Source organism: Novosphingobium sediminicola, from assembly GCF_014196525.1.
GTDB classification, from domain to species: domain Bacteria; phylum Pseudomonadota; class Alphaproteobacteria; order Sphingomonadales; family Sphingomonadaceae; genus Novosphingobium; species Novosphingobium sediminicola.
Genome location: NZ_JACIDX010000018.1, coordinates 1 through 57671 on the forward strand (window position 1 = coordinate 1; position 57671 = coordinate 57671).

47 protein-coding genes, 1 tRNA gene and 3 pseudogenes (1 of these 51 running past the window's edge) are annotated in these 57671 nt (G+C 63.0%); 28 read left to right on the plus strand and 23 right to left on the minus strand.

What is annotated here, in order from left to right; translation table 11 throughout:
* Nucleotides 1–1671: 1671 nt before the first annotated feature.
* The gene (locus GGR38_RS19455) at nucleotides 1672–2334 is read right to left on the minus strand and encodes an RES family NAD+ phosphorylase (protein WP_183627866.1); all 663 of its coding nucleotides are present in this window, start codon (nucleotides 2332–2334) and stop codon (nucleotides 1672–1674) included.
* Nucleotides 2331–3128, minus strand: a complete 798-nt coding sequence (locus tag GGR38_RS19460; RefSeq protein WP_183627868.1) for a hypothetical protein — start codon at nucleotides 3126–3128, stop codon at nucleotides 2331–2333. The genes GGR38_RS19455 and GGR38_RS19460 overlap by 4 nt, the downstream gene beginning before the upstream one ends.
* Before the next feature lie 477 nt (nucleotides 3129–3605).
* On the opposite strand from GGR38_RS19460, the pseudogene GGR38_RS19465 reads away from it, so the two are divergent.
* Nucleotides 3606–4414: pseudogene (locus GGR38_RS19465) on the plus strand (IS3 family transposase); the annotation flags it as partial.
* A 209-nt stretch (nucleotides 4415–4623) separates the two neighbouring features.
* Here the strand turns inward: GGR38_RS19465 and GGR38_RS19470 are convergent.
* A pseudogene (locus tag GGR38_RS19470) lies at nucleotides 4624–5920 on the minus strand (IS110 family RNA-guided transposase).
* Nucleotides 5921–6073: 153 nt separating this feature from the next.
* Here GGR38_RS19470 and GGR38_RS19475 point away from each other — a divergent pair.
* Nucleotides 6074–6436 (plus strand): annotated as a pseudogene (locus GGR38_RS19475) (integrase core domain-containing protein); the annotation flags it as partial.
* 68 nt (nucleotides 6437–6504) lie between these two features.
* Entirely contained in the window at nucleotides 6505–6840 is a 336-nt protein-coding gene (locus GGR38_RS19480) for a helix-turn-helix domain-containing protein (RefSeq protein ID WP_343059178.1), read from the plus strand.
* On the opposite strand, the gene GGR38_RS19485 is transcribed toward GGR38_RS19480, so the two are convergent.
* The 3 genes from GGR38_RS19485 to GGR38_RS19495 form a co-directional block, all read right to left on the minus strand.
* Nucleotides 6837–8069 carry a tyrosine-type recombinase/integrase gene (locus GGR38_RS19485; protein ID WP_183628019.1) on the minus strand — a complete coding sequence of 411 codons (1233 nt, stop codon included), beginning with the start codon at nucleotides 8067–8069 and terminating at the stop codon, nucleotides 6837–6839. The two genes, GGR38_RS19480 and GGR38_RS19485, sit on opposite strands and share 4 nt — an antisense overlap.
* Nucleotides 8070–8264: 195 nt before the next feature.
* A complete protein-coding gene (locus GGR38_RS19490; RefSeq protein ID WP_183627872.1) occupies nucleotides 8265–9464 on the minus strand; it encodes a tyrosine-type recombinase/integrase in 1200 nt (399 codons plus the stop codon).
* Between the two features lie 212 nt (nucleotides 9465–9676).
* Nucleotides 9677–9750, minus strand: a tRNA-Gly gene (locus GGR38_RS19495).
* 168 nt (nucleotides 9751–9918) lie between these two features.
* Here GGR38_RS19495 and GGR38_RS19500 point away from each other — a divergent pair.
* Entirely contained in the window at nucleotides 9919–10422 is a 504-nt protein-coding gene (locus GGR38_RS19500; RefSeq protein WP_183627874.1) for a GNAT family N-acetyltransferase, read from the plus strand.
* Between the two features lie 108 nt (nucleotides 10423–10530).
* A complete protein-coding gene (locus tag GGR38_RS19505; protein WP_246405063.1) occupies nucleotides 10531–11094 on the plus strand; it encodes a murein L,D-transpeptidase catalytic domain-containing protein in 564 nt (187 codons plus the stop codon).
* Between the two features lie 46 nt (nucleotides 11095–11140).
* On the opposite strand, the gene GGR38_RS19510 is transcribed toward GGR38_RS19505, so the two are convergent.
* Entirely contained in the window at nucleotides 11141–12631 is a 1491-nt protein-coding gene (locus GGR38_RS19510; RefSeq protein ID WP_246405065.1) for a L,D-transpeptidase family protein, read from the minus strand.
* Nucleotides 12632–12806: 175 nt separating this feature from the next.
* Here GGR38_RS19510 and GGR38_RS19515 point away from each other — a divergent pair, with 175 nt between their 5' ends.
* Together GGR38_RS19515 and acnA are read left to right on the plus strand one after the other, a co-directional pair.
* The gene (locus tag GGR38_RS19515) at nucleotides 12807–13718 is read left to right on the plus strand and encodes a DMT family transporter (protein WP_183627878.1); all 912 of its coding nucleotides are present in this window, start codon (nucleotides 12807–12809) and stop codon (nucleotides 13716–13718) included.
* Between the two features lie 268 nt (nucleotides 13719–13986).
* Complete coding sequence (acnA, locus tag GGR38_RS19520) at nucleotides 13987–16659, plus strand: aconitate hydratase AcnA (RefSeq protein WP_183627880.1); 2673 nt, start codon at nucleotides 13987–13989, stop codon at nucleotides 16657–16659.
* Between the two features lie 137 nt (nucleotides 16660–16796).
* Here acnA and GGR38_RS19525 read toward each other — a convergent pair whose 3' ends face one another.
* The 7 genes from GGR38_RS19525 to GGR38_RS19555 all read right to left on the minus strand — a co-directional run bounded on the left by GGR38_RS19525 (nucleotide 16797) and on the right by GGR38_RS19555 (nucleotide 21802).
* The gene (locus GGR38_RS19525) at nucleotides 16797–17516 is read right to left on the minus strand and encodes a PEP-CTERM sorting domain-containing protein (protein ID WP_183627886.1); all 720 of its coding nucleotides are present in this window, start codon (nucleotides 17514–17516) and stop codon (nucleotides 16797–16799) included.
* A gap of 199 nt (nucleotides 17517–17715) precedes the next feature.
* Nucleotides 17716–18756, minus strand: coding sequence for a Holliday junction branch migration DNA helicase RuvB (ruvB, locus tag GGR38_RS19530; protein ID WP_183627888.1), 1041 nt, complete (start codon nucleotides 18754–18756; stop codon nucleotides 17716–17718).
* A gap of 13 nt (nucleotides 18757–18769) precedes the next feature.
* Nucleotides 18770–19381: a Holliday junction branch migration protein RuvA gene (ruvA, locus tag GGR38_RS19535; protein WP_183627890.1), complete on the minus strand. Its 612-nt coding sequence runs from the start codon at nucleotides 19379–19381 to the stop codon at nucleotides 18770–18772.
* 317 nt (nucleotides 19382–19698) lie between these two features.
* Nucleotides 19699–20175, minus strand: a complete 477-nt coding sequence (gene ruvC, locus GGR38_RS19540; protein WP_183627891.1) for a crossover junction endodeoxyribonuclease RuvC — start codon at nucleotides 20173–20175, stop codon at nucleotides 19699–19701.
* Between the two features lie 69 nt (nucleotides 20176–20244).
* Nucleotides 20245–21009, minus strand: a complete 765-nt coding sequence (locus GGR38_RS19545) for a YebC/PmpR family DNA-binding transcriptional regulator (RefSeq protein ID WP_183627893.1) — start codon at nucleotides 21007–21009, stop codon at nucleotides 20245–20247.
* Between the two features lie 103 nt (nucleotides 21010–21112).
* Nucleotides 21113–21352, minus strand: a complete 240-nt coding sequence (locus tag GGR38_RS19550) for a DUF2312 domain-containing protein (protein ID WP_172340234.1) — start codon at nucleotides 21350–21352, stop codon at nucleotides 21113–21115.
* 120 nt (nucleotides 21353–21472) lie between these two features.
* Nucleotides 21473–21802, minus strand: a complete 330-nt coding sequence (locus tag GGR38_RS19555) for a DUF1244 domain-containing protein (RefSeq protein ID WP_183627895.1) — start codon at nucleotides 21800–21802, stop codon at nucleotides 21473–21475.
* 83 nt (nucleotides 21803–21885) lie between these two features.
* Between GGR38_RS19555 and pyk the strand changes: the two genes are divergently transcribed.
* Nucleotides 21886–23367: a pyruvate kinase gene (pyk, locus tag GGR38_RS19560; RefSeq protein ID WP_183627896.1), complete on the plus strand. Its 1482-nt coding sequence runs from the start codon at nucleotides 21886–21888 to the stop codon at nucleotides 23365–23367.
* Between the two features lie 22 nt (nucleotides 23368–23389).
* Nucleotides 23390–23845 carry a hypothetical protein gene (locus GGR38_RS19565; RefSeq protein WP_183627897.1) on the plus strand — a complete coding sequence of 152 codons (456 nt, stop codon included), beginning with the start codon at nucleotides 23390–23392 and terminating at the stop codon, nucleotides 23843–23845.
* On the opposite strand, the gene GGR38_RS19570 is transcribed toward GGR38_RS19565, so the two are convergent.
* From GGR38_RS19570 to GGR38_RS19580, 3 genes are read right to left on the minus strand one after another with little or no spacing between them, the layout of a single operon-like run.
* The gene (locus tag GGR38_RS19570) at nucleotides 23837–25087 is read right to left on the minus strand and encodes an adenosylmethionine--8-amino-7-oxononanoate transaminase (protein WP_183628023.1); all 1251 of its coding nucleotides are present in this window, start codon (nucleotides 25085–25087) and stop codon (nucleotides 23837–23839) included. The two genes, GGR38_RS19565 and GGR38_RS19570, sit on opposite strands and share 9 nt — an antisense overlap.
* Nucleotides 25087–25698, minus strand: coding sequence for a dethiobiotin synthase (gene bioD / locus GGR38_RS19575; RefSeq protein WP_221227164.1), 612 nt, complete (start codon nucleotides 25696–25698; stop codon nucleotides 25087–25089). Before bioD ends, GGR38_RS19570 begins: the two co-directional genes overlap by 1 nt.
* Before the next feature lie 3 nt (nucleotides 25699–25701).
* On the minus strand, nucleotides 25702–26364 hold the full coding sequence (locus GGR38_RS19580) for a YggS family pyridoxal phosphate-dependent enzyme (RefSeq protein ID WP_183627899.1): 663 nt from the start codon (nucleotides 26362–26364) through the stop codon (nucleotides 25702–25704).
* Between GGR38_RS19580 and GGR38_RS19585 the strand changes: the two genes are divergently transcribed.
* From GGR38_RS19585 to GGR38_RS19595, 3 genes are all read left to right on the plus strand, one after another.
* The gene (locus tag GGR38_RS19585; RefSeq protein WP_183627901.1) at nucleotides 26363–26905 is read left to right on the plus strand and encodes a thiamine phosphate synthase; all 543 of its coding nucleotides are present in this window, start codon (nucleotides 26363–26365) and stop codon (nucleotides 26903–26905) included. The genes GGR38_RS19580 and GGR38_RS19585 overlap by 2 nt on opposite strands.
* A gap of 81 nt (nucleotides 26906–26986) precedes the next feature.
* Nucleotides 26987–29371: an FtsK/SpoIIIE family DNA translocase gene (locus GGR38_RS19590; protein WP_183627905.1), complete on the plus strand. Its 2385-nt coding sequence runs from the start codon at nucleotides 26987–26989 to the stop codon at nucleotides 29369–29371.
* Nucleotides 29372–29520: 149 nt separating this feature from the next.
* The gene (locus GGR38_RS19595) at nucleotides 29521–30027 is read left to right on the plus strand and encodes a CHAP domain-containing protein (protein ID WP_425497074.1); all 507 of its coding nucleotides are present in this window, start codon (nucleotides 29521–29523) and stop codon (nucleotides 30025–30027) included.
* A 212-nt stretch (nucleotides 30028–30239) separates the two neighbouring features.
* Here GGR38_RS19595 and GGR38_RS19600 read toward each other — a convergent pair whose 3' ends face one another.
* Entirely contained in the window at nucleotides 30240–30653 is a 414-nt protein-coding gene (locus GGR38_RS19600; protein ID WP_183627906.1) for an acyl-CoA thioesterase, read from the minus strand.
* 258 nt (nucleotides 30654–30911) lie between these two features.
* Nucleotides 30912–32975 (minus strand): S9 family peptidase, encoded by a 2064-nt coding sequence (locus tag GGR38_RS19605; protein WP_183627908.1) that lies wholly within the window; start codon nucleotides 32973–32975, stop codon nucleotides 30912–30914.
* A gap of 73 nt (nucleotides 32976–33048) precedes the next feature.
* On the opposite strand from GGR38_RS19605, the gene GGR38_RS19610 reads away from it, so the two are divergent.
* The 6 genes from GGR38_RS19610 to GGR38_RS19635 all read left to right on the plus strand — a co-directional run bounded on the left by GGR38_RS19610 (nucleotide 33049) and on the right by GGR38_RS19635 (nucleotide 38995).
* Entirely contained in the window at nucleotides 33049–34851 is a 1803-nt protein-coding gene (locus GGR38_RS19610) for an aminopeptidase P family protein (RefSeq protein WP_183627910.1), read from the plus strand.
* A 69-nt stretch (nucleotides 34852–34920) separates the two neighbouring features.
* Nucleotides 34921–35316, plus strand: coding sequence for a VOC family protein (locus GGR38_RS19615; RefSeq protein WP_183627912.1), 396 nt, complete (start codon nucleotides 34921–34923; stop codon nucleotides 35314–35316).
* Entirely contained in the window at nucleotides 35306–35698 is a 393-nt protein-coding gene (locus GGR38_RS19620) for a cupin domain-containing protein (RefSeq protein WP_183627914.1), read from the plus strand. The genes GGR38_RS19615 and GGR38_RS19620 overlap by 11 nt, the downstream gene beginning before the upstream one ends.
* A 215-nt stretch (nucleotides 35699–35913) precedes the next feature.
* On the plus strand, nucleotides 35914–36693 hold the full coding sequence (locus GGR38_RS19625) for an EF-hand domain-containing protein (protein WP_221227165.1): 780 nt from the start codon (nucleotides 35914–35916) through the stop codon (nucleotides 36691–36693).
* 11 nt (nucleotides 36694–36704) lie between these two features.
* A complete protein-coding gene (locus GGR38_RS19630; RefSeq protein ID WP_172340218.1) occupies nucleotides 36705–37451 on the plus strand; it encodes a response regulator in 747 nt (248 codons plus the stop codon).
* Nucleotides 37448–38995, plus strand: coding sequence for a sensor histidine kinase (locus tag GGR38_RS19635; RefSeq protein ID WP_183627916.1), 1548 nt, complete (start codon nucleotides 37448–37450; stop codon nucleotides 38993–38995). The genes GGR38_RS19630 and GGR38_RS19635 overlap by 4 nt, the downstream gene beginning before the upstream one ends.
* Here GGR38_RS19635 and GGR38_RS19640 read toward each other — a convergent pair whose 3' ends face one another.
* Nucleotides 38996–41740: a M1 family metallopeptidase gene (locus tag GGR38_RS19640; RefSeq protein ID WP_246405067.1), complete on the minus strand. Its 2745-nt coding sequence runs from the start codon at nucleotides 41738–41740 to the stop codon at nucleotides 38996–38998. It lies immediately after the preceding gene.
* A gap of 219 nt (nucleotides 41741–41959) precedes the next feature.
* Between GGR38_RS19640 and pabB the strand changes: the two genes are divergently transcribed.
* The 3 genes from pabB to GGR38_RS19655 are packed head-to-tail and all read left to right on the plus strand — an operon-like array spanning nucleotide 41960 to nucleotide 45736.
* Nucleotides 41960–43825: an aminodeoxychorismate synthase component I gene (gene pabB, locus GGR38_RS19645; protein ID WP_183627919.1), complete on the plus strand. Its 1866-nt coding sequence runs from the start codon at nucleotides 41960–41962 to the stop codon at nucleotides 43823–43825.
* 10 nt (nucleotides 43826–43835) lie between these two features.
* Nucleotides 43836–45014: a pyridoxal phosphate-dependent aminotransferase gene (locus GGR38_RS19650; protein ID WP_183627921.1), complete on the plus strand. Its 1179-nt coding sequence runs from the start codon at nucleotides 43836–43838 to the stop codon at nucleotides 45012–45014.
* Nucleotides 45015–45028: 14 nt separating this feature from the next.
* The gene (locus GGR38_RS19655) at nucleotides 45029–45736 is read left to right on the plus strand and encodes an RluA family pseudouridine synthase (RefSeq protein WP_183627923.1); all 708 of its coding nucleotides are present in this window, start codon (nucleotides 45029–45031) and stop codon (nucleotides 45734–45736) included.
* Nucleotides 45737–45965: 229 nt separating this feature from the next.
* Here the strand turns inward: GGR38_RS19655 and arfB are convergent, their stop codons facing one another.
* Both arfB and GGR38_RS19665 read right to left on the minus strand, forming a co-directional pair.
* Nucleotides 45966–46388 carry an alternative ribosome rescue aminoacyl-tRNA hydrolase ArfB gene (arfB, locus tag GGR38_RS19660; protein WP_183628033.1) on the minus strand — a complete coding sequence of 141 codons (423 nt, stop codon included), beginning with the start codon at nucleotides 46386–46388 and terminating at the stop codon, nucleotides 45966–45968.
* Between the two features lie 241 nt (nucleotides 46389–46629).
* Nucleotides 46630–46938, minus strand: coding sequence for a hypothetical protein (locus GGR38_RS19665; protein WP_183627925.1), 309 nt, complete (start codon nucleotides 46936–46938; stop codon nucleotides 46630–46632).
* A gap of 145 nt (nucleotides 46939–47083) precedes the next feature.
* On the opposite strand from GGR38_RS19665, the gene GGR38_RS19670 reads away from it, so the two are divergent.
* The 4 genes from GGR38_RS19670 to metH are packed head-to-tail and all read left to right on the plus strand — an operon-like array spanning nucleotide 47084 to nucleotide 52705.
* Nucleotides 47084–48085: an ArsR/SmtB family transcription factor gene (locus GGR38_RS19670; RefSeq protein ID WP_246405068.1), complete on the plus strand. Its 1002-nt coding sequence runs from the start codon at nucleotides 47084–47086 to the stop codon at nucleotides 48083–48085.
* Nucleotides 48082–49029 carry a methylenetetrahydrofolate reductase [NAD(P)H] gene (gene metF / locus GGR38_RS19675; RefSeq protein ID WP_183627927.1) on the plus strand — a complete coding sequence of 316 codons (948 nt, stop codon included), beginning with the start codon at nucleotides 48082–48084 and terminating at the stop codon, nucleotides 49027–49029. Before GGR38_RS19670 ends, metF begins: the two co-directional genes overlap by 4 nt.
* 1 nt (nucleotide 49030) lies before the next feature.
* Nucleotides 49031–50089, plus strand: coding sequence for a homocysteine S-methyltransferase family protein (locus GGR38_RS19680; RefSeq protein ID WP_183627929.1), 1059 nt, complete (start codon nucleotides 49031–49033; stop codon nucleotides 50087–50089).
* Nucleotides 50090–50104: 15 nt separating this feature from the next.
* Nucleotides 50105–52705: a methionine synthase gene (gene metH / locus GGR38_RS19685; protein ID WP_183627931.1), complete on the plus strand. Its 2601-nt coding sequence runs from the start codon at nucleotides 50105–50107 to the stop codon at nucleotides 52703–52705.
* A gap of 32 nt (nucleotides 52706–52737) precedes the next feature.
* Here metH and GGR38_RS19690 read toward each other — a convergent pair whose 3' ends face one another.
* Complete coding sequence (locus GGR38_RS19690) at nucleotides 52738–54156, minus strand: radical SAM/SPASM domain-containing protein (RefSeq protein WP_183627934.1); 1419 nt, start codon at nucleotides 54154–54156, stop codon at nucleotides 52738–52740.
* Between the two features lie 165 nt (nucleotides 54157–54321).
* On the opposite strand from GGR38_RS19690, the gene recQ reads away from it, so the two are divergent.
* The 3 genes in view from recQ to GGR38_RS19705 are tightly spaced (at most 11 nt apart) and all read left to right on the plus strand, a layout consistent with a single transcriptional unit that may run on beyond the window.
* Nucleotides 54322–56103 carry a DNA helicase RecQ gene (gene recQ / locus GGR38_RS19695; protein ID WP_343059182.1) on the plus strand — a complete coding sequence of 594 codons (1782 nt, stop codon included), beginning with the start codon at nucleotides 54322–54324 and terminating at the stop codon, nucleotides 56101–56103.
* Complete coding sequence (locus GGR38_RS19700; protein ID WP_183627938.1) at nucleotides 56096–57328, plus strand: RecQ family ATP-dependent DNA helicase; 1233 nt, start codon at nucleotides 56096–56098, stop codon at nucleotides 57326–57328. Before recQ ends, GGR38_RS19700 begins: the two co-directional genes overlap by 8 nt.
* An 11-nt stretch (nucleotides 57329–57339) precedes the next feature.
* Nucleotides 57340–57671 carry the 5' portion of a right-handed parallel beta-helix repeat-containing protein gene (locus GGR38_RS19705; protein ID WP_183627940.1) on the plus strand. Its footprint extends 613 nt past the window's final position, so 332 of the gene's 945 nt are visible here — the first part of the coding sequence; it begins with the start codon at nucleotides 57340–57342; the stop codon falls past the right edge of the window.

Below are 57671 nucleotides of genomic sequence, written 5' to 3' on the forward strand. Positions count from 1 at the left end.
AGTTCGCTGTTCTCTTCGGCGATCGTTTCGTTCGGGCCATGGCGGCCTGATGTTCAACCGCCGCCCCGTACACGGAATTCCTGACACTCCCCCCGTAGCTTCATAAGCGATTCGCTCAATCTTCCATTGGGCGAGCCAGCCTATCAGTTCCCTATGACCCTTGGCCGTGTTCGTGAACTGTCGTTCGCAGGCTGCAGGATAGGCAAACACATCAAGGGTTGCTTTGGAGATGTCGATGCCAACCGTCTGTGGTAGAGAGCTTTCCATCTTTCCCGCCGTCCTATTCTTGTCATCCGGGCCCGAAGCCCTGGTTTCCGTCCAGGCCTGTTGGAAAAGAAAGGGGTGATCACACTAATCGACGGTCCTTTATGACCGAGACAACTTCGATCCATCCCCTTCCGCCCGATCCGGGGTGGCCACCCCGGATCGGGCATCTCATGATGCCCCAGCAGGTAGAAATGTCATAAGACAAGACGACCCCATCACCATTGTCGCCCAAACCGGCTCTTCCGGGCACGACCCGATTGCGGACGTTCCAACTGTACATTACAATTTCACAATGAACTTCAATTGCACCAAGTTTGCTTTGTTCGCCGCTGCTGCACTTGGTCTATCCAGTCCGAGCGTCAGCCGCATGCGGCCTACGTCAGTCTCGCCTCGTGACCTCGTTGGCACGTGGGCGGTGCTTCACGGCAACACAAAGTCTGACGCTTGCTTGTCTGATTTCATATCAGATTTTTTACCGGATGGCAGGTACGGTGGAGACATGGAAGATGGCGTGTGGAGTTTGTCTGGCGATATTTTGACCGTAAAAATACTTCGTTCAAATTATGATACAGGCGGGGAAGGCCCGATGCGCCGTCTCCGTCGGCCGGACGTCCGAAGAATTCACGTCTCGAGAAGACGAAATGGTCAAATTAATTTCGACCATGACATTGCAGTCAGATGTTGATTTCGGCCGGTTACCATAGCGCAAGACGTCCGCTCCCCCTGCCTTAGCCGACTTCAGGGCGCCGTTGCGCTTCCCTGAAACCGGCCGCTCGTTGTCTCGACCACAACCTGAACCAATAGCCGCTTTGGATTGGCAGGACCGGGGCCTCTAGGGCCAGAATGTTGGGGGGAGCGGACGTTTCTAACGCGCTGCATATGGGCAATTTGGTGCAAAGAAAAGTATGTAGGCCACGCACCCCATGAGCAGCATTAAAGTTGCCTTGGTGAGCAATTTCCGCAATGATACCGAGGCGCTAGGAAATGGCCACATGCGAATACCAAGAGCGATACCACAGGCTCCGATAACATCTCCGATGACAGCTTGCCATCCCATGTAACCGCAGCGCCACTGACCACCCCACGCGATAGCATTGAACAGCGCTGCAGGAAGCAGTAAAAACCCGGCAACAACAAGAGCGGAAACTCGGCTAACCATTTCTGATGGCTATCTAGCTTTATCAATGTCCGCAATGGGGTCGTGTCCGGAACGGCGCTTATCGTCGGAATATGGTGGAAACCCGTCGTCCCTCGCTGCTCAACTGTCTGGCGGCTTCCGGCGCATAACCTGTCGGTCGGCTAGCGACCATTTGTAGCTGTTAAAAGAGCAGGAGTTCGAAACCAGTTGCTGCCGTTCTTTGGCATGGTGAGCTGGTCATTATCGCGCTTGACCGCTTCGCGCGCTCACGGCTTGATGATATCGATCCCGGAACGGGCGGCGAGGTCGGTCACGAGCTGCAGGGTCGTCGGGTCCGAGATAATGTCCACGGAAGAGAGCGGATTGAGGTCGCCAATGGCAACTCTATCGCCAAAGAGGAGCATGGCACGGTCCTCGTCGTATTTGTTTGACGTCCACACCATCCCGCCCACTGTCGGTCCAGAACCGTGAATAGCGGGCGACCAAAGCTGTGTCTGCGGATAGCAGGATTTCGGAGTATCGATCAGCTGGCCGCGGACCATATGCCATTTGAGCAGGTCAGCCGTGAAGAGCTTCGCTACGTCGATGTCGCGCGCCACCTCGACGGTCGAATAGACCAGCTTGGCGAGATCGGTCCAATAGACCGACTTGAAAAGCGCTGCTGGCTCAATGTCGTGATAGAGGGTCTCATAGATCGCGCATTCGAGCGATGTTGCGGCGTAGGCCGTAGGCACGAATTTGCCGCCGACCCTGAATGGGGCGAAGCGTGTGTTTCCAAAGCCTGGATTAAAATCAATCGCTCCGAACCGCTTGTCGTGAATGCGATGGATCACGGTACTTTTCGTGAGCGTATGAAGGTTGCACGACAGAGGAGACGGCGGCGGGGGCACTGTGGGCGGCGTGATGCCGCCCGATGAGGCGGCCGTCATCCGTCAACCGCTTCGCTTTGCTCGTGCGCCGCCTTGACCACACGCTGTGCGGAATCCAGCATCTCATATGGCGCCCGGCCATCGAGCCAACTGTTGGTCGATACGAACCAGAAGGCCGTCTCCCAGGGAGAAAGGTCATCCGGCAATGCGCCCAAGATCTGCTGAATGACAGCTAGCGGCTTGCCATCCTTGAACTGGAAGCCCGGATAGCGCTCCTGCCCCCGCCAACGGATCGAGAAAATCTTTTTCTCCGATTTCCACCGGGTTGCCGTCTGGCTGCGGTTACGTGCCGAATGGCCAGCCGCGGTCGCGAGTTCGTCGCTCGACAGGGTCTCGATCTTGTCCATGAAGCGCATTCGTGCGGTCGCGTTCATCCTATCGATCTGCTTTGTCGTGCGAGCGAGCGGATCATGTGTCTCGACGAGCGCGTCGACGAGCTTCTCGATGGTCTGCTCTGAATGCCTACTTTTTACGTCGGGCAAAATCCGGCCAATCTGCGCGAGCAAATCCAGCGACTCGTCGACCACCACGGCCTGACGATTCAGCCTATTACGTAAAACCGTCCCCACTATGCGTTCAATGAACGCTCGGTCCGTGAAGAACTCCCCAACCTTCTCTCCGGTTGAGGCCGTGCCACGCTTTTGCCCAGCACCAGTCCGAACGCGTAGTCCCTTGGGCGCGGCTTGCGCATTCGTCACGACAAACGCCGACGTCAGATCGAGCGTGAGCTCAGCCGCTAATGCGCTGACGTCGTCAATGAGGACGCGCTTCGGAGAGTCGGTCTGGATAGCCATGCAGGGAAGTTAGATCAGTGATGATGAAAAGTAAATAACGCAATTCACGATGAAGCCGGGTTGAGGGAGCCGCGCGGCAGGACGACTGGCTCGCAACAGCCACTTCGTCATCTCAGGATTGCATGCCATCTTTGGCTATCGTGACCCGGACCGGGGGCAAAAGCGGTCGATCCGTTATCTCGCGCTTATTCCCGGAAGCGGCCCGATGGATAAGTCCAATTCAGGCCATGCTCCGTTTGCCGAGGGTCCCGCCGAAACGGCCGCTTCAGTGCTGGCTGATCGACGCCTTCTGCACCTTGGAAGGGGGCGGCTTCCGTCCGGCGGCTCGATGACGCTCAATCGGCAGCTCCTGTCAGATCCGGACGTTCACTTCACCACAGAGGAACGGCGATACCTGGGGTGCAACCGGACACTGACGTGACCCCCTGATTTTCCTCCAAGCTTGATTAGAGTCCGGCCTGATGGAAGGACGGACGAATGAAGCGAGCAAGGTTCACAGAAGAGCAGATCATCGGTGTGTTGAAGGAGCAGGAGACAGGCGCGAAGACCGCCGACCTGGCTCGACGCCACGGCGTATCGGAAGGGACCATCTACAACTGGAAGGCCAAGTACGGCGGCCTTGAGGTGTCTGAAGCAAAGCGGTTGCGGGCGCTTCAGGATGAGAATGCCAAGCTGAAGCGGTTGCTGGCCGAGGCGATGCTCGACAATGCTGGTCTGAAGGACCTTCTTTCAAAAAATTGGTGACGCCCGCTGCCAAGCGAGAGGCAGTCGCCCATCTTCAGGTGTCCATGGGGATGAGCGAGCGGCGGGCGTGTCGTGTCATAGGCGCTGATCGCAAGAGCATGCGCTACCGGCCTCAGGGGGATGATGATGCCGAGCTTCGGGGGAAGCTGCGCGAGCTTGCTCAGCAACGCCGGCGGTTTGGCTATCGTCGCCTGCATATCCTGCTCCGGCGGGAGGGTATCGTGATCAACCGCAAGAAAACCCAGCGCCTCTATCGAGAGGAGAAGCTGGCAGTTCGACGACGGCGCAATCGGCGCCGCGCCATAGGTGCGCGGGCACCGGCGCCGGTTCTGGCGTTGCCCAACCAGCGCTGGAGCCTGGATTTTGTCCATGACCAACTGGCTTCGGGGCGCCGGTTTCGCGTGTTGAACATTGTAGATGACGTGACCCGGGAATGCCTGCGGGCGGTCCCAGATACCTCGATTTCGGGGCGCAGGCTGGTGCGGGAACTGACCGATCTGATCGCTGAGCGGGGCAAGCCCCGCATGATCGTCAGCGACAACGTCCTAGGTCGTGAAGCAGCACCGGAAAACGGCCTGCAAGTCTCGTTGCGCCGATTGTGATAGGCGCTGGTTTCATTCTGATCCAGATGGCTTCCATCGTCAAGGAATGCACTCTCGGCCATAGCAAACACAGGATCCAGCGGCCGTACTGGTCGTGGTCCTCACCGTCCTTAAAATGAGATACCGATGCCAGATGGAAGGCCCGAACATTATCTACAGGGTCGCCGTAGCGCCCTCACGGCGCGACAGAGAGGGGTCCTTCCATCTGGTGTCCGCCCGCTCAACGAACGGACGGTACTCGGCTCCCGTCTTGATGACGGCGTGCGCGACGCGCGCCATCTTGGCGGTGAGTGCAGTCATCGCCTTGCGGCGGCGATCGGGGTCATTACCGTAGCCGGCGACGTATCGTCCGAGCTTGTCACGGAAGCTGTTGTCGCGCTGGCGGACGGCAACTTGGGTCGCCATCCAGAAGGTACGCCGTAACCGGGCATTGCCGTACTTCGACAGCTTGGTTCGCCCGCGGAAAGTGCCCGACTGACATGTGGCCAGGTCGAGCCCACAAAACTTCAGGAATTGGCGGTGATGGTTGAAGCGCCGCAGATCGCCGGCCTCAGCGAGGATAGTGAGTGCATTGATCGGGCCGATCCCAGGGATCATGCGCAGGAGCTGGTAATCGCGGTTGCCGCTGAGAATGGCATGGGCAGTTCGCTCGATCTCGTCGCGTTGCCGGATCAGGCTGCGCGCCTGCGCGATCACCATGCGGAACATTGCGATCGAGACGGAATCTTCCTCGATCGGCAGTGCGATGGATGCGCAGGCGGTCTCATAAATATCGTTGAGCAACCGGGCCTTGGAAACCTTCCGGCCGACCAGTGCCCATGCCTCACGTGCGAAGCCTTCCTGACCAAGCGCAGTCATGCTTGCCGGTGTGGGAAACCGCTCCAGCAAGGCCAGAAACCAGTCCGACCTGCTGTTGCCGGCGAAACGTTCGATCTCCGGAAAATACAAAGGCAGATAGTGGGTCAGAATGCGGTGCCAAGTCTGGGTCTTCGCCTTGGAAATTGCCTCGTGCGTCTTCGACATATCCTGAAGATCGTTAATGCCGGCAGCCAGCGGATCGACGTAACGCTGAGTTGCACCGATCCGCAGCATGTGCAGGATCACCTGGGCATCCTTGGAATCGTTCTTGTCCCAACCGTTGTGCAGGGCTTCCCGCGTCCGTGCCAAGGCGACCGACGAAATCAGCCGCAGCTCGAAACCGGCAGCAAGGAGGCGGTGAGCCAGTGCCCGGTGATAGTTGCCGGTCGCTTCGAAGCCGACGACAATCGGCCTGCCGATATCCGTCAGATCATGTGCAAGCCGGTCGTAGTCCGCCTTCGTTGCCATGACCGTCATGCGGCGACGTCGTCCGCCCTCGGGACGTTCAATTAGAACCTCCTGGCGGTGCTTTGACATATCGATGGCTACCAGCATGGCGTCGGCGGGAGTAGAACTGCGCTTAGTCATGGTCGGTCAGTCCCCAAAGTGTTGAGTCGACAACTTCACTTTAGAGACCTGCTGGCCGGTCATGACCGCCTTGATGAAGCCGGCGGGCGCTACGCGCCCTTGTCTCCATCAAGGCGAATGCTGCCTTCAAGGGGTAGCTTCCCAATGTGCTATGGCCCGGAATTCATCTCCAATGCCGTGCTTGCATGGTCTGGAGAGGCCGGCGTGGAGTGGCATTATATCGCGCCGGGCAAGCCGATGCAGAACGGCTATGTTGAGAGCTTCAACGGCCGGATGCGTGACGAACTGCTCAACGAGACGCTGTTTCTCAACATGGATCATGCCCGCGTCCAGATTGCGGCCTGGGTAGAGGATTACAACCAGGAACGACCACACTCATCCCTTGGCTACGAAACTCCGGCGGCGTTTGCCGCCAAACTGCATAAGCAATGGCCTGCTGCGCTGCGCCCTACGGGCTCCGCTCCACAGGCCATTGCTTCAAACGCGCTCATGCGCAACAAAGCTGCTGGCCTCTAATCCCAACTGGCGGAAAGCTGGGGGTCACGTCACACAAGGTTAATTTCCAACGGCGGTTGTATAAATGCATGCCCACCAAGGAAGAAGATTTCCTCCACGTCATTTTGATGATAACTTCCTTCAATGGCGGGCTGACCATCCATCAGAATGGATATGCCCAAATGAAGGATTCCGTATCATCCAGCCATCTTCTGGCTACTCGGTTGAATGCTGTCTCAGACATTAATAGGCCGATCACTCTTCGCGTATCCGAAGTCCAGCGGATAACCGGCCTTGGACGAACGAAGATCTACGCGCTCATTACCAATGGCGAACTTTCCATCGTCAAGATTGGTAGGGCCACATTGATCCCGCTATCCAGCTTGGAGGCATTGCTGGAACGTGGCCAGCAGCATCGCAGCTAATCATGCCAATGCTCTGGCAAAATTACCGAATCGCGTTGTTCCCGCAATGCATCAAGATAATTGGACCACCATTGCGCCATCTCAACGCGTTCATTCCAATGAGCTCCGCGATGATAGGCGGCGCGCACTTTGCTAACATCGCCGTGCGCCAGGGCACGCTCGATTGCGTCCGGCGACCATTTTCCCGACTCATTCAGCAAGGTGCTTGCCATCGCTCGAAAGCCGTGTCCGGTCATTTCATCGGTGGCATACCCCAAGCGGCGTAACGCGCCGTTGATTGTGTTTTCGCTCATCGGACGCGCCCGGCTTCGTACTGACGGAAATACATAGCCCTTCGGGCCGCTAAGACTACGAACATCCTTCAGCAAATCAACAACCTGATTCGAAAGAGGCACGTGGTGAGCCTTACGCACCTTCATTCTTTCAGCAGGTATTACCCACAGCGCACCCTCCAGATCGATCTCACTCCAGAGAGCTTGACGCAGCTCACCGGGCCTTACAAAAACATGGGGCGCTACTTTGAGCGCCAACCTGGCAACTCCAACGCCTTGGTAACTATCAATATCTCGTAGTAATTTGCCAACCTTGTGAGCCTCGGTTATCGCGCCGTAATGTGTGACCTTCGGAGACGCCAGAGCGCCACGCAGATCGCGGGTTGGATCGGATCTGAGACGAGCGGTGGCAACGGCGAATCTGAACACGCTGCCCGCCAACTGCAATGCGCGACGCGCGCTTTCAAGTTTCCCCCTACGTTCGATCTTGCGCACAGCTGCCAAAACGTCGGCGGGCTCAATGTCAGCAATAGCCATCCGCCCAATCGAGACCGATACCAGGCTCAATAAATGCTCGCAGCGCTCAGCCGTTGCCGGAGCCCAAGGCTTGTAGCCATCGCCTTTGCGCTTTTTGCAATATTCAGCAGCGAGCAAAGCAAATGAATTTCCGGCCAGTTCCTGCCTGCGAAGCTTTTCTCGACGCCTTTCGCGCGACGGATCAGAGCCTGCAGCGATCAATTCACGAGCCTGATCACGCCGCTTGCGGGCTTCGGCAAGCCCCACCGAAGGATAGATACCTAATCCTAGCTTCTTCTCCAGTCCCTCAAAACGATATTTGAAGCGCCAAAGCTTACTTCCTGTAGGCTGCACCTGCAAAAACAGACCCAACGAATCACCTATTTTATAGGACTTTTCGCGCGCCTTTGCGTTACGAATTGCAAGATCACTCAAAGCCATTGTTCGATGCTCCACGAAGTGTGCTCCGCAACCATTGCCAGAATCAAACAGCACCACCTCCACCACCCTTCAAAATTCAGATGGCGTCAAAATACGATGGCGAACACCCACGAACATCACTTCAATGAATATATGACATTTTAGGATTTTTATCTATAAATCAGAGATTTTCGGAGATTTTTTAAGCCGCTATTTTTACGAATCCTTACTTCGCAATTTATCGAGATAGTTACCCCACCACTGAGCCATCTTCACACGTTCTTTCCAATGGGCACCGCGGTGGTAAGCGGCCCGCACTTTGTCGCTGTCGCCGTGAGCCAAGGCACGCTCAATTGCATCGGGAGACCACTTGCCGCTTTCATTCAGCAAAGTTGAGGCCATGGCCCGAAAGCCATGCACGGTCATTTCGTTGCTGGAATAGCCCAATCGTCGCAGGCTAGCGTTGAGCGTGTTATCGCTGATCGGGCGCTCCCGAGTGCGAACCGAAGGAAATACATACCTGGATGGCCCTGAAATCTTAAGCGCATCACGAAAACGGGCAACTGCCTGGACGGACAGAGGGACGTGATGCTCCTTGCGCATTTTGGTTTTCTCGGCAGGAATAATCCAGACCGCTGTATTCAAATCGATCTCGCTCCACATTGCGTGACGAAGCTCTCCTGGCCGGACAAATACATACGGAGCAAGCTGCAATGCAATCCTGACAACTTCTCCACCCTCGTACCCATCAATGGCACGCAGCAGTGCACCAACACGACGAGGCTCTGTAAGAGCTCCGTGGTGCATGACCGTTGGCGAGGAAAGAGCTCCGCGTAAATCACGCGTCGGATCGGATTTTAGCTGCGCAGTTGCCACCCCGTAACGGAATACCGCACCAGCAAGTTGCATGGTGCGGCGAGCGCTCTCCAGATTACCCCTACTCTCGATATTTCGGATGGCAGAGAGTACATGGATCGGCTCAATTTCGCCGATCATCATGTCACCGATCGAACCCAGCATCAAACTCAACAGATATTGATTCCTTTTTGCGGTCTCATCTCCCCATTTATTGTCACCATCACGTGCTCTTTTCATGCAGTACTCTTCAGACAATGACCGAAACGTTCCTTCGCCATTACTCTCTTTTGAGATATTTACGCGCTGCTTTTCGCGGGAAGGATCAACTCCGGCCGCTACGAGCTCACGAGCCTGAACATGGCGTACGCGAGCTTCGCCTAGACTGACGTCCGGATAGCCACCCAAGGCGAGCAGCCTCTCATGCCCATCCATCCGGTATTTGAAGCGCCAAAGCTTGCCTCCAGCCGGAGTGACCAAAAGAAAGAGCCCCCCACCATCGGCCAGCTTAATGGCCTTTGGGCCCGGCCTGAAGTTTCTAATTGCCATATCTGTGAGCATGTTATTTCCTCGCATTATCAAGGTATTAGACCCAAGATACCCCCAACCTTGGGGGTATCGACTATGACGAGGCGGTGCATACCCCCAGCGGGGCCCCCACAGTCAGGTGACTGTGAGGGAATGCAGGCGAACGCCAACGGCCCTGATAAGGCGAAATATAGCAGGTTTTCTGTGCTTTAGGAGGTGATGGAGAACGCTGCTGGTTCGAGAATTGGAGCGGGTGAAGGGAATCGAACCCTCGTATTCAGCTTGGGAAGCTGCTGCTCTACCATTGAGCTACACCCGCGAGCGCGTGGAAAGCATCGGGGCCTTCGCTTGCGGTGCCTGATACGGGGAATGAACCCCTCAGACAGGCGGGCCGATTGCCACACTCCGACGGCATCGGTCAACCCAAGTTTTTGTAAATTTACGCCTGATGCTGTTCTTGATCGCCAATCGGGCTACACCTTGCGGCATGACCAACACGATCCGCCCCGCTACGCCCGATGACATTCCCCTGATCGCGCAGTTGATCCGCGATCTGGCCGACTACGAGAAGCTTTCGCACGAGGTCCGGTTTGACGAGGCCGCGCTGATGCGCCACCTGTTCGGCCCGCATCCGATGGCCGAAGTGGTAATCGGCCAGATCGACGGGACGCCGCAGGGTTTTGCGCTCTTCTTCCATAATTTCTCCACCTTCGAGGGCCGTCCGGGCATTTATCTGGAGGATCTCTATGTCCGCCCCGCCGCGCGCGGCTCGGGGCTGGGCAAGGCTTTGCTGCTCCACCTGGCCACTCTGGCGCAGGAAAGAGGCTGCGCGCGGCTGGAATGGAGCGTGCTCGACTGGAACACGCCTTCGATCGAATTTTACCGCCGTATGGGCGCAAAACCGATGGAACAATGGACGGTGATGCGCGTTGATGGCGCGACTCTGGCTCAACTCGCCGCTGACTCGCGTGATTCCATCGCAGGCGAATAGAAAAATTTACCCCGTTGCCCTAGGGCAACAGACATGGGAATCGCGAATCAGAATAACGTGTTGAGCCGTCGTGCATTGTTGGGTGGACTGGCCCTTGGAGGGGTCGCCATGGCCACTCCATTGCGTGTTGCCGCACAGGCTTCGGGCCTCTCCGAATATGAACGCCGCGTGGTGGGCATCGCCATGCGCGAGCGGGATCGCGTCGGCGCGATGCTGGCTCGCCCCGATGTCGTGGCCATTGCCGACTTCAGCAAGCCTTCGCATGACGCGCGCCTGCACTTTGTCGACATGGTCGGCGGGTCGGTGCGTTCGCATCTGGTGGCGCATGGTCGCGGGTCGGATCCGGCCCATGTCGGCTGGCTCAAGCAATTTTCGAACAGCGTCGGCTCCTTCGCCACCTCGCGCGGGGCCTATCTGACCGCGGGCCAGTATGAAGGCAAATATGGCGCCTCGATGCGGCTGCGCGGGCTGGATCTGGACAATTCCAATGCGTTTGACCGCGCCATTGTGATGCATCCGGCCTGGTATGCCGCGCCCGACATGCTGGCCAAATTCGGCAAGCTGGGCCGTTCGGAAGGCTGTTTTGCCATGGCGCCCGAGGATTTCAGCCTTGTGCTGGGTCATCTGGGCGCGGGCCGCCTGCTTTACGCCGACCGCATCAGCGAAGCGTGATTCCGGCGCGGCGCCGCTGATTGGTTCAGCAGCGCCGCCGCCATGATTACAGCGGGTTATCCAGCTTGATCACTTCCTCATTGCTCTTGCGCTGAGTCGTGTGCAGCGCGCGCGGCGCGCGGAAACTGTCCAGCACCGGCCCGTCACGGCCATAAAGGTCATTGAAGCTGGCCAGCGTGCCATTGATGTCGCGGCCATAGGTGACATAGGTCAGATAGACCGGGAAGGTCCGCGTCATCGGCACCTTCTTGTACTTGCCCGCCTCGAACGTGGCGACGGCATCCTCCTGGCTCATCCCCGCGCCCAGAATCGCCATGGTCATGCCCAGTTCGACCGCGCGATCAGTGCGGATGCAGCCATGCGAGAAGGCGCGCACCTGAGCATCGAACAGTTTTTTCGAAGGCGTATCATGCAGATAGATCGCATGAGGGTTGGGCATGTCGATCTTCATCCGGCCCAGTGAATTGGTGTTGCCCGGCTGCTGCACAACCTGCAGGCTGCCATCCTCCATCCGCGTCACCTTATAACCGGCGCGCGGGCGGGCGAGCAATTGCTGGCCCAGCCCCTCGCCCACGACGATGGATTGCGGTACGGTCCATGTCGGGTTGAACACCACCGCCTCGACCTTTTCGGCCAGTTGCGGCGTGGCGGTGCGGCCCGGCTTGCCCACGATGGTGCGATAGGTGCGGATGTTGCGGCCGTTGACCGCAAGGCGAAGCTGGAACTCGGGCACATTGGTGATCAGATAGACCGGCCCCAGATCGCGCGGCAACCAGCGCCAGCGGTCCATATTGATGCGAATCGCATCGCGCAGCTTGGTCTGCGCCTTGGGCGTGGCGGCCAGCGCCTCTTTGAGCGCAGCATAATCAGGATAGGTCGGCGCAAGACCAGCCAGCGTGCCGGGCACGTCATGGTTGGTGGTGGCACGCTGCATCAGGGCGGTGGTGGGATTGTCATCCTGATCGGGATCGACGGCGAACCATTGCACCCGCGCGGTCATCGGCGTGCGTCCATCGCGCAGGTCCTCGACCAGCCATGCGAAACTCTTGCTGGCCTGCTGGTCCAGCGCATCCCCTGCCCCGGCCTTGATCGCGGCGCGCAGAGCATCGGGTTGATAATCGGCGGGAAACAGGCCCTCATCGCCAATCGCCATGATCGCGGCCAGCAGATCGCCCGCATCGGCCACGCTCCAGTTGACCACCGCTTCCTGCACCGGCGTAGCGCCGGGCGAAGGGCTGGGCGTGGGGTAAGGAGACGGCGTGCCGGAGGGTGTGGCCGAGGGCGTGGGCAAGAGCGTCGGTACGGGGCGCGGGCTGGGGCCGCCGGTGGGGCGCGGGCTGGGGGATGCGCTCGGTGATGCGCTGGGGCTGGGCGTGGGGGTGTTCATGCCTGCGGGGCGAACATTGGGCAGCTTGCCCAGACCCTGCTTGCCCTCGATGGGCCGATCCTGCGCCATGGCGGGATAAAGCCCGTAAAGCCCCGTCGCCAAAGCCAGAATCACCGGACCCGTCATCAGCTTGCGCGTGTTCTTCATCATTCAACGCCCCTTTTAGCCCGGCTCAAATCACTCAACTCAACGACAGCCAAGCACAGTTCGTCGCATACCATTCAGTATCACCCCTGTCTGTTGGCTGAACACCGCACGCGGCGCAAGCTCGACTTACCTTCTCATAGTGACGGCTTGGCGCAAGGCCGCTAGGATCTTAACGATCATGGCGCGCCCTTTGTTTCTTCCCCTTGTTGCCGCCGCATGCGGAATTGCCACTTTCAGCATCATGGACGCGCTGATGAAGCGGGCCTCGATCGAGGCCGGTGTTCATGCCGCCCTGCTGTGGCGCAACATCATCGGGGCAGGGATCGGCATTGTGGTGTGGCAAATCGTCCATCCGCGCGCATGGCCGGGGCGGCGGATGGTGATGCATGCGATGCGCGCCAGCGTGACCAGCGGGATGGCTTTCGCCTTTTTCTGGGGCATCGTGCGCACGCCGATGGCGGTGGGCATGGCGCTGTCCTTCATCGCGCCGATCATCGCGCTGTTCATGGCCGGTTTCGCGCTGGGCGAGGCGATCACGCGGCGCGCGCTGGGGGCCTCGGCGCTGGGGCTGCTGGGGGTGGGCGTGATCGGGCTGGGGCGGATGCAGAGCGGCGGCGCGATGGAGCCGCAGGCGTGGCAGGGCATGGCGGCCATCCTTGGCTCGGCGGTGCTCTATGCCGCCAATCTGGTGATGCAGCGCCATCAGGCGCAGATGGCCCCTCCGGCCGAGATCGCTTTCTTCCAGTCGCTGTTCACCGCGATGTTTCTGGCGCTGGCCGGGCTGATGGTCGGCCTGCCCCCTGTGCCGCAGGGAGAAGTGTGGCGCGATATCGGCGGGGCGGCAGGCCTGTCTTTCGTGTCGCTGATGCTCTTGTCATGGGGCTGGGCGCGGGCACCGGCGCATCGCCTGTTGCCGGTGGAATATTCAGCCTTCCTCTGGGCGGCGCTGATGGGCTGGATCTGGTTTGGCGAAAGGCTCGATATTTATACGCTGGGCGGCGCGGCGCTGGTGGTGGCGGGATGCTGGGTGGGCGCCGGCGGGCATGAGGGCGGCCAGAAGGGCGATCATACCGAACAGGTGGGGCTTTGATCCGGGCAAAGGGCTTTTGCGGCGATTTCTCCGACAAACTTAGGGCCATTTACGCTTATTTCCGATAACAATTCGCAATAGCAACAATATCGCAGCAACCTGCCCCTCTTCATTCCTTTTTCCACCTTTCGCGCCCTTGACGCGGGGCGGAATCACGCGCATCGGCCCTCATGCTGCAACCGCCCAAAGGCAGGGCGAGAACGCGCCTGAACGCGCCTTTTCGTCTTTTTTTCGTCTCTGGGCCAATTGAGGTGAGGAAGACGCCCGTATGACCCAGGTCGGACAGGACTCGCTCGGCACCCGCTCGAAACTGAGCGCCGGTGGCAAGGAAGTCGCTTATTATTCGCTGAAGAAGGCCGCCGAAAAGTTTGGCGACATCAGCCGCCTGCCGTTCTCGATGAAGGTGCTGCTGGAAAATCTGCTGCGCTTTGAAGACGGCGGTTTCACCGTTTCGACCGCCGACATCCAGGCGATCGTCGACTGGCAGAAGAACCCCAGCGAATCGTCGAATGAAATCCAGTACCGCCCCGCGCGCGTGCTGCTTCAGGACTTCACGGGCGTGCCCTGCGTGGTCGACCTTGCCGCGATGCGCGATGCCATCGCCACGCTGGGCGGCGACACCTCGAAGATCAACCCGCTGGTCCCCGTCAACCTCGTCATCGACCACTCGGTGATGGTGGACGAATTCGGTCACCCCAAGGCGTTCGAACAGAACGTGGAGATCGAATATCACCGCAACATGGAGCGCTATGACTTCCTGAAGTGGGGTTCCAAGTCGCTCAACAATTTCTATGCCGTTCCCCCGGGCACCGGCATCTGCCACCAGGTGAACCTGGAAAACATCGCGCAGGCGGTGTGGACCAGCGTTGACCAGAACGGCGAAACCGTCGCCTATCCCGACACCTGCGTCGGCACCGACAGCCACACCACCATGGTCAACGGCCTTGGCGTGCTGGGCTGGGGCGTGGGCGGCATCGAGGCCGAAGCCGCGATGCTGGGTCAGCCCGTATCGATGCTGATCCCCGAAGTGGTCGGCTTCAAGTTCACCGGCAAGCTCAAGGAAGGCGTGACCGCGACCGACCTCGTGCTGACCGCCACCAACATGCTGCGCAAGCATGGCGTGGTGGGCCGCTTCGTCGAATATTTCGGCCCCGGCCTTGCCGACCTGTCGCTGGCCGACCGCGCCACGCTGGCCAACATGGCCCCGGAATATGGCGCGACCTGCGGCTTCTTCGGCATTGACGACAAGACGCTGGACTATCTGCGCCTGACCGGCCGCGACGAAGGCCAGATCGAACTGGTCGAAGCCTATGCCAAGGAACAGGGCTTCTGGATCGACCCCGCCGTCGAACCGATCTTCTCGAGCACGCTCGAACTCGACCTCTCGACGGTCGTTCCCTCGCTCGCCGGCCCCAAGCGTCCGCAGGACCGCGTCTCGCTTCCCGAAGTGGACGACGTGTTCAACGCCGACATGGCCAATGTCTATAAGAAGACCCAGCAGCGCGTGGCCGTTGAAGGCAAGGACTTCACCATCGGCGATGGCGACGTGACCATCGCGGCGATCACCTCCTGCACCAACACCTCGAACCCCGGCGTGCTGGTGGCGGCTGGTCTGGTGGCCAAGAAGGCCAACGAACTGGGCCTGAAGCCCAAGCCGTGGGTCAAGACCTCGCTGGCCCCCGGCTCGCAGGTTGTCACCGACTATCTCGACAAGGCCGGTCTGACCCCGCATCTCGATGCCGTGGGCTTCAACCTGGTTGGCTATGGCTGCACCACCTGCATCGGCAACTCGGGCCCGCTGGCCGAACCGATCAGCAAGGCGATCAACGAAAACGGCCTTGTTGCCGCCGCCGTGATCTCGGGCAACCGCAACTTTGAAGGCCGCGTCTCGCCTGACGTGCGCGCCAACTTCCTCGCTTCGCCGCCGCTCGTGGTGGCCTATGCGCTCAAGGGCACGGTGATCGAAGATTTCACCACCACCCCGATCGGCGTGTCGAACGAAGGCAAGGAAGTGTTCCTCAAGGACATCTGGCCGACCAACGAAGAAGTCGCCACCACGATGGCCGGCTGCATGGACCGCCCGATGTTCGTCGCGCGCTATGCCGACGTGTACAAGGGCGACAAGCACTGGCAGGCGATCAACGTCACCGGTTCGGAAACCTACAAGTGGCAGGCCGGTTCGACCTATGTCGCCAACCCGCCCTACTTCGAAGGCATGACCATGGAACCGGCCCCGGTTCAGGACATCATCGAAGCCAAGCCGCTGCTGATCCTGGGCGATTCGATCACCACCGACCACATCAGCCCCGCCGGCAACATCAAGGCCGACAGCCCCGCTGGTGAATGGCTGATGGAGCGTCAGGTCGCCAAGGCCGACTTCAACAGCTATGGCGCGCGCCGTGGCCACCACGAAGTGATGATGCGCGGCACCTTTGCCAACATCCGCATCAAGAACGAAATGGTCCCCGGCATCGAAGGCGGCATGAGCCGCTATGGTGAAGAAGTCGGCGCCGTGTTCGACGTTGCCCAGAAGCACAAGGCCGACGGTACGCCGCTGGTCGTGATCGCGGGCAAGGAATATGGCACCGGTTCGTCGCGTGACTGGGCCGCCAAGGGCACCAACCTGCTGGGCGTGCGCGTGGTGATCGTGGAAAGCTTCGAGCGTATCCACCGCTCGAATCTGGTCGGTATGGGCGTGCTGCCGCTGCAGTTCAAGGATGGCGAGAGCCGCCAGAGCCTTGGCCTCGACGGCGACTGCTCGTTCACGATCCACGGCGTTGCTTCGCTCAAGCCGCGTCAGGACGTGACCGTGGAAGTCACCCGCAAGGATGGCACCAAGTTCACCTTCACCGCGCTGTGCCGCATCGATACCGCCAATGAAATCGAGTATTTCAACAATGGCGGCATCCTGCAGTACGTGCTGCGCAAGCTGGCCGCGTAAGCGATCGCTTGATGCCAAAAAGAGGGGGCGGCCTTCACGGGCCGCCCTTTTTTGTGGGCTGATGGTTGGGATAGCCATAAAAAAGGCGCCGCCGGGATGGGTCCGGGCGGCGCCTTTTTATACGCGGATGGCGGGTCTCAGGCGGTCTGAGCCTTGCCCTTGCGGCGGCGGGCAAACATCGCCCCGGCCGCCCCGCCAAACAGCAGCAGCATCGGCGGAGCGGGAACCTGCGTGCCGCCGGTGGTGCTGGTGGTGCCGCCCGTGGTCGTTGTGGTCGTCGTGCCGCCCGTGGTGGTGGTCGTGCCCCCGGTCGTGGTGGTTGTGCCGCCGGTGGTCGTGGTCGTGGTCCCTCCGGTGGTGGTCGTGGTGGTGCCGCCGGTTGTGGTGGTGGTCGTGCCGCCCGTGGTAGTCGTGCCGCCCGTGGTCGAGGTCGAGCCCGAGGTGGAACCGCTGGAGTTCACCACAATCACATTGCCGCTGGTCCCGCCAAAGAAGCCACCGATATAGCCGCCGCCAAAGCCCCAATTGCTGTAATAGCCGCGCGCGCGCTCTGCCGAGAGCGGGCTGGGCGCGGGGGCGGGCGTGTTGGGCGTCAGATCGGCGGCGGGCAGGCCCGGCGGCGGCATGGTCACCATCGCGGTGCGGGTCACGGTCTTGGTGCAGCAATCCTTTTGCACCACCACCGTGCGGGTCACCACCTGCTTGCGCACCACCGGGGCCTTATGCGCCTTGGCGTGTTTGACATATTGCGGTTTGTTGCTGCTGGCCTTTTCGGCGATATGCACCGCCCCGCCGCCAATCAGCGCGGTGCCTGCCACCAGACCGGCAACTTTGGCGAGCCCCAAACGAACCGACATAACAATCTCTCTTTCCTGTGGTCGGCAGAGGCTTTTCATCCATTCGGACGAAAGGCGATTCTGCCCTCACCAGAGAGATCATGCAGGAGCGGCAAGGGAACAACCGCGTGAAGGCGGCTGGACTGTCCTGAATCGGGATTGCCCCGGATTCATCAGGATTTAACCATCCTCCGTCCCACTATGGTACAGGAATCGCGGCTCACTCGCCCTCATCGGCATCGAACAGTCCGCCCTGCGGCCCCTGTCCGCCGGGCGGGGTCATGCCCAGATGTTGCCAGCCACGATCATTGAGACAGCGTCCGCGCGCGGTGCGCGCCACCATGCCAAGCTGGATCAGGTAAGGCTCGATCACTTCCTCGATCGTATCGCGCGGTTCCGACAGGCCCGCCGCCAGCGTGTCCGCGCCCACCGGCCCACCCTTATAGATGTCCGCGATCATATGGAGATAGCGGCGATCCTGTGCGTCAAGGCCCGCATGATCGACCTCAAGGCGGGTCAGCGCATTGTCGGCGATGGTCTGGGTGATCACCTCGCTGCCCGCAACATGGGCGAAATCGCGCACCCGGCGCAGCAAGCGCCCGGCCACGCGCGGCGTGCCACGCGAACGGCGGGCGATCTCTCGTGCGCCCTCGGCCGCAATGCCAATGCCCAGCAGGCCAGCCCCGCGCGAGATAACGCGTTCGAGTTCGTCCACGCTGTAAAATTGCAAACGGACCGGAATGCCGAAACGGTCGCGCAATGGCGTTTGCAGCAGCCCCGCGCGCGTGGTCGCCCCGATCAGCGTGAAAGGCGGCAGGTCGATCCGTACCGAGCGCGCCGACGGCCCCTCGCCGATCATCAGATCGAGCGCACGGTCCTCCATCGCGGGATAGAGCACTTCCTCGACCACCGGATTGAGGCGGTGGATTTCATCGATGAAGAGCACATCGCCATGCTCAAGATTGGTGAGCAGCGCGGCCAGATCGCCCGCCTTGGCGATCACCGGACCGGAGGTGGCCTTGAAATTGACGCCCAGTTCGCGCGCGATGATCTGCGCCAGCGTGGTCTTGCCCAGCCCCGGCGGGCCGAAAAACAGCGTGTGATCCAGCGCCTCACCGCGCGACTTGGCCGATTCGATGAAAACGCGAAGGTTGTCCTTGGCGGCCGCCTGCCCCACGAATTCGGCCAAAGATTTAGGACGCAGCGCCGCGTCCATATCCTCAATCTGGCGATGGGCGGAAAGGAGGGGGTTATCGGTCATTCATAAACACCCATCACGCGCTCGCCTTCTTCAACGCCACGCGGATCAGCGCGGAAACCCCCGCCTCCTCACCCAGTTCGGCGATGGCGGCGTCGGCGGCGCTGGCGGCGATGTTGGGTTTGAAGCCGAGGTTCTGCAAGGCCGAGACGACATCGCCCGCGACATTGCCCTCCGGCAGGCTCACCCCCGCCGAGACCGCCGCGCCGGCAGGGCCAGCCGGCAATGCCCCCGCCTTGTCCTTCAGTTCATTGACGATGCGCGCGGCCAGCTTCGGCCCCACGCCATTGGCCCGCGCGACCATCGCAGCATCTCCGCCAGCACAGGCGCGCTGCAATTCCTCGACCGTCAGCGCGGACAGGATCGCCAAGGCCACCTTGGACCCCACGCCCTGCACCACCGTCAGCAGCTTGAACCACGCCCGCTCCCCCGCGCTGGTAAAGCCGATCAGGCGCATGTCCGTCTCGCTCACCTGCATCTCGGTATACACCGTGCAGGCATCGCCTCGAATGCCCAGCGCCGTCAGCGTCCGCCCCGAGCAGAACACCAGATAGCCCACGCCATTGACGTCAATCACAGCCCAGTCGGGGCCGAAGTCGTCCAATATGCCGGTCAGTTTCGCAATCATGCGCGCACCCTAGACGGGGGAGAACGATTTGGGAACATTTTTTGACAGGGAGGGGAAGGTTTGCCTCCGGCGGGCAAAGGGACTCGTCCCTTTGCAATCCCATTATGGGGTGGCGCGAGGTTGGCCAAGGTGTGGATGGAGCCGATGTTTTTAAAGCCTGCGGCGCGGCAAGCACAGCGCCAAAAGCGCCGCAGGCTTTAAAATTCAAACCCCACACCAATCCACCAACGCCGCCCCCACAGCGCAACCAAGACAGTATCGGGATTGTTAAGGGCCCCCGCCCTTAACCCGCCGGAGGCACCAACTCCCGGCAAACCTTACAAATGCGCCCCCACATGATGCGCATGCGTAATCGCCACCGCCAGAGCATCCGCCGCATCCGCCCCGGCCAGCTTTACGCCGGGCAGCAACACCTTGAGCATATGCTGGACCTGCTCCTTGGCCGCCCCGCCCGTGCCGACCAGCGCCTTTTTCACGACCTTGGAAGGGTATTCCGACACCGGCAGCCCAGCCCGCGCAAGCGACAACAAAGCCGCCCCCCGCGCCTGCCCCAGCTTGAGCGTCGATTGCGGGTTCACGTTGACGAAGATTTCCTCGACCACGCCGAAGTCGGGCTTGTAGATCTCGATCACGCGCGCGATGGTCGTGTCCAGTTCGAGCAGGCGCGAGGCCATCGAGGCTTCTTTGTCGGTGCGGATCTGGCCATTGGCGACATGGCTGATGCGGCTGCCCGATTTGGCGACGATGCCCCATCCGGTGCAGACGAGGCCCGGGTCGATGCCTAAGATTATCATGCAGGCCCTATAAAGCAAAAGGGCGGGAGGATCATCCCCCCGCCCCTTATGGGATCGCGGAAAACCGGATCAGCCCAGCGTGGCCATCACCTCGTCGGGGATTTCGTAATTGCCCCAGACGGTCTGGACGTCATCGTCTTCTTCAAGCACGTCGATCAGCTTCAAGAGCGTGGCCGCCGCATCGGCATCGACCGAGGCCTTGAGCTGCGGGCGCCATGCCAGCTTTACGCCTTCGGCTTCGCCCAGCACCTTTTCCAGCTCACGCGCGACGGGGTGGAGCGAATCGACCGCAACCCAGATCGAGTGGCTGCCGGGGTTTTCGTCCCCATCGCCCATATCCGATTCGACGTCTTCGGCGCCGGCCTCGATCGCCGCTTCCAGCACCTTGTCCTCATCGCCCACGCTGGCGGGATATTCGATCAGGCCGAGGCGGTCAAAGCCATGCGACACCGCGCCGCTGGCGCCAAGGTTGCCGCCGTTCTTGGCAAAGGCGGTGCGCACATTGGTGGCGGTGCGGTTGCGGTTGTCGGTCAGCGCCTCGACGATGATCGCCACGCCGCCCGGACCATAGCCCTCGTAGCGCACTTCTTCATAGTTTTCAGCATCGCCCTTGCTCGCCTTGTCGATGGCGCGCTGGATATTGTCCTTGGGCATCGACTGGGCCTTGGCCGCGTTGACGGCGGCGCGCAGGCGCGGGTTCATGTCCGGATCGGGCATACCCATCTTGGCCGCCACGGTAATTTCGCGCGAAAGCTTGGAGAACTGCGCCGAACGCTTCTTATCCTGAGCGCCCTTGCGGTGCATGATGTTCTTGAATTTGGAATGGCCTGCCATGGATCACTTCATATCGCTATGTGTGGAGTTGGCAGCGCCGATAGCCGAGATGCAGGCTTTGAGCAAGGCGGGGGGCAGAAATCCGCCCCCCGCCCAAGATCGATCAGTCGATGCCCAGTGCGTTGAGATAGACTTCGAGGATCGCTTCCATTTCCTTGCGGTCATCCGGCTTCATCTTGCGGATGCGGACCACCTGGCGCATCGCCTTGGGGTCATAACCGGTGGCCTTGCCTTCGTTATAGACGTCCTTGATGTCGTCGCTGATGCCCTTCTTTTCTTCTTCCAGACGCTCGATACGCTCGATCAGCAGGCGCAGGCGTTCGTCAGCAGCCATTTCAGCCATGGGTCAAATCTCCGAAATTGGTCAAAGTTGAGAATCGATTTGCCCGGCCAGATAGCGGGGCAGAGCCTCAAGGGGAATACGGGGGGCGAGTAATCCCCAGCGTTGCGATCAATGCCGCCATCAATGCCCCGGTGCGTTCTTGGCCACGCTCTCCTTCATGCGCGTCATCTGCTCCGGCGTCGCCTCGGTCTGATACCGGCTTTTCCATTCATCGGCGGGCATGCCGTGGATCAGTTCGCGCGCCGCGCCCTTGTCGAGCGGAGCGCCCGCCGCTACGATCCAGTCCGCAAGACAATTGCGGCAAAAACCGGAGAGGCCCATCAGGTCGATATTCTGTGCATCATGACGATGGCGCAGATGGCGGACCAGCCGACGAAAGGCGGCGGCGGCATGTGCATCATCAAGTTCATCGAGCGGATCGGGAATCGTTTGTTGTGCATTCATATTCATGGGTCCATCCGGGTTGAGTTGTTCTTGGGTTTGCAATCAGCCTTTGCCATAGGCTGTACCCCGTCCCAAAGGGAGAAATCGGTGTGACGAAACTCAATCCGCGCGGCCGCAAGGTCAAGATTCTGGCAACGCTTGGCCCGGCCAGCAGTGATCCGGAGATGATCGAGAAGCTGGTGCGTGCGGGGGCGGATGCTTTCCGCGTCAACATGAGCCATGCCGATCATTCGGTGCATACCAAAACCATCGCCAATGTGCGCGCTGTTGAAAAGAAGCTGCGCAAGCCCATCGCCATTCTGGCCGACCTTCAGGGGCCGAAACTGCGCGTGGGCGCGTTCAAGGATGGCCGCACGGTGATCCGTCACTCGGGCCACTTCACCTTCGACCGCAACCCGGAACCGGGCGATGAAAACCGCGTGTGCCTGCCGCACCCGGAATTGTTCGGCATCCTGAAAAAGGGCCAGCGCCTGCTGATCGACGACGGCAAGCTGCGCCTGCGCGTGATCCGCGCCGATGAGAACGAAATCCTGTGCAGCGCCGAAGTGGGCGGCGTGATTTCGGATCGCAAGGGCGTGAACATTCCCGACGCGGTGGTGCCGGTTCCGGCGCTGACCGAAAAGGACCGCCGCGATCTGGCCTTTGCGATCGAGCATGGCGCGGATTTCATCGGCCTGTCGTTTGTTCAGCGTCCCGAGGACGTGGCCGAATGCCGCCGCCTGATGGGCGGCCATGGCGCGCTGATCGCCAAGATCGAAAAGCCCGCCGCGCTTGAAACGCTCGAAGGCATCATCGAACTGTCGGACGGCATCATGGTGGCCCGCGGCGACCTTGGCGTCGAACTGCTGCCCGAAGAAGTGCCGCCGATCCAGAAGCGCATTGTCGAGCTGACCCGCCGCAGCGGCAAGCCGGTGATCGTGGCGACGCAGATGCTCGAATCCATGATCGAGAGCCCCGCGCCCACCCGCGCCGAAGTGTCGGACGTGGCCAATGCGGTCTATGACGGCGCCGACGCGGTGATGCTCTCGGCCGAAACCGCCGCTGGCCAGTGGCCGGAAGAAGCGGTGACGATCATGCATCGCATCGCCACGCAGGTCGAAAACGATTCCTACTATCGTCAGCGCGTCCATCTGGCCGAGATCAACCCGGATCAGACCACCGCCGACGCTCTGGCCAAGGCCTGCGCCGCGATTGCCGATACCGTCACGCTGACGGGCCTCATCGTGTTCACCGGTTCGGGCTCGACCTCGCGCCGCGTGGCGCGCGAACGCCCCTCGGTGCCGATGCTGGTGCTGACGCCCAGCATGAACACCGCGCGCCGCTCGGCGCTGCTGTGGGGCGCCCATGCGGTCCACACGCGCGACATCGGTTCGTTCGAGGAAATGATCGCCAAGGGCAAGCGCATGGCGCTGCGCCATGGGTTCGGCGTTGCGGGCAGCAAACTGGTCGCGCTGGCGGGCGTTCCCTTCGGCACGCCGGGGGCGACCAACCTGCTCCATGTCGTGACTTTGCGCGGCAATGAACTCGAACTCTATCGCGCCGTTGAGGAAGACGGCAGCGATGCCGAATAACCAGGCCGAATAAGGAAGACCTATGCATCCCCTCGCCCCGCCACTGGAACGTAGCTTGCGCGCCGTGGCGGGCGCGATGGCCGATGCCCGCGATCCCTGGTGGATCATCGGCAGCGGCGCGGTCGCCCTGCTCAGCACCGGCTCGGGCACGGTGGCCGATCTTGATGTCCTGCTCTCGGCCGGCGATGCGGCGCACATCCTGCCCGCGCTGGGGCTGAACGCCGCGCCGGGCGGGGTGGACAGCCGGTTCCGCTCGGGCATCTATGCCCGATGGGATGCGCCCGAATTGCCGGTGGAATTCATGGCCGACTTTGCCCTGAACCATGATGGACAATGGCAGAATGTGATTCCTACCAGCCGCATCACGCACCATCTGGGCGATACGGTGCTCTACACGCCCTCTCGCGAGGAAATGCGCGCGATCCTGCAAAGTTTCGGGCGGCCCAAGGATCTGCGCCGCGCCGAAATGCTACGCTAAGAGTTCAACCGCCTCGGCCAGCGCCTGATGGCAGGAGGTCAGATCCTCCGGCGTAATCGAATAGGGCGGCATCAGATAGGCGGTGTTGCCCAAGGGCCGGATCAGCAGCCCCCGTTCACGGAAGAAAGCCAGCAGGCGCGGTTGCAGCCCTGAAAGATAGCCCCCCTGCGGCACATGGTAATCCAGCGCGAGGATCGTGCCGCATTGGCGGACATTCTCCACCCCCGCCACATTCGCCAGCATCGCCGCCCCCGCCGCCTGCCGTGCGGCCAGCGTGTCGATCCGCTGCTGCACGGGCTCGTCGCGCCACACGCCAAGATTGGCCACCGCCGCCGCGCAGGCAATCGCATTGGCGGTATAGGAACTGGAGTGGAAGAAGGTCTTTGAGCGGTCGGGCGCGTAATGCGATTCGTAAATCGCCTCGGACGCCATCGTCACCGCCAGAGGCAGCGCGCCCCCGGTAATCCCCTTGGCAAGGCACAGGATGTCGGGCCTCACCCCCGCCTGATCACAGGCCAGCATGGTGCCGGTGCGGCCCCATCCGGTCATCACCTCATCGGCGATGAAGAGTACGCCATGGGCGGCGCAAATCCGCGCCATCTCGGCCAGAACGGCGGGCGGATAGAACAGCATTCCCCCCGCGCCCAGCACCAAAGGCTCGACGATAAAACCGGCCGCATCGTCGCTCGCGCAAAAGGCCGCGAGCGCGTCATAGGTCGCCTGCTCCGCCCCGGCATGGGGAAAGGGCACGGTGTCCACGGCAAAGAGCAAAGGCTCATAGGCGGCATTGTAAACGCCGCGCTCGCCGATGCTCATCGCGCCGATCGTGTCGCCGTGATAGGAATGCTGCATCACGGCGATGCGCTGGCGTTGGCCCTGCCCCAGATGGCGCCAATGACCCAGCGCCATTTTCAGCGCGACCTCAACGCAGGTGGAACCGGAATCGGAGAAGAAAGCGTAGGGCAGGCCGGTGATGCCCACCAGACCCTCGGCCAGATCCTGCGCCGGTTGATGGGTCCATCCGGCAAAGATCAGCTGATCCAGCTTGCCCGCCTGCTCGGCAATCGCGCGGGCGATGGGGGGATAGGCATGGCCATGCGTGGTCACCCACCAGCTGGAAATTGCATCGACGATCCGGTCGCCATCCTGCGTATAAAGGCTCGCCCCTTCGGCCCGCGTGATGAGGGGAATCGGTTCGCCAAGGCCATGCTGGGTGAACGGATGCCAGATGGGCGAGCGCATCACAGGTCAAACTCCGCCATGGCCGCCGCCAGCGTTTCAGGCGTCACCGAGGCAAGGCGCGGCAGATGGCCCAAACGGCGCAGGCCGGTATGGGCGCAGAGGAAACGCATCGATTCTACCTCCGCCGCCCCGGCCTCGCCGATAAAGGCCAGCCCCAAAATCGCGCAGCCCCGCGCGCGCAGCGCCTCGACCGTCAGCAACGTATGGTTGATCGTTCCCAAACCAGTGCGCGCGGCCACCACGACAGGAAGGCCCCAATCGGCAAACTGATCGGCATAAAGGCGCGTGTCGGTCAAAGGCACCAGCGCCCCGCCCGCCCCTTCCACCACCAGCGGCCCATCGCCCTGCGGCAAGGTCAGGCACGCCGGATCAATCGTCACGCCATCAATCGCGGCGGCCCAATGCGGGCTGGCGGGCGTGATCAGGCGATAGGCTTCGGGATGGATCGTCGCGCCGGGGACGAGCCGCGCGATGCATTCGCTGTCGGTCTCCTCCTCCAGTCCCGATTGCACGGGCTTCCAGTATCGCGCCCCAAGGCGGCCCAGCAGTCCGGCGGCCAGAACGGTCTTGCCGATGCCCGTATCCGTGCCGGTAACGATCAGCCCGCGCATGATTTAATCCCGCGCCCCGAACAGGGCAGAACCAACGCGAATATGCGTCGCGCCCAGCGTGATGGCGGTTTCAAAATCGCCGCTCATCCCCATCGATAGGCCGGAGAGACCATTATCCGCCGCCAGCTTGGCCAGCAGGGCAAAGAAAGGCGCCGCCTCAATATCGGCGGGCGGCACACACATCAGCCCCGCCAGCGGCAGCCCCGCCTCGCGGATCTGGGCCAGCAGAGCGGGCAGATCGGCCACGGCGCAGCCGCCCTTCTGCTCCTCGGCGCCGATGTTGACCTGAACGAAGCAGGGGACGCGGCGGTCCAGCTTTTCCATCGCCTTGGCCAGCGCCGTCACCAGACTGGGCCGATCAACCGAATGGATCGCATCGAACAGCGCGACCGCATCCTCGGCCTTGTTCGACTGCAACTGGCCCACCAGATGCAGTTCGATATCAGGATAGCGCGCCTTCAGTTCAGGCCATTTGGCCTGCGCTTCCTGCACCCGGTTTTCACCGAAAACGCGCTGGCCCTGCGCGATCAGCGGCTCGATGTCCTCGACAGGCTTGGTCTTGGAAATGGCGATCAGCGTGATGTCGCTGTCCTTGCGGCGGGCGATGCGGGCGGCGGCGGCGATTTTTTCGCGCACTTGCCCAAGCGAAGAATCTGGTTCCATCATGGCGCGGTGCTATAGCGCGCTGATGCGTCCATGCCAGCCCCTTTCCCCTTTGCCCCGGATCTGGCTGATTTCCGACGCGCGCAATGATGGCATGCTCGATCGCGCGCTGCGCCGGATGCCAAGGGGCAGCGGACTGATCTATCGCCACTATCATTTGCCTCAGGCCGAAAGGCGGGCGCGGTTCAAGGCGCTGGCCCGGATTGCGCGGGGGCGGGGGATGGCGGTGGTACTGGCGGGCGATGCGGCAATGGCGCGGCGCTGGGGGGCGGACGGGGCCTATGGCGCGGGACAGGCTTTAGCCACGGCGCATAATCTGCGCGAATTGCGACAGGCAAGGGGCGCGGCGGGCGTGCTGCTCTCGCCGGTGTTTCCCACGCGCAGCCATCCGGGCGCGCCGGTGTTGGGGGCGGTGCGTTTCCGCCTGCTGGCTGCGCGCAGCTCGGTGCCCGTCATTGCCCTTGGCGGGATGAACCGGGCGCGGGCGGGCACGCTGAAATGGCCGCGCTGGGCCGCGATTGACGGGCTTTCCCCCACGCATTGACGCGGCGATTCTTGACGCGGACTCGCCCAAAGGCGCATGATGGCGGGGATTTCCCACCCCTTTTGTCGAGATGAACATCCCATGGCCACACGGCCCATCAAGCACAGCGGCGCATCATGGCGCCTGATCCTGCGGCGCAGCGTGCTGCGCAGCGCCGAATTGCTGGGCGCGGGCCTGTTGGGGCTGGGCGCGGTGCTGCTGGCGGTGGCCTTGCTCACCTATCATCAAACCGACCCTTCGGCCTCGACGGCATCGGGGGGGGCGGTGCTCAACTGGTTGGGGCGGCCGGGGGCCTTTGTGGCCGATGGCGCGCTGTTGATGTTCGGGCCGATGGCGGGGCTGGCGGTGCCGCTGCTGCTGATCTTTGCGCGCCAGCTCTGGCTGGTGGCCGAGGCCGAGGATGCCGACGAGGATGAGGCCGTGCCGCTGCATCAGCAATATTGGCTGCGGCCCACCGCCGTGCTGGTGCTGGGCATGGGGCTGCTGGCCAGCGCGCTTTCGCTCGGCTTTGGCGAGCACCCGGGCAATCTGCCCGCCTCGCCGGGGGGAATCATGGGGCTGCTGGGCGCGGCGGCGATTCGGGGCATGGCCGGATGGCTGCCTGCTGCGGCGCAGGGCTGGGTGGCCGGATTGCTGGGCGTGCTGGCCTTTGTCGGCGGGATCGCGGCGATCACGCGGGTGTTTGCCATCGACTGGGGCTGGGTGCTGACCATGCCGCTGCATTTCCGGCGCAAACATGCCGATGGCGAGGAAGCCCCGGCCCCCGCCCGCCGCGAAAAGCGCCAGCCCAAACCCGCGACAACCGAGGCTGAAGCAGAAGCCGAGGATCTGCCCTTCACCCCCGACGAACCGTCGGCAGGCCCGCGCAAGGCGCCGCAGATCAGCGATTCGGCCCGTCTGGCCAAGCCCGCCGAAATGGGCAGCCTTGCCAAGCAGGGCGACCTGTTCGGCACATGCGAATTGCCCGGCCTCGACATTTTGGCCGACCCGCCGCCCAACAGCGCACCCAAGGTGGACAAGCTGGCGCTGGAGCGCAACGCCAAGCTGCTCGAAACCGTGCTGGACGATTTCAACGTCAAGGGCGAGATCACCGGCGTTCGCACCGGGCCTGTGGTCACCATGTACGAACTGGAACCGGCCGCAGGCATCAAGGCGGCGCGCGTGGTGGGCCTTGCCGACGATATCGCCCGCAACATGAGCGCGATTTCGGCCCGCGTTTCGCCGGTGCCGGGGCGCACCGTGATGGCCATCGAACTGCCCAATGCCGACCGTCAGATGGTCAGCTTCAAGGAGCTGATCGCATCCGAGAAATTCGTCGGCGCCAAGGGCCTGCTGCCGATGATTCTGGGCAAGGATATTGCGGGCGAACCGATCATCGTCGATCTGGCCTCGATGCCTCACCTGTTGGTGGCGGGCACGACCGGGTCGGGTAAATCGGTGGGGCTCAACTGTATCCTGCTGTCCTTGCTCTATCGCCTGACGCCGCAACAGTGCCGGATGATCCTTGTCGATCCCAAGGTGCTGGAATTGAAGTCCTATGAGGACATTCCCCATCTGCTCAGCCCGGTGGTGACCGAGCCTGCCAAGGCGGTGCGCGCGCTGAAATGGGCGGTGGAGGAAATGGAGCGCCGCTATCGCCAAATGAGCGAGATCAACGTGCGCAACATCGTCAATTTCAATGAAAAGGTGCGCAGCAACGCGGCCAAGGGCAAGCCGTTGGGGCGGCGCATCTCGGTCGGCTTTGACCCCGATACCGGCGAGGAACTCTACGAGGACAAGCAGCTCGATTACGAGGTGCTGCCGCTGATCGTGGTGATCGTCGACGAGCTGGCCGACCTGATGGTGACGGTGGGCAAGGAGATCGAAGTGCTGATCCAGCGCCTTGCCCAGAAATCGCGCGCGGCGGGCATCCACCTGATTATGGCCACCCAGCGCCCCTCGGTCGATGTCATCACCGGCGTCATCAAGGCCAACCTGCCCACCCGCATTTCCTTTGCCGTGACCAGCCGCATCGATTCGCGCACCATCCTTGGCGAACAGGGGGCCGAGCAATTGCTGGGCAAGGGCGACATGCTCTTCAAGCCTTCGTCCGGGCCGATCGTGCGCGTTCACGGGCCTTTCGTTTCCGACGAAGAGGTCGAGCATGTCGCCGACCACTGGCGCGCGCAGGGCAAGCCCAATTACGTCGATTCGGTGACGGAAGAACCAGAAGAGGGCAGCTTCGGCTTTGACGATCTGGACGCCACCGCCAGCGACAATCCCGAAGAGCGCAAATACCGTCAGGCCTGCCACATCGTGTTCGAGAGCCAGAAGGCCAGCACCTCTTGGCTGCAGCGCCAGATGGGCGTGGGCTATAACACCGCCGCCAAATGGATCGAACGGATGGAGAATGACGGTCTTGTCGGACCCGCCAACCATGTCGGGCGGCGCGAGGTCTATAGGGATAAAGACGGGAATGTGCTGTGATGCGTTAACGGCTTATCCCCATGCTGCGGGTGCGAAAGCCGATGAACCGTTGTTAAGCCACGGTAGAGCGCGACCTCCGGACATTCCCTAATTGCAATCCTCTGGCTACACCTTGGCCATCGACGCCAACAAGCGCCAAGGGGTTTTCAGTGGTCCGGGTTTCCTTTTCCAACGCAAAGCTGATCCGCGCCGCTATTGCCCTGATTTTCGCCACTTTCATCTCGGTTCCGGCCTCGGCGCAGGTGCTGCAATGCGCTCCCTATGCCCGCGAAGTTTCCGGCATCGCCCTGTCGGGCCGTGCCGCCGGTTGGTGGGATCAGGCCGAGGGCCGCTATGATCGCGGCACTGCACCCAAGGCCGGCGCCGTCCTCGCCTTCCGCGCCACCCACTCGATGCGCGCGGGCCATGTCGCCATGGTGTCCAAGGTAATCGACGAACGCCACGTCCTGCTTAACCACGCCAACTGGTCGCGCCCCGGCATGATCGAGCGCAGCGCCATGGCCGAAGACGTCTCGGCCAATGGCGACTGGTCGGAAGTGCGCGTGTTCTACGCTCCCACCGGCAAGCTGGGTATGCGCTCCTCGCCAACCTATGGCTTCATCTATGCCAACAAGGCCGACCGTCTGGACGGCGCCAAGCTGGCGATGCGCGATTGATAAAAGTTTAAGGGTGCCTCCGGCGGGTTAAGGGTCTCGACCCTTAACAATCCCCAGACTGTCGAGGTTTGGTACAGCATCCCCCAAAGCCCAACGCCGCCGCGCCGCAGGCTATCAAACCGCTTCGCGGATAAGCTTTTATCTGAAAACCTTAGCACCACCCCATAATGGGATTGCAAAGGGTCGAGACCCTTTGTCCGCCGGAGGCATAATCACCCCGGCCAGCCACCCTCCGGCGCAAAAGCCGCCGCAATCTCCCCCGACACCCGCGTCAGCCGCAGCGTCTCCTTGTCCAGCATCGCCCATGTGCTGCGCGCCGAAACGATGACCTTGCCCGCATCATTGCGAAAGTCGATCCGCCGGTCAAAGCGCGCGCCGACCGGGCCTTCGGGGATGAAGGTTTCGGCCGTAACGCTCTGCCCCTGCGCGATATTGCCGCGATAGTCGATCTCGTGCCGGGTCACGACCCAGACATAGCGCTCGACATGATCGGGCGCGGCGTCCTGCATCCAGTGCGCGGTGGCCACCGCCTCCATCCACTGCACCCAGACGGCGTTGTTAACATGGCCCATGATGTCAATGTCATCGGGGCCTGCGGTGAAAATGTGGGTGAAGCGGTTGGGCATGGGGGGAATTTGCGGACAGGCATCAGGAAGGCAAGGGGTTTTCGGTAAAAGGAATTGTGCCTCCGGCGGGCAAAGGGTCTCGACCCTTTGCAATCCCGTTACGGGGTGGCGCCAAGACCGGCCAACAGACGCCATTCCGCGAAGCGGTTTATAAAGCCTGCGGCGCTGAAATGTTGCGCATGGGGCGATCTCACGCGCGACCTCTACAGTCTGGGGATTGTTAAGGGTCGAGACCCTTAACCCGCCGGAGGCAAAACCTTACCCCACCACCCCCAACTGCCAGAGGATAAACGCAAACTCCTCCGCCGTTTCGGTCAGGCTTTCAAACCGCCCCGATTTCCCGCCATGCCCCGCGCCCATATTGGTTTTCAGCACCAACTCATTGCTGTCGGTTTTCAATTCCCGCAACCGCGCCACCCACTTGGCCGGTTCCCAATAGGTCACGCGCGGATCGTTAAGCCCCGCCGTCACCATCAGCGGCGGATAATCCTGCGCCTTCACCTGATCATAGGGCGAGTAGGAGCGGATCAGTTCGAACGCCGCCTTGTCCTCGATGGGATTGCCCCATTCGGGCCATTCGCCCGGCGTCAGGGGCAGGCTCTCGTCCAGCATGGTGGAAAGCACATCGACGAAGGGCACATGGGCCACCACCGCGCCCCACAGGGCCGGATCGGAATTGATGACCGCGCCCATCAGCTCGCCGCCCGCCGATCCGCCAGAGATGCTGATCCGCCCCGGCGCGGTAAACCCAAGGTCGCACAGCCCGCGCGCCACATCGACGAAATCGTTGAACGTGTTCTCGCGCGCCTCGCGCTTGCCCGCCTTGTACCATGCACGGCCCATGTCGTCGCCGCCGCGGATATGGGCGATGGCATAGGCAAAGCCCCGATCCACCAGTGAAAGCCGCGTGGTGGAAAAGCCCGGGCTGATCGCGATGCCATAGGCGCCATAGCCATAGAGGTGCAGCGGGCCTGCCCCCACACGATCCTTGCGATAAAGGATGCTGACCGGCACCAGTGTCCCGTCGCGCGCCTCAATCTCCAGCCGCTTCGTCTCGTACAATGAGGCGTCATAGCCGCTGGGAATTTCCTGAACTTTCAAAAGCTCAAGGCTCTTATCGGCCAGATGATAGTCATAGACGCTGGCCGGGCTGACCATGCTTTCATAGCTGACCCGCAGGCGGTCCACCGCCCATTCGGGATTGTCGGCCAATCCGGCCTCATAGGAATCCTCGGGAAATTCAATCGGCTCGATTCGCGCCGGATCGTCGTAATAGCGCAACTCGATGCGATCCAGCCCGCGCACGCGCCCCTCGATCACATAGAAATCGCGGAACAGGTCAAAGCCGGTGAGGTAAAACTCATCGGTCCCGGTGATCAGCGTGGTCCAGTTGCCCGGATCGGCCAAAGGCGCGCTGGCCAGCCGGAAATTCTCATGCGTATCGTTGGCGTGGATGTAGAGCATCCCATCGCGCTCATCGACATCATATTCGACGCCATCGACCCGCTCGCGCACCAGAATCGGCGCGGCCAGCGGATCGTCCGCCGGGATCAGGCGGACTTCGGACGTCTCATGGTCGCTGGTCGAAATAATCAGCCATTTCTCATTGGCCGACAGCGAGGAGCCGACGCGGAAACCCTCATCATCCTCGTGATACAGCTCGACATCCTCGGACACCGGACGGCCCAGCCAGTGCAGGCGGGCATTGTCGGTGCGCCAATTGTCATTGGCAAGGCTGTAAACCAGCCCCGTATCCCCCGCGACCCAGACCAGCGAGGAAAGCGTCCCCTCGATCACATCGGGCAGCACTTCGCCAGTGGCGACCACGCGGATGCGGGCGGTGAAACGCTCCGATCCATTGTCATCCACGCTCCAGGCCAGCAATTTGCCATCGGCCGAGAGCGAAATGGCGCCCAGCCGGAAATATTCCTTGCCCTGCGCCAGCGCCACCTCGTCGAGCAGCAATTCGTCATCGCCGCCCGCCACGGGCCTGCGCCACCATTTCTTATATTCGGCGCCTTCCTCATATTCGATCCAATAAAGGTAATCGCCATCCTTCTGCGGCACGCTCTTGTCGGCTTCCTTGATGCGGGCGCGCATTTCGGTGAACAGGGCGTCGATGCGATCCTTTTGCCCGGCCATCCGGCTTTCAAACCACGCATTTTCCGCGTTCAGATGCGCCAGCACCGCCTCATCGCCCACCTCGGGATAATTGGCATCGCGCAACCACGCATAATCGTCGGTGACGGTGATCCCATGGTGGGTGAAACTATGCGCCTGTTTGGCAGCAATCGGGGGGCGAGGCTGGCTGGAATTGCTCATAGCTTGCATCTATGTTGGCAAACCCCTCGCGGCAAGCGACCTTGGCGAGGGAATCGAAGGAAAGCGCGTCCCAATGCCGAACAATATCCACACTGAACGCCTTGCCGCCCTGCGCGCCGAACTGGCCGCACAGGGGCTGGACGGTTTTGTCATCCCGATTTCCGATGAGCATATGAGCGAATATGTCGGCGCCTATGCCCAGCGGCTGGAATGGCTGACAGGCTTTGGCGGCTCGGCGGGGACGGCAGTGGTGCTGCGCGATAGGGCTGCGATCTTTGTCGATGGGCGCTATACGCTTCAGGTGCGCGATCAGGTGGATGGCGCGCTGTATGAGTATCAGAATGTCCCGGCCATCAGCCCCGCCGCATGGCTGGGCGCCCATGCGCCTCAGGGCGCGCGGATCGGCTATGACGCATGGCTGCATGGCCGCCCATGGGCGCGGGCCGTGGAAAAGGCGCTGGAGCCGCGCGGCGCAACGCTGGCGGCGGTGGATCGCAATCCGGTCGATGCCGTGTGGGATGATCAGCCGGAGCGCAGCCTTGCCCCCGCCGCGCCCCATTCCACCGCGCTGGCGGGCGTGGGGTCGGAGGCAAAGCGCGCCGCCGTGGCCGAATGGCTGGGCGAGCGCGGGGCCGATGCTGCGGTGATTGCCGCGCTCGATTCGGTGGCGTGGCTGCTGAATATGCGGGGCACGGATGTGTCGCGCACCCCGGTGGCGCTGTCCTTTGTGGTGGCCCATGCCGATGGCACGGCCGATCTGTTCATCGCGCCCGAAAAGGTGACGCCCGAATTGCGCGCCCATCTGGGCAATGCCGTGCGTATCCAGCCGCGCGAGGCCTTTGTCCCCGCCCTTGGCGCTTTGGCGGGCAGAAAGGTGGTGGTCGACCCCGAGCGCAGCGTGGCGGCGATCTTTGAGGCGCTTTCCGGCGCGCAGATCATTGAGGAACGCGACCCCTGCGTCTTGCCCAAGGCGATCAAGAACCCCGTCGAACAGGCAGGACACCGCGCCGCGCAGGCTCGCGACGGCGCAGCGGTCACGCGCTTTCTCCACTGGCTGTCCGTCGAAGCCCCCAAAGGTACCGTCACCGAAATCAGCGCCGCCGAGGCGCTGCACCAGTTCCGCCGGGAATGCGGGGACCTGCGCGACCTGTCGTTTGACACGATCAGCGGCGCAGGGCCGAACGGGGCCATCGTCCATTACCGTGTCAGCGAGGAAACCAACCGGGCGCTTGATCCTTCCAGCGTCTATCTGGTCGATTCGGGCGGGCAATATCCCGATGGCACCACCGACATCACCCGCACCGTCTGGGTCGGCCCCGGCGCGGCCCCGGACGAGGTGCGCGACCGCTTCACCCGCGTGCTGAAAGGCCACATCGCGATTGCCCGCGCGGTCTTCCCCGCCGGAACCAACGGCAGCCAGCTCGACACGCTGGCGCGGCAATATCTCTGGGCGGCGGGGCTGGATTATGCCCATGGCACCGGGCATGGCGTGGGCAGCTTCCTCTCGGTCCACGAAGGGCCGCAGCGCATCGCCAAATCCAGCGGCGGACAGGCAGGCACGGGCCAGGAATTGCTGGCGGGCATGTTCCTCTCGAACGAGCCGGGCTATTACAAGACCGGGGCCTATGGCATCCGCATCGAAAATCTCGTGCTGGTCGAGGAGCGCGCGATGGACGGGGCCGAAGGGGCCTATTTCGGCTTTGAAACGCTGACCCATGTGCCGATCGAGCGGGCGCTGGTCGATGATCGCCTGCTGACCCGCGACGAGGTGGCATGGTGGAACGCCTATCACGCGCGGGTGGAAAGCATCATCGCCCCGCAATTGTCGGGCGAGGCGCTGGACTGGCTGAAGGAGCAATGCAAGCCGCTGGGGTGATGCTTGCGGGGGCGCCAGCGTTCCCATATTGTTCCAGCCAAACGACTCGATACCAACGGGAGAGCAGGCATGATCGGTTATGTCACATTGGGCACGCAGGATTTGCGCCGCGCGGCGGAGTTTTACGACGCCATCGCGGCGGAGCTGGGCGCGGGGCGCATGGGCGGCGATGAGCGCTATATCTCGTGGGGCGTGCCGGGCGGCCCGGCGGGGATCGGCATCACCCTGCCCTTTGACGGCCAGCCCGCCAGCGTGGGCAATGGCGTAATGGTCGCGCTTGAGGCCAAGGACCGCGATCAGGTCGACCGTATCCACGCGCTGGCGCTGGAACTGGGCGGATCGTGCGAGGGCGTGCCGGGCGAGCGCTTCCCCGGCTTTTACGCCGCCTATTTCCGCGACCGGGATGGCAACAAGCTCAACGCCTTCGTCTTTGCGCCGGGATTTGGAGAGGGCCATGACGCATAATCTGGCCTCCCATCCGGTCCACCTCGGCCTTGGCGGGACGGCCTGCGCGGAGCCGGAATTTACCGGCATGGACTGGTACGGTCCCTATATCGCGCGCCATGCCGCCGATGGGGCCGATGGGCGGCTGGTCAGCCTGTACACGTTCACGCAGGACTGGGATTCATGGGAAATGCATCCTGAGGGCGAGGAAGTGGTGATCTGCCTTGATGGCGAAATCACGCTGATTCAGGAGGATGCGCAAGGGGTGCGGCAGGAGGTGGCGCTAAGCGCCGGGGAATGTGCGATCAATCCGCGCGGGGTGTGGCATACGGCCAATGTCGCGGCATCGGCGCGGGTACTGTTCATCACCGCAGGATGGGGTACACAGGGCCGCGCGCGATAGGGCGGATCATACGTAATGGGCAAGAATGGCGCGACAATTGGCGACAAAAATCGGCGGTTCCGGCATAATGGCGCGACAGTCGGGGCATAGAACAGTCATGAAAGCTGCAGCCGCCCCGGCCTCTCCCCTCCCCCTTCAAGGTACGGGTAACGGTTGCGGCTTTCATCCAACTCTCTTTTGCCCCCCAAGAAGAGTTCACTGTAAGGATCGCTAGGATGAGGAAACTTTCTATCGGGCTTTCCGCCATTGCCCTCATGGCGGTTTCGGCGGCCCATGCGCAGGCGCCCGCCACGCCCCCGGCGACGCCTGCCGGCCCCCACGCCATGGGCCGCGACATGCCCCCCCGCGATATGCCCCCGATGAAGGACATGACCCGCGCCGAGGCCAAGGCCCATGCCGAAAAGATGTTCGACATGATGGACATCAACCATGACGGCAAGCTGGACAAGGCCGACCGCGAAGCGCGCGAAGCCAAGCATTTCGACGCCATGGACACCAACCACGACGGCCAGTTGAGCCGTCAGGAATTTGAAGCCGCCCATGACAAGATGCGCGAGCGGATGAAGCAGGGCATGGGCCCTATGGGCGGCAAAGATATGCCCCCTCCGCCGCCTCCGGGCGGGCCGGATGGCAAGATGGGCCCCGGCGGCCCCGGTGATATGGGCCCGCGCGGCCATCATCGCATGGGTCCGCACCGTATGGGCGGCGGCATGATGATGATGGGCCTGATGCGTCAGGCCGATCCCAATCACACCGGCACTGTGACCAAAGACGCCTTTGTCGGCGCCGCGCTCAAGATGTTTGACAGCGCGGATGCCAATCACGATGGCAAGGTCACGCCCGATGAACGCCGCGCCGCGATGAAGGCCCATATGGGTCCGAACATGGGCGGGCGCGGTCCGGGCCGGATGGGTCCCAATGCCCCCGGTCAACGCGGCCCCGGTCAACATGGCGGTCATGATATGCCGCCGCCCCCGCCTCCTGCGGGGCAATAAGGTAGGATGAAGTGAACAGCGACAGCGACATTACTCCGCTGCGCCTCCTGCTGGTCGATGACGAGCCGGATCTGCGCGAACCTCTGGCCTCCTATCTGGAGCGTCAGGGGTTTGCCGTCCGGCAGGCAGCCAGCGCGGCCGAGGCGCGCAACATCATCGCTCTGGATGTGCCCGATCTGGTGTTGCTCGACATCATGATGCCGGGCGAGGACGGGCTGTCGCTGTGCCGCCATCTGACCGAGGCGCGCTCGATCCCGACGATCTTCCTGACCGCGCGGGGCGAAGCGACCGACCGGATCGTGGGGCTGGAAATCGGCGCCGACGATTATGTCGTCAAACCTTTCGAACCGCGCGAACTGGTCGCCCGCATCCGCAGCGTGATGCGCCGGACGCATCGCGGCGTGCTGGCCGAAACACAGGCCAATGAGGATTTCCAGTTCGATGGCTGGCGGCTCGATCCGCTCAAGCGGCGGCTGATTGCCGCCGATGGCGCGATTGTGGCGATTTCCTCGGTGGAATTCCGCCTGCTGATGGCTTTCCTCGAACATCCAAGGCAGGTGCTGGACCGCGACCGCCTGCTCGACATGGTGCAGGGGCGCGAGGCGCATCTGTTCGACCGCGCGGTCGATAATCAGGTCAGCCGCCTGCGCCGCAAGATCGAGGTCGACAGCCGCAATCCGCAACTGATCCAGACCGTTTGGGGCGGCGGCTATATGCTGGCCGCCGATGTGCGCCGGGTGCCCACGGTGGAGGCATGAAGCGTTGGAATCCCAGTCGGTTTTTGCCGCCCCGACTTTTACCGGGCAGCCTGACCGGACAGGTCATGCTGGCGCTGGCGGGCGCGCTGCTGCTGGCCCAGACGATCAGCGCGATTCTGCTGTATAAGGCGCAGGCCGAATATCGCGAACAACAGGTAACGCAGGAACTGGCGATGCGCGCGGCCATTGCGCTGCGCCACCGCGACGAAGCCGACACGCCCGAAGGGGGCCCGCCTCCCCCGCCGCCGCCCGCCGAGATGATGCGCGCAGAGCGCCTGCGCGAAGAACGGACGCGCGAGCCGCACCGCCATGACGGCCCGCCCCTGATGGTGGGGCGCGGGCCGGATGACATGCCGCGCGGCCCCCGCCCGGTGCGCATGGCCGATTTCCGCCCCAATGCGGGCGACGAGGCCAAGCCCGAAATCACCCAGCGTCTCAATGAACTGCTCGGCTCGCAGGATCTGAAACCGCAACATCTGATGGTGGTCGAGCGCGATATTGCCGATGATCCGTTCTGGAAAAAGCGCGTCGACCGCCGCTATGCGATGATGGGCGACCATGCCCCGCCCAAGCCCCGGCATGTGCTGGTGGCGGCGGCGCAGGCTGAAAATGGCGGCGAATGGATGGTGGTGCGCTCCAGCGTTCCGGCGCGCGATCCATGGCTGCTGGCCACGCTGATTGCGCAAACGCTGTTTATCTATGCCGTGCTGGTGGGCGCGATTGCGCTGATCCTGCGGCGGATCGCGCGGCCTCTGGCGGCGCTGACCAGCCGGGTCGATCAATTCGCCCGCACCCGCGAATCGACCGGCCAATTGGAGCCCCAAGGCCCCGCCGACGTGCGCCATCTGATCGAGGCGCATAATGCGATGGAGCAGCGCATCACCTCGCTGATCAATGAAAAGGACGTGATGCTGGGCGCCATCGGGCATGACCTGAAAACACCGCTGGCCGCGCTGCGCGTGCGGATCGAGAGCGTCGAGGACGATGCCGAGCGCGACAAGATGGCCAAGACCATCGAGGACATCACCCGCTCGCTGGACGATATTCTCTCGCTGGCCCGTGTGGGCCGCCCCAGCGATCCGGTGGAATCAACCGAACTGGCCGCCCTCGTCGCCTCGATTGTCGAGGAATATGAGGATATGGGCGAGGACGTGGAATTCGACCATGCACCGCGTCTGGTCATGCCTTTGCGTGCAACATGGCTGCGCCGGGCTTTGCGCAATCTGATCGGCAATGCGCTGCGCTATGCCGGCAGCGCGCAAGTGACGATGGTGCGCGAGGAAGCCGAGGGCCACGGCTGGGCGGTGATCCGCGTGGTCGACCATGGCAAGGGGATCGGCGGCGACATCGAGAAGATGTTCGAGCCTTTCACCCGCGGCGAACCTTCTCGCAACACCGCCACAGGGGGCGCGGGGCTTGGCCTGACGCTGGCCCGCGCGATTGCGGACCAGCATGGCGGGCGGCTGACGCTGCATAATCAGACCGATGAGCGCGGGGCGGTGACCGGCCTGATGGCAACGCTCTGGCTGCCGCTTCCTAACTGATCATTTGGCTCGCATCATCGCGGCGGAAACCTCGGCTGCGCGCGCGTCCTTCAACACGCCGCAGCTGTGGACCTGTTCGATGACGCGGGCCAGTTCCAGTTCACCGGTCTTGCCCGCCAGCCGCGCGCCGAAATCCTTCTGGATCGCATCGGATTTTTCCACCGAGCAGAAAGTGCCGAACACCTGCGGCAGGCGCGAGGCAAGGAAGATGCCCGAACTGCCCGACAGCAATTCATCGGCATGGGCCCGCAACCAGTCATAGCCCATGTCGCGCGTCTTGGTGTTCACCGCCACGTCCATCACCAGTTGCACTCTTTCGGACAGGCGCAGGCGCTTGTCCTTGGCGTCATCGAGCAGCCATTGCGCGACATCCGCCTTGCCTGATCCGGCCAGAGCCGAGAGCGCGGAGGGGCGGAACAACGGGTCCTGCGAGGCCAGCGCCTGTTCAAACAAGGACTTGGCCGCGACCAAGCCATCCGGCTGCGCCTCCAGCCATGCGCCAAGCCCCACGCCATACCACGCCGGATCGAGCGCCGCCTTGTTGCCCCCCAACCATGCCCCCGCCGCGCCCGCCAGCGTGGCCAGCAGCGCCGGATCGCGCGCCACGCCCGCCATCTTGCGCACCAGTTGCGCGCGACGCTGCGAGCCTTCCGCCTCCTCGCCCGCATAAGCGCCCAGCGCGGGATTGAACCCCGCCTTGGCCAGCATCGGCGCATAGAGCCGGTTGAACAGCGCGCGATAGGCCCCCTGCGCGGGCGCATCATAGAAACCGGCGCGATCCAGTGTCTGCAACCATCCGGTGGCCGCCGCGCTGGCATAGGAATCGGGGTTGTTCACCATGGTCCGCGCCATTTGCAGCAAGAGCGTGGGCCGCGCCCTCCCGGCCTGAAAACTGGCCCACAGGCTGTCGGCCACGGCCAGCGCCTCGCCGCCGGGCAGGCCCGCCGAAACGGCCAGCAGGCGTTCCCAATCGGCCTGCGGCATGTCGAAGCGGTAATAGCCGGTGCCGCCCGCATTGGGGATCATCGCGCCATTGACGATGATGCTGATGATCGCCGCCTCGCCGTCCAGCAACTGGCACTGGCGAATCTTTTCAACGCGCACGCAAAAGGGAATCGACCATTTCTGGGGCGGCGCGACAGTGCCCAACCGGGCATAGCGGCTCTGCACCGCGTAATATTCGCCCTTGCCGCCGCTGAAGGTCAGCAAGGGGATGCCCTGCTGGTCGGTAAAGCTCTGCATCGCGGGCAGGATGCGCGGATCGCCAGAAGCCTTGGCCAGCGAGGCGAAGAAGTCGGCGCTGGTCGCATTGCCATAGCGATGCGCGGCCATATAGTCGCGCACGCCCGCCTTGAACGCATCGTCGCCCATAAAGGCCGCGATCATCGCCACCACATGGCCGCCCTTGCCATAGGTGATCGAATCAAAGGCGGCGTCGATCTGGGCATTGGTATCGATCTTTTGATGGATCGGCCGCCCCGCCAGCAGGGCGTCGGTGCCCATCGCGGCAAAGCCTTCCTCCAGCGCGCCTGCGCCGATGTTCAGGTCCGCCCGCCACTCGTTGCCGATGCGATAGCCCATCCAGTTGGCGAAACTCTCGTTGAGCCAGATGTCATCCCACCACGCGGGCGTGACCAGATCGCCAAACCATTGATGCGCCAGCTCATGCGCCACCACCATGCCGAAGGCGCGCTTTTGCGCCGTGGTGGCGGCATCGTCCAGAATCAGCAGATTGTCCTGATAGAGATCGGCCCCGGCATTCTCCATCGCGCCGGGCATGACGGGCGCGGTGATCTGGTCCAGCTTGGGATAGGGGAAAGCGGTGCCGAAATAGCTTTCCAGATGGGTGACGATGCTCTTGCTGTTCTCCAGCGCGAAGGCGAGCTTGTCCTTGTTCTGCTGGGTCGAAATGATGCGCAGAGGCAAAGGCTTATCGCGCTGCGGCGTGGGCGCCACCTCGCCCTTGGCCACGGCGAAAGGCCCCACCATCATCGCCACCAGATAGGAGGGCAGCGGCGCGCTCTGGGCAAAGCGGTGGATGGTTTGCGCGCCGTCATCAACCGTATCGGTTTCGGGCGCGTTGGACACCGCCGTCATGCCCTTGGGCGTGCGCAGCGTGACGGTGAAGGGCTGCTTATACCCCGGCTGGTCAAACGAAGGGAAGGCGGCGCGCGCATCGATCGATTCAAACTGGGTCCAGCTATACCACGCATCGCCCACCTTGACGCGGAACATGCCCTGCGGCCCGTCCTGAAACGGCGCGTCATAGTCAAAGGCGAAGGTGGCCTGGCCTGCGGGCAATTCTTCGTCAAACGTCAGCAGGGCGACGCCGGTTTCATCCACCTGTTTCCAATGGCCGGGGAATTTGCGCCCGTTGACGTTGGCCGAAACCCGCGTGACGTTGAGATCGCGGCCATGGAGATAGACATAATGCGTCGCCCCATGGAGCAGCGCGTCAATCTCGACATGGCCGGAAAAGCGCTCCTTGGCCGGATCGACGGATAGGTCGAGGCGGTAGAAGGCGGGCGTGACCGCACCCTCCAGCCGCCCGCGCGGCGCGGAAGGCGGGGGCGGCAAAGGCTGGGCCGGGGCGGCAGGCGCCGCCACAGGCTCGGCCACCACGGGCGCGGCGGGTGCGGCATGGCGGGCAACCGGGCGCGCCGCAGGATGGGGGGCGGCCCATGCCCCATGGGGCAGCATCATGGCGGCGCAAAGCACAGTGTCAAAAAGCCGATGATGACGCATGATCGCTCTCCCCCCAAGGGGCCGTCCCTGCCCCGTTCATGGCCCCGTTCATAATGGCCGGATTTTGACCGGGCCGAACGGGCCAGCCCCTCTATTTCATTCAATATAATGCGATGTTAGGCCATTTCTATCGCTTTCTGCATCGAAAGCACAACACAGATGCCCAAGGAACAAAGGGTTTTTGCAACCTTGGCCTTACATCGCTAGAAGCCGCCCATCATGGGAGATTCCATAAGAAACGACCGGCCGTATAACGCGCCCTTTGTCCTGCTCGACGATGCACGCCGGAATGGGGCATCGGGTGCGGATGAAGGTCGCGCGAGGCTTTATACCAACCCGCGCGAAATCATCATCGCGCGCAGGCCCGAAGAAGTCGCCCCGGCGCTGGCGCGGATCGAGGCGCTGATCGGGCAGGGCTACGCCTGCGCGGGCCATTTCGGCTATGAGGCAGGATTGGCGCTGGAGCCGCGCCTTGCCCAGCTGGCCGCGGCGCGCAGCGGGGCCGATGGGCCGCTGGTGTGGATGGGCGCCTTTGATGGCTGGCAGGATATGTCCGGCGCGCAGGTGAGCGAATGGCTGGCCGGGCAGGCGCAATTCGATCCAGCGCCCCGGATCGGCCCCATGGTGCCCGCGATCGGGCCGGGGGCCTATACGTCCGCCTTTGACCATATTGCCGAGGCGATCCGCGCGGGCGACATCTATCAGGCCAATTTCACCTTTCCGCTGGCCGGGCCATGGGCGGGCGATCCGCTGGCGCTCTATGCCCAATTGCGCAGCAGCGGCGGGGGCGGCCATGGCGGCATCTTGTTCGACGGCCAATATTGGCTGCTCAGCCTCTCGCCCGAATTGTTCTTTGAGGCGCAGGGGCGAGATTTGCGCGCCAAGCCGATGAAGGGCACCCGCCCGCGCGGCGCCACGCCCGATGCCGATGCGGCGCTGGCGCGCGAACTGGTCGAGAGCATCAAGGATCGTTCGGAAAATCTGATGATCCTTGATCTGATGCGCAATGACATCGCCCGCGTCAGCGATGCAGGCAGCGTGCGCGTCGATGCGCCCTTTGCCATCGAGTCCTATCCCACCGTGCATCAGATGGTCTCCACCGTAACGGCGCGGCTGGAGGAGGGACGCTCTTTGGTAGATGTGATCCGGGCGCTGTTCCCCTGCGGATCGGTGACCGGCGCGCCCAAGATCCGGGCGATGGAATTGATCCATGCCCATGAACGCGATCCGCGCGGGATCTATTGCGGGTCGCTGGGCCACATCGACCCGCCCGACGCGCTTAATTCCACTGGAAGCGCCTCTTTCAATGTGGCAATCCGTTCGCTGCGTCTGGCGCCCGATGGGAAAGCGGTGCTGGGCGTGGGGTCGGCGGTGGTGGCGGATTCCGTGGCCATCGACGAATGGCGGGAATGTCTGGTCAAAGGGGGTTTCGTGCATCAGCCAGCGCCGGACAAGATGATCGCCGCTTTCGATCTGATCGAGACGATGGCCTTTGATCCCGAAATCGGCGTGCCTCTGCTGGAGGCGCATCTGGAGCGGATGAAGGAAAGCGCTGGCGAATTGGGCTTTTCCTTTGACCGCCACGGCGCGCGCAATGCCATCCATGCGCTGTGTTTCCAAGTCGAAAAGCCTTCGCGCCTGCGCCTCGTGCTGGGGCGCAGCGGGGCGGTCAGTGTCGAGGTCGGGCCTTTGCCCGCGCCTTTGGATCGCGATGCGCCGGTGCCGGTGATCGCGCTGCCGATCCCGCTGGACACGGGCGACTGGCGGCTGCGGCACAAGACATCCGACCGCTGGTTCTATGACGCGGGCCTGCGCGCGGCGCGGGCCGAGGGCGCGAAAGAGGCGATCTTCGTCCGCGATGACGGGCTGATCACCGAGGGCTGTTTCACCAGCGTTTTTGTCGAGCGCGACGGGGTGCTGCTGACCCCGCCTTTGGCGCTGGGTCTGTTGCCGGGGGTCTTGCGCCGGACGCTGATCGAGGAAGGGCGCGCACGTGAGGCGGAATTGACGCTGGAGGATCTGGAGGACGGATTCTTTATCGGCAATGGCCTGCGCGGCTTGATGCGGGCGCAGCTTTGCGTTTAACGCGCTTTCCATGAACATCTCTCAGGCCCTCTCGCGCATCCAACCCTCGCGCACCAACGCCATGACCGACCGCGCCATCGCGCTGCGCGATGAAGGACGCGACATCATCTCGCTATCCGTGGGCGAGCCTGATTTCCCGACCCCGCCCCATGTGGTGGCCGCGATGAAGGATGCGCTGGATGCGGGCGACACGCGCTATACGGCGGTGGCCGGCACGGCGGCGCTGCGCCGCGCCTCGGCGCTGCATTATGAGCGCGATCTGGGGCTGAAGGTCGCGCCATCACAGGTGCTGGTGTCCTCGGGCGGGAAACAGTCGATCTTCCTCGCGCTGATGGCCACGCTCAATCCGGGCGATGACGTGCTGATCCCCGCGCCATGGTGGGTGTCCTATCCCGAAATCGTGCGCTTTTCGGGCGCCAGCGTGGTGCCGGTGGCGACCTATGCGGCGGATGGTTTCCGGCTCTCGGCCGATGCTCTGGCCGCCGCGATCACGCCGCAGACCCGCTGGCTGCTGCTCAACAGCCCCGGCAACCCGACGGGCGCGACATACAGCGCGGCGGATTTGCAGGCGCTGGGCGAGGTGCTGCGCCGCCATCCCCAGGTGCTGGTGCTGAGCGACGATATTTACGCGCCGCTGCGGTATAATGGGGGCGTTCATGCCACGCTGGCGGTCGAATGCCCCGATCTGGCCGAGCGGGTGCTGACCGTTTCGGGCGTGTCGAAGAGCCATGCGATGACCGGGCTGCGCATCGGCGTGGCGGCGGGGCCGGAATGGCTGATCGGCGCGATGGGGCGTTTGCAGAGCCATGTTTCGGGCAATGCCTGCTCGATTTCGCAGGCGGGCGCGGTGGCTGCGTTTGAAGGGCCGCAGGAATTCCTGCTCGACTGGCGCGAGAAATTCCGGGCGCGGCGCGACCTGTGCGTCGATGCGATCAATGCGATTCCCGGCCTGTCGACGCCCATTCCCGATGGCGCGTTCTATTGCATGATTGATGCGGCGCCGCTGATGCCCCGCTTTGGCGATGATGAAGCGCTGGCCATGCATCTGCTCGAAAATGGCGTGGCGATCGTCGCGGCCAGCGCCTTTGGCGGGGCGCATTGCGGCTTTGCCGGTTTCCGCATTTCCTTCGCCGCCGATGAGGCGAAACTGACGCAGGCTTTCGCCCGGATTGCTTCGGCCCTCAAATGATCTATGGGGTGGGAATGAACATTCCCATCCTGTTTGAAGACGGCGAAGCCCTTATCGTCAACAAGCCCGCCGGCTTGCCCCTCGACCGTCCGCGCAAGGGCGGCGTGGCTCTGGAAGATTTCCTTCCCGATCTGCGCCTTGGCTTCGCGCGCGAGCCTTTGCCGGTCCATCGCCTCGATCAGGATACGTCGGGCTGCCTGCTCTTGGCGCGCAATCCCAAGGCGCATAAACGATTCTGCGCCGCCTTCGAGGCGCGCGTCGTGTCCAAGCGCTACCTTGGCGTGGTCAATGGGCCGGTGCGCAAGGAATCGGGCACGATTTCGCTCAACCTGCTCAAAACCTCCAGCAAATATGGCGGATGGCGCATCGTCGCCTCGCATGAGGGCAAGCCCGCCGTCACCCATTGGCGTAAGATCGCCGAAGTGGATGGCCTCACGCTGGTCGAATTCCGCCCCGAAACCGGCCGCACCCACCAGATCCGCGTCCATGCGCAAAAGGGGCTGGGCGCGGCGTTGCTGGGCGATCCGATCTATGGCGATGGCGCCGGGGCGGGCCGCACGATGCTCCATGCGGTCGAACTGACCGTGCTGCGCGAGGGCAAGCCGCCGATCCATGCCGTGGCGCCCATGCCGGAAGATTTCGTCGAACTGGGGTTTGAGGAAGGGATCGATCTGACCAAGGTTTGGGAACAGAAGGAAGAACAGGAAGATCACGGGGAGTGAGGATAATGCGAGGGTCTAGACCCTCGCGCTCCCGTTACTGTCTTCGTTGCGTATGGGGTTCGGCCTTAGGTGTCGGACGCAGCGTTATAAATTGAAAGCCTGCGGCGCCCATCAGCGCTAGTCCGCCGCGCCGCAGGCTTTATAAAGAAACCCCACCCACAAACCGGCACACAACCCCATTAACGGGATTGCAAAGGGACAAGTCCCTTTGCCCGCCGGAGGCATACCCTTACTCCTTCCACTTCCCCCTCCCCGCCTTCACCGAAGACCGCCGCGATTTCCCGTCCATGCGCCGGGTTTGCGAGGCTTTGGTGGGCTTGGTGGCCTTGCGGGCCTTGGGGACAAAGGTGGCCTCGACGATCATGGCGATCAGGCGCGCGCGCACATCCTGCCGGTTGATCAATTGCGAGCGGGAGCCTTCGGAGCGCAGGACGATCACGCCCTCGGCGGTCATGCGCGACCCGGCGATGCGGGCAAGGCGGTATTTGACCGCATCGGGCAGCGATGGCGAGGCTGCGACATCGAATTTGAGGATGACCGCGCTGTCTGTGGTGTTCACATGCTGTCCGCCCGGCCCGGAGGATCGGGTCGTGCTTTCGACGAGTTCGCTTTCATCGAGGCTGATCGAGCGGGTGACGGGGATGCGGGGCATGGCGGTGTCATAGGCAAGGCCGGGGCCCCAGTCCAGCATTGGGCATCCAGCATTGGGCCGGATCGCCCTCAGACCGCCACGTATAAAATTTCTTTTATACCATAATCATGGGATGCGGCGGGCCGGGGCCAACATTAACACTTGTTCAGCGACCCGATGGGCTGGTGGTCTTTCGATACCACGCCATCGAACTGGCCCGGCCGAGGCATCCCCCTTGGCCGGGCCATTTTTTCATCAAAGATCAGGGCTTCTTGGCGGGTGCCGGAGTGGGGCTGATGTCGGCGCCTGCGGCGGCGGCGGCGGCCGCCACGTCGGCGGCAGCCTGGCCTGCGGCGGCGGCCACGCCTTCGGTGGTGGTGGGGGCGGCCGATGCGGCGGCGGCAGAGTCGGCCGCAGGCGCGGCATCAACCGGGGCCAGCGCCGATTCGGCGGGCATTTCCACGTTTTCGGGCGTCACCGCATCGGCCGCCTTGTCCGAACTGCCGCAGGCGGCCACCGCCAGCGAGGCGACAACAGCAAAAGCAAGAGCGCGTTGGCGTTGCGAAATCATGGGAATCCTCACGTTATGGGGCTATAAACTGGCCTTATTAGGTAGGCCCACGCGCCCAAAAGGCAAGGGTGTATCAAGCTAGGTATATTCCTATCATGGTAGTGGTTGTAATCATATAAAGATATCTTTATATGCCCTATCAGCCATGACACAGAACCTGCTCATCGACCCTCTTTTGCGCGCGCTGGCCGATCCCACGCGGCTGCGCATCATGCGCCTGCTGGCCGCGATGGAGCTGGCCGTGGGCGAATTGGCGCAGGTCTTGGGGCAGAGCCAGCCGCGCGTATCGCGCCATGTAAAGATCCTGTGCGATGCGGGCCTTGCCGAAAGGCGCAAGGAGGGCAGCTGGGTGTTCCTGAAAATCGCCCCCTTTGCCGCCGATGGCCCATCCCTGCGCGCCGCCAGCGCCCGCCTGCTGGCCGCTGCTGAGGATGAGGACAAGGATTTCGCCGCGCAATGCGCCGAGGACCGCCGCCAACTGGCCGCGATCCGCGCCGGGCGCGAGGCGGCCTCAGCCCAATATTTCGCCCGTCATGCCGGGGAATGGGACCAGATCCGCTCGCTGCTCAGCCCCGATGAACCAGTCGAGGAAGCGCTGGGCCGCCTGCTGCCCGCGTCCTTGGGCCAATTGCTGGACATCGGCACGGGCACGGGGCGGATGGCGCAACGTTTCGCGCCCCGCGCCGCCCATGTCACCGCGCTGGACAAGAGCCCCGACATGCTGCGCATCGCACGCACCCGCTTGCAGGATCTGCCCGCAGGCAAGGTCGATCTGGTGCAGGGCGATTTTGCCGCCCTGCCCTTTGCCGATGCCGCATTTGACACGCTGCTCATGCATCAGGTGCTGCATTATGCTCAGGCCCCCGAACTGGTGCTGGCCCAGGCCGCCCGCGTGGCCCGGCCCGGCGCGCGTCTGGCCATCGTCGATCTGGCCGCGCATGCCCATGAAGAATTGCGCACGACCCATGCCCACGCCCGCCTCGGCTTTTCCGACGAGCAGATGGCGCAATGGTTTGCCGCCACAGGATTCTCCGCCGATGCGCCGCTGGCGCTGAACGGCGGGCAATTGACCGTCAAGATCTGGACCGGGCGCCGCCTGCCCGAAAGCGCAGGCACCGCCCCAAGCAATGCAAAGGTTTCCGCATGAACGCCAGCTATGAAGCGCTGAACGAGGCCCGCAAGGCGCTGGACGCGCCGCTGTTTGCCGGGCTGCCGGGCGATATTCGCGTATCGTTCGAATTCTTTCCGCCCAAGAGCGATGCGATGATGGCGCAATTGTGGGAAGTGGTGGAAACGCTGGCCCCGCTCGATCCGGCCTTTGTCTCAGTCACCTATGGCGCGGGCGGCACCACGCGTGACCGCACCCATGGCACGGTGGCGCGCATCATTTCCGAGGCGCGCCTGCCCGCCGCCGCGCACTTGACCTGTGTGGACGCCACCAAGGCCGAGGTGAATGCCGTGGCCGAAGCATACTGGGAGGCCGGGGTTCGCCATATCGTCGCGCTGCGCGGCGATATGGGCCAGCCGGGCGCGCCTTTCGTGCCCCATCCGGAGGGGTATCAGAATGCCGCCGATCTGGTGGCGGGCTTGAAGCGCGTGGCGCCGTTTGAGATTTCGGTCGCGGCCTATCCGGAAAAACACCCCGATTCGGCCGATGTCGATGCGGACATCGACAATCTGAAGCGCAAGCTGGACGCGGGCGCGACCCGCGCGATCAGCCAGTTCTTCTTCGAGCCGGAAACCTTCTTCCGGTTCCGCGACCGTCTGGCCGCAGCGGGCATCGACGCGCCGGTGCTGCCGGGCATCCTGCCGGTGTCGAATTTCGCCCAGACGCGCAAATTCGCGGACGCCTGCGGGGCGGCGATCCCGGCGTGGATGGAGGGCCTGTTTGCCGGGCTGGACACCCATCCGCCTGCGCGCGCGCTGGTGGCGGCGACGATTGCCGCCGAATTCTGCCGCAAGCTCTATGCCGGCGGGGTGCGTGATTTCCACTTCTACACGCTCAACCGCGCCGAATTGTCCTATGCGATCTGCCATCTGCTGGGGGTGCGCCCCAACCCCGCCCGCGTCGCCCAAGTAAAGGCTGCCTGATATGTCCCTGATTCCCTCTGCTGCCCGCAAGGCCCTGCTCGAACAGGCCGCCAGCCGCATTCTCATCACTGATGGCGCCTTTGGCACCGAGATCCAGAATTACGGCCTGTCCGAGGCCGATTATGCCGGTTCGCTGGGCCTGAGCCACGATCAGAAGGGCAATAATGACATTCTGGCGCTGACCAAGCCGGAGGTGCCCGAGGCGATCCACCGCGCCTATTTCGCCGCCGGGGCCGATATTGCCGAGACGAACACCTTTTCCGCCAACCGCATTTCGCAGGCCGATTACGGGGCGGAACATCTGGTGCGCGAAATCAATGTGGAAAGCGCGAAACTGGCCCGCCGCGTGGCCGATGAGTTCACCGCGAAGGATGGACGCCCCCGCTTTGTGGCGGGCGCCATCGGGCCGACGAACAAGACGCTTTCGCTCAGCCCCGACGTCAACGATCCCGGCTATCGCGAGATCGACTGGGACTATCTGGTCGATGTCTATGCGCAGCAGGTCGAGGCGCTGGTCGAAGGCGGGGCCGATTTCATCCTGATCGAGACGGTGTTTGATACATTGAACGCCAAGGCGGGCGTGATGGCGGTGCGCCATGTCGAGCAAAAGCTGGGCCGGGAAATCCCGATCATGCTCTCGATGACGCTGACCGACCTGTCGGGCCGCAATCTGTCGGGCCATACGGTCGAGGCGTTCTGGTGGGCGGTGCGCCATGCGCGGCCTGTCACCATTGGCCTCAACTGCTCTTTCGGGGCCACGCAGTTGCGCCCGCATGTAAAGGCCCTGTCGGAAATCGCCGATACGCTCATCATGGTCTATCCCAATGCGGGCCTGCCCAATGAGCTGGGCGCCTATGACGAACTGCCCGAAACCACGGCGGGTCTGGTCAAGGAATGGGCGGATGCCGGACAGGTCAACATCCTTGGCGGATGCTGCGGTTCGACGCCTGCGCATATTGCGGCGATGGCGCGCGCGGTGGGCGGGCTGCCCTCGCGGCAATTGCCCGAATTGACGCCGGTGACGCGCCTTGCCGGTCTTGAACCCTTTATCTTCGCCTGATCGCTGGAATTTTCGATGACAACTCAATCCTCCGCCCGCTTCGTTAACGTCGGCGAGCGCACCAATGTCACCGGCTCGGCGGCGTTCAAGAAGCTGATTCTGGCGGGCGATTACGCCAAGGCCGTCGAAGTGGCGCGCCAGCAGGTCGATAATGGCGCGCAGATCATCGACGTGAACATGGACGAGGGCCTGCTCGACGCCCATGAGGCGATGACGACCTATCTGAAGCTGATCGCGTCGGAACCCGATATCGCCCGCGTGCCGATCATGATCGACAGTTCCAAATGGGACGTGATCGAGGCGGGGCTGAAATGCGTTTCGGGCAAGCCGATCGTCAATTCGATCAGCATGAAGGAGGGCGAGGAGCAATTCCTGGCCCAGGCGCGCAAATGCATGGATTATGGCGCGGCCGTGGTGGTCATGGCCTTTGACGAAAAGGGCCAGGCCGACACGCGCGAGCGCAAGGTGGAAATCTGCTGCCGCGCCTACAAGCTGCTGACCGAGAATGCTTTCCCCGCCGAAGACATCATCTTTGACCCCAACGTCTTTGCCGTCGCCACCGGCATCGAGGAGCACGACCGCTATGCGCTCGACTTCATCGAGGCCTGCCGCGACATCAAGGCGGCCTGTCCGCATGTCCATATCAGCGGCGGCCTGTCGAACCTGTCCTTCTCTTTCCGCGGCAATGAACCCGTGCGCCGGGCGATGCACTCGGTGTTCCTCTATCACGCCATTCCGGCGGGGATGGACATGGCCATCGTCAATGCGGGCCAGATCGACATCTATGACCAGATCGACCCGGCCCTGCGCGATGCGGTCGAGGATGTGATCCTGATGCGCCCTGTAGAGGGCGAACTGACCGCCACCGAGCGCCTGATCGCTCTGGCCGAAAGCTATAAGGGGCAGGACAAGGCGGCGGAAAAGGCCGCCGAGGAATGGCGCTCCTATGATGTGGTCAAGCGTCTCGAACATGCGCTGGTCAAGGGCATCGACGCCTATATCGTCGAGGACACCGAGGAGGCCCGCCTCCTCCACGCCCGCCCGATCGAGGTGATCGAGGGACCGCTGATGGCGGGCATGAACCGCGTGGGCGACCTGTTCGGTTCGGGCCAGATGTTCCTGCCGCAGGTGGTGAAATCGGCCCGCGTGATGAAAAAGGCCGTGGCGCACCTCATCCCCTTCATCGAGGCGGCCAAGGAAGAAGGCGCCAAGGCCAAGGGCCGGATCATCATGGCCACCGTCAAGGGCGACGTTCACGACATCGGCAAGAACATCGTGGGCGTGGTCCTGCAATGCAATGGCTATGAGGTGATCGACCTTGGCGTGATGGTGCCGTGGAGCAAGATCATCGAGACGGCGCAGAAGGAAGAGGCCGACATCATCGGCCTGTCGGGCCTGATCACGCCTTCGCTCGACGAAATGGTGACCGTGGCCGAGGAAATGCAGCGGGCGGGGATGACTATCCCGCTGCTGATCGGCGGGGCGACGACCTCGAAGGTGCATACCGCGCTGCGCATCGATCCGGCCTATGACGGACCGGTGGTGCATGTTCTCGACGCGTCGCGCGCGGTGGGCGTGGCCAGCCAGTTGCTCTCGGACACGCAGGCCGATGGGTTTATTTCCGCCACCGCCGATGAATATGAAGCCGTGCGGATCGCGCGGGCGGGCAAGGGCGGTTCCAAACTGCTCTCGATTGCGGACGCGCGCGCCAATGCTTTCGTGATCGACGCCGCGCAAAAGGCCCCGGCTCCGGCCAAGCCCGACCTGCATCGCTATGACGACTGGAGCCTGACGGATCTGGTCGATTATATCGACTGGACGCCTTTCTTCCGTGCATGGGAGTTGGCGGGCACCTATCCGGCGATACTGAACGATGAGGTGGTCGGGGAATCGGCGCGCAGCCTTTATGCCGATGCGCAAAAGATGCTGGCCCAGATCATCGAGGAAAAGTGGCTGACCGCGCGCGGCGTCTGCGCCTTCTGGCCTGCGCATCGCGAGGGCGACGATATCCTGCTCGACGACGGCACGCGCCTGCCCATGCTGCGCCAGCAGTTCATCAAGAGCCGAGGCCGCGCCAATTTCTGCCTGTCCGACTTCATCGATACGTCCGACGACTGGCTGGGCGGTTTTGCCGTGGGCATCCACGGGATCGAGCCGCATCTGGCCCGCTTTAAGGCCGACCATGATGATTACAGCGACATCCTGTTGAAGGCGCTGGCCGACCGCTTTGCCGAGGCTTTTGCCGAAAGGATGCACGCCCATGTCCGCCGCGAGTTGTGGGGCTATGCGGCGGGCGAGCAATTGACCAATGAGGCGCTGATCCGCGAGCAATATCGCGGTATCCGCCCGGCGCCCGGCTATCCGGCATGCCCGGACCATACGTTGAAGCCGATCCTGTTCGATTTGCTGAAGGCGGGCGACAATGCCGGGCTGGTGCTGACCGAATCGCAGGCCATGCTGCCCACGGCGGCGGTCAGCGGTTTCTACTTCGCCCATCCCGAAAGCCAGTATTTCGGCGTCGCCACCATCGGCGAGGACCAGTTGGCCGATTATGCCGAGCGGCGCGGGCAGACCATCGAGGAAACCCGCCGCTGGCTGCGGCCCAATCTCGACTGAGTATGAAGGCGGGGGGCCTTGCGCTCCCCGCCCTATTGTTTGGGCGCGAAATCGGCCAGATCGGACAGGCGCACAATGGGATCGCGCAGGCGCGGATCGGCCATCACCGCCAGAAACGTCTCATGCTGGGGATGCTGGGGCAGGAAAACCGCCCGCGCGGCATATTCGTTCGAACTGAACGTACCCCAATTCGTCAGGCGCAGGAAATCCATATTGTCCGCGCCCAACCAGCGCGCCAGATCGACGCAATCGCCCATCTCGCGGTAATTATCCACCTGCACGACAAAGCTGAGATCGAGGCTTTTCACCTGCCCGGTAAAGCGCAACTGGGAGGCGAAGCGCAGATTGCGCTCCATCACATCCCATTTGGCGCCGCGCCGCAGTTTTTCATGCGTGGGGCCGGTGGCCGCATCGATGCTGATACGCAAATGGGCGGTGCGTTCGTGCAGCGCGGGGAAATTCGCCCATTCCCGCTCGGTCAGCAGCATGGCGTTGGTCATCACCTGAAAGCGCAGATCGGGAAATTCCTCCGCCGTCATCCGCTCGATCAACTGGCGGAAATTCTTGCTGGCAAACGGGTCGCCCGATCCGGTCACGATGGCCAGTTGGGCGTCTTTCAGCATGGGCAGGATCTTTTCCTCCTGCATCCGGGCAAAGCTCTCGCGCTTGGCGCTGTCCGAGGCGATTTTGTGCGAACGGCAGCTTTCGCAATAAAGGTTGCAGGTCTGGTCATAGGACAGATTCACCCGCCCCGGCCCGCGCGGCATCCGGGTCAGCCGCCCCTCGACCACCTCGGCCCAGAAGCTGTTTCTGGCCGCAATATCCGTGCGCTTGGGCAGCGTGCCCGATGCGATACGCGGGCATGCGGTCTTGTTGCAATAACGATAGGAGCCGTCCTGAATGCTCTGGCGGATGTCCATGGATTCGTTGGAATTCCACACGTCCTGCCATGGACGCTCGCCCAGATTGCCCGAACTTTGCGTGATCCAACTGGCGCAGCACAGATGCGTGCTGCCATCAAGCACGTCGATCTGTTCAAAAGGCGTGGGGCAGAAGCGGTCCGTCAGATCATATTTGGGATTGTCGGGATCGATGCGCGATTCAATGAAGAACACCGCCCCCTGAACCAGCGCCGACAGACTGTGCGCCGCAGCCAGCCGGGCGATGGCCGCGCGAGCCGCAAGGGGATCATCCCCCAACCTGGCCACGGCCCCCGCCACGGCCCGCAAGACATCCAGCGCCAGCCGCCCCTTGGTGTTATTGGCCTGCGAATGATCAAGGCGTTGATGCAGGCCGGGGAAATGCTGAAGGAAAATCGGCAGATCTTCCCAGATCTCGGGATGATCCAGCCCATCGCAAAGCCGCGCCACCATCAGATGCAGCACGTCCTCCTCGCTGAGCGGAACCTCCTCTTCGACGGCTTCATTCTCGATGTCGGTCATGCTGGTCATGGAGCGCCTGCCTTGCTGGGTCGCAATTGTGTGAAGCAAGATGATGAATTTGCGCCCAAGCCTTTGCCCCGCACTATTGCCTATCGGGGGGAAGGCCCATGGGACGGGTCCTTTTTCCGCGACGAAGAAGTTTCGCTCCTCGCCCGGCTCTGCCATAGCAGGCGCGTGAACACCCAGACGCTCAACCCGCTCGACACTTTGCACCGCATCTTCGGCTTCTCCGCCTTTCGCGGGGTGCAGGAGGATGTGGTGGGCCGCATATTGGCGGGGCATTCAACCTTGGCGGTGATGCCGACGGGCGCGGGCAAATCGCTGACCTATCAATTGCCCGCGGTGATGCTGCCCGGCGTCTGCGTGGTGATCTCGCCGCTGATCGCGCTGATGCACGATCAATTGCGATCGGCCAGCGCCAATGGCATCCGCGCGGCCAGCCTGACCAGCGCCGACACGGATCGCGGCGCGACGATGGCCGCGCTGCGCGATGGATCGCTCGACCTGCTCTATGTCGCGCCCGAACGCGCCAGCCAGCCGCATTTCCGGGAATTGCTCGAACAATCCCACATCGGCCTGTTCGCCATTGATGAGGCGCATTGCGTATCGCAATGGGGCCATGATTTCCGGCCCGATTACCGACTGCTGCGCCCGCTGATGGATGCGTTCCCGGATGTGCCGCGTCTGGCGCTGACGGCGACGGCGGACGCGCATACGCGCGGCGACATTCTCGAACAATTGGGCATTCCCGAGGACGGGTTGATCGTTTCGGGCTTTGACCGGCCCAATATCCAGTATCGCATCGCCCCGCGCGACAATCCTCTGTCGCAGGTCAAGACGCTGATGGCCGAGGTTCCCGGCCCCGGCATCGTCTATGCCGGAACGCGCGCGGGCGTGGAAAAACTGGCCGAGCAATTGGGCGCGACCGGGCGGCGGGTGCTGCCCTATCACGCGGGCCTGCCGCCCGAAGTGCGCGCCGCCAATCAGGCCGCCTTTGTCGCCAGCGAAGACATGGTGATGGTGGCCACCATCGCCTTTGGCATGGGGATTGATAAGCCCGATGTGCGCTTTGTCGCCCATGCGGGCCTGCCCAAGAGCATCGAGGCCTATTATCAGGAAACCGGCCGCGCAGGGCGCGATGGCGATCCGGCGGTGGCGCTGATGCTGTGGGGCGCCGAGGATTTCGTCCGCGCCCGCCAGCGCATCTCCGAGGTCGAACCCGATCGCCAGTCGGGCGAGCGCACACGGCTGGACAGCATGGCCGCGCTGGTGGAAACGGCGGGCTGTCGCCGCGCCCTTTTGCGCCGCCATTTCGGCGAGGACGCGCCCGCCCAATGCGGCAATTGCGACAATTGCCTCAACCCGCCCAAGGTGATCGAGGTGACGGAGCTGGCGCGCAAGCTGCTCTCGGCCATCTATCGCACCGGGCAGAGGTTCGGGCTGGGCTATGTCTCCAATGTCCTCACCGGGGCGGCGGACGAGCTGATTGTGAAGCGCGGCCATGATACGCTCTCGGTCCATGGCATCGTCTCGGGCGAGGAAGCCGCGCTGTTGCGTCCCCTCGCCCGCGCATTACAGGCGCGCGGATGCCTTGAGGCGACCGAGCATGGCGGGCTGCAATTATCGGGCGATGCGCGCGCGATCCTCAAGGGCGAGATGGCCTTTGTCATGGCCCAGCCCCCGGCCCGCACCCGTTCCAGCAGTCGCCGCGACCGGGGCAGTACCCCTAACCCCAGCGGCGATCCCCTGTTCGAGGCGCTGCGCGCCCTGCGCCGCGATCTGGCGGCCGAAGCCAAAGTGCCGCCCTATGTCATCTTCAACGATGCCACCCTGCGCCAGATGGCCGGCGACCGGCCCGGCTCGATGCATGAGATGGCGCAGATTTCGGGCGTGGGCGCGCGCAAGCTCGATGCCTATGGCGAGGCTTTCCTGCACGTCATACGTGACCATGGATGAATTAACGGCCGCGCTGCGCGAGCATTTCGGCCATGATGATTTCCGCCCCACCCAGCGCGCGATCATCGAGCGTGTCATGGCGGGCGGGCATACTCTGGCGGTCATGCCCACGGGCGGCGGCAAATCGCTGACCTATCAATTGCCCGCGCTGCTGCTGCCCGGCACGGCGATCATCATCAGCCCGCTGATCGCGCTGATGCAGGACCAGATGCGCGCGGCCAAGGCCCACGGATTGCGCGCCGCCACCCTGACCAGCGCCGACGAGGATCAGCCCCGCACCATCGACCTGCTGAAACGCGGCGCACTCGACCTGCTCTATGTCGCCCCCGAAAGGGCCGCGCGCGATGATTTCGCGGCGCTTCTGGCGGGCATCCCCATCGCCCTGTTCGCCGTGGACGAGGCGCATTGCGTATCGGAATGGGGCCATGATTTCCGCCCCGATTATCGCGCCCTGCTGCCCCTGCTGAACGCCCATCCCACCCCGCGTCTGTGCCTGACCGCCACGGCGGACGCGCATACCGCCGCCGACATCACAGAGCATTTCGCGATTCCCCCTGAGGGCCGGATCATCGGCGGCTATGACCGGCCCAACATCCATTATGCCGTCCTGCGCCGGGGCGACACGCTGGCCCAAATCCGCAAGGTGCTGGCGGACAATCCCGGCCCCGGCATCATCTATGCCCGCACCCGCGCCGAGGTGGAAAAGACCGCCGATGCGCTGTCCGGCACAGGCCGCCGCGTATTGCCCTATCACGCCGGGATGCGCCCCGAACAACGCCGCGCCCATCAGCAACGCTTCTTCGACAGCCCCAGCGCGGTGATGGTGGCGACCATCGCCTTTGGCATGGGGGTGGACAAGCCGGACGTGCGCTTCATCGTCCACCTTGTCCCGCCTTTATCGGTCGAGGCCTATTATCAGGAAACGGGCCGGGCCGGACGCGATGGGCGCCCCGCCTTGGCACTGCTGCTGTGGCAGGACAAGGATCTCAAAGGCGGCCTTCACCGCGCCATCGCCAGCGACAATGAACGCGGACAGGAGGCGCGCTGGCGGGCCATGGAGCGGTTGATCCGCACATGGGGATGCCGCCGCGAGGTCTTGCTGCGCCATTTCGGGGATGATCCGCCGCGCATCTGCGGGAATTGCGACCACTGCGCGCGCTGGCCTATACGGTGGCCGTCGAGGATAGCGCAGGCCGTTGGGCGGATTTTAACGCGCGGCCGTTAAAGCCGGGGGCCATGAAGCGCCCCATCCTCCTGCTCGCCGCGCTATGCGCTCCTGCTCTGGCTCATGCTCAGGCTGCCTATCAGCAGACCAGCCCCTATACGGTGGTCGAGACGGGACAGAAGTTCAACCGGCTGCAGGACGCGCTTTTCGCCATTGGCGACAAGACCGGCACGATCCGCATCGATTCCGGCCGCTGGCGCGATTGCGCGGCGCAGATCGCAGGCGATGTCCGCTTCGTCGCCGCCGTGCCGGGCAAGACGATCTTTGACGGCCGCCTGTGCGAAGACAAGGCCGCGCTGGTGCTGCGCGGGCGATCCTCACGCGTGGAGGGGCTGATCTTTGC

Bases quoted from the DNA above. Each gene is read 5' to 3' on its own strand.
- GGR38_RS19585 (WP_183627901.1), top strand. From the start codon at position 26,363: ATGGCGCGGTGCTATAGCGCGCTGATGCGTCCATGCCAGCCCCTTTCC.
- pabB (WP_183627919.1), top strand. From the start codon at position 41,960: ATGGGAGATTCCATAAGAAACGACCGGCCGTATAACGCGCCCTTTGTC.
- GGR38_RS19650 (WP_183627921.1), top strand. From the start codon at position 43,836: ATGAACATCTCTCAGGCCCTCTCGCGCATCCAACCCTCGCGCACCAAC.
- GGR38_RS19625 (WP_221227165.1), top strand. From the start codon at position 35,914: ATGAGGAAACTTTCTATCGGGCTTTCCGCCATTGCCCTCATGGCGGTT.
- metF (WP_183627927.1), top strand. From the start codon at position 48,082: ATGAACGCCAGCTATGAAGCGCTGAACGAGGCCCGCAAGGCGCTGGAC.
- GGR38_RS19490 (WP_183627872.1), bottom strand. From the start codon at position 9,464: ATGCTCACAGATATGGCAATTAGAAACTTCAGGCCGGGCCCAAAGGCC.
- ruvB (WP_183627888.1), bottom strand. From the start codon at position 18,756: ATGACCGATAACCCCCTCCTTTCCGCCCATCGCCAGATTGAGGATATG.
- GGR38_RS19550 (WP_172340234.1), bottom strand. From the start codon at position 21,352: ATGGCTGAAATGGCTGCTGACGAACGCCTGCGCCTGCTGATCGAGCGT.
- GGR38_RS19580 (WP_183627899.1), bottom strand. From the start codon at position 26,364: ATGATGGAACCAGATTCTTCGCTTGGGCAAGTGCGCGAAAAAATCGCC.
- metH (WP_183627931.1), top strand. From the start codon at position 50,105: ATGACAACTCAATCCTCCGCCCGCTTCGTTAACGTCGGCGAGCGCACC.
- acnA (WP_183627880.1), top strand. From the start codon at position 13,987: ATGACCCAGGTCGGACAGGACTCGCTCGGCACCCGCTCGAAACTGAGC.
- GGR38_RS19590 (WP_183627905.1), top strand. From the start codon at position 26,987: ATGGCCACACGGCCCATCAAGCACAGCGGCGCATCATGGCGCCTGATC.
- GGR38_RS19620 (WP_183627914.1), top strand. From the start codon at position 35,306: ATGACGCATAATCTGGCCTCCCATCCGGTCCACCTCGGCCTTGGCGGG.
- GGR38_RS19460 (WP_183627868.1), bottom strand. From the start codon at position 3,128: ATGGCTATCCAGACCGACTCTCCGAAGCGCGTCCTCATTGACGACGTC.
- GGR38_RS19485 (WP_183628019.1), bottom strand. From the start codon at position 8,069: ATGGCTTTGAGTGATCTTGCAATTCGTAACGCAAAGGCGCGCGAAAAG.
- GGR38_RS19670 (WP_246405068.1), top strand. From the start codon at position 47,084: ATGACACAGAACCTGCTCATCGACCCTCTTTTGCGCGCGCTGGCCGAT.
- GGR38_RS19605 (WP_183627908.1), bottom strand. From the start codon at position 32,975: ATGAGCAATTCCAGCCAGCCTCGCCCCCCGATTGCTGCCAAACAGGCG.
- GGR38_RS19655 (WP_183627923.1), top strand. From the start codon at position 45,029: ATGAACATTCCCATCCTGTTTGAAGACGGCGAAGCCCTTATCGTCAAC.
- ruvC (WP_183627891.1), bottom strand. From the start codon at position 20,175: ATGATAATCTTAGGCATCGACCCGGGCCTCGTCTGCACCGGATGGGGC.
- GGR38_RS19665 (WP_183627925.1), bottom strand. From the start codon at position 46,938: ATGATTTCGCAACGCCAACGCGCTCTTGCTTTTGCTGTTGTCGCCTCG.
- GGR38_RS19615 (WP_183627912.1), top strand. From the start codon at position 34,921: ATGATCGGTTATGTCACATTGGGCACGCAGGATTTGCGCCGCGCGGCG.
- GGR38_RS19525 (WP_183627886.1), bottom strand. From the start codon at position 17,516: ATGTCGGTTCGTTTGGGGCTCGCCAAAGTTGCCGGTCTGGTGGCAGGC.
- GGR38_RS19600 (WP_183627906.1), bottom strand. From the start codon at position 30,653: ATGCCCAACCGCTTCACCCACATTTTCACCGCAGGCCCCGATGACATT.
- GGR38_RS19500 (WP_183627874.1), top strand. From the start codon at position 9,919: ATGACCAACACGATCCGCCCCGCTACGCCCGATGACATTCCCCTGATC.
- arfB (WP_183628033.1), bottom strand. From the start codon at position 46,388: ATGCCCCGCATCCCCGTCACCCGCTCGATCAGCCTCGATGAAAGCGAA.
- GGR38_RS19555 (WP_183627895.1), bottom strand. From the start codon at position 21,802: ATGAATATGAATGCACAACAAACGATTCCCGATCCGCTCGATGAACTT.
- GGR38_RS19640 (WP_246405067.1), bottom strand. From the start codon at position 41,740: ATGCGTCATCATCGGCTTTTTGACACTGTGCTTTGCGCCGCCATGATG.
- GGR38_RS19680 (WP_183627929.1), top strand. From the start codon at position 49,031: ATGTCCCTGATTCCCTCTGCTGCCCGCAAGGCCCTGCTCGAACAGGCC.
- GGR38_RS19480 (WP_343059178.1), top strand. From the start codon at position 6,505: ATGCCCACCAAGGAAGAAGATTTCCTCCACGTCATTTTGATGATAACT.
- GGR38_RS19570 (WP_183628023.1), bottom strand. From the start codon at position 25,087: ATGCGCTCGCCCATCTGGCATCCGTTCACCCAGCATGGCCTTGGCGAA.
- GGR38_RS19565 (WP_183627897.1), top strand. From the start codon at position 23,390: ATGCATCCCCTCGCCCCGCCACTGGAACGTAGCTTGCGCGCCGTGGCG.
- bioD (WP_221227164.1), bottom strand. From the start codon at position 25,698: ATGCGCGGGCTGATCGTTACCGGCACGGATACGGGCATCGGCAAGACC.
- GGR38_RS19690 (WP_183627934.1), bottom strand. From the start codon at position 54,156: ATGACCAGCATGACCGACATCGAGAATGAAGCCGTCGAAGAGGAGGTT.
- ruvA (WP_183627890.1), bottom strand. From the start codon at position 19,381: ATGATTGCGAAACTGACCGGCATATTGGACGACTTCGGCCCCGACTGG.
- GGR38_RS19610 (WP_183627910.1), top strand. From the start codon at position 33,049: ATGCCGAACAATATCCACACTGAACGCCTTGCCGCCCTGCGCGCCGAA.
- GGR38_RS19635 (WP_183627916.1), top strand. From the start codon at position 37,448: ATGAAGCGTTGGAATCCCAGTCGGTTTTTGCCGCCCCGACTTTTACCG.
- GGR38_RS19505 (WP_246405063.1), top strand. From the start codon at position 10,531: ATGGCCACTCCATTGCGTGTTGCCGCACAGGCTTCGGGCCTCTCCGAA.
- GGR38_RS19700 (WP_183627938.1), top strand. From the start codon at position 56,096: ATGGATGAATTAACGGCCGCGCTGCGCGAGCATTTCGGCCATGATGAT.
- GGR38_RS19510 (WP_246405065.1), bottom strand. From the start codon at position 12,631: ATGATGAAGAACACGCGCAAGCTGATGACGGGTCCGGTGATTCTGGCT.
- GGR38_RS19515 (WP_183627878.1), top strand. From the start codon at position 12,807: ATGGCGCGCCCTTTGTTTCTTCCCCTTGTTGCCGCCGCATGCGGAATT.
- GGR38_RS19455 (WP_183627866.1), bottom strand. From the start codon at position 2,334: ATGACGGCCGCCTCATCGGGCGGCATCACGCCGCCCACAGTGCCCCCG.
- GGR38_RS19545 (WP_183627893.1), bottom strand. From the start codon at position 21,009: ATGGCAGGCCATTCCAAATTCAAGAACATCATGCACCGCAAGGGCGCT.